The 40,896-nt window shown below is 73.8% G+C and carries 37 protein-coding genes and 2 riboswitches; of the genes, 12 read left to right on the top strand and 25 right to left on the bottom strand.

Going from position 1 to position 40,896, the window contains the following annotated elements; all coding sequences use genetic code 11:
- A partial coding sequence (locus PAI11_RS23895) for a transglycosylase domain-containing protein (protein ID WP_050897102.1) occupies positions 1-2,443 on the top strand: 2,443 nt, incomplete at its 5' end.
- Between the two features lie 13 nt (positions 2,444-2,456).
- Here the strand turns inward: PAI11_RS23895 and PAI11_RS04550 are convergent.
- The 3 genes from PAI11_RS04550 to PAI11_RS23890 form a co-directional block, all read right to left on the bottom strand.
- Positions 2,457-3,056: a DNA-3-methyladenine glycosylase gene (locus tag PAI11_RS04550; protein WP_040598379.1), complete on the bottom strand. Its 600-nt coding sequence runs from the start codon at positions 3,054-3,056 to the stop codon at positions 2,457-2,459.
- Positions 3,057-3,136: 80 nt separating this feature from the next.
- Entirely contained in the window at positions 3,137-4,498 is a 1,362-nt protein-coding gene (argH, locus tag PAI11_RS04545) for an argininosuccinate lyase (protein WP_007571310.1), read from the bottom strand.
- Positions 4,499-4,555: 57 nt separating this feature from the next.
- Entirely contained in the window at positions 4,556-5,476 is a 921-nt protein-coding gene (locus tag PAI11_RS23890; protein ID WP_007571309.1) for a LysR substrate-binding domain-containing protein, read from the bottom strand.
- A gap of 115 nt (positions 5,477-5,591) precedes the next feature.
- Between PAI11_RS23890 and PAI11_RS04535 the strand changes: the two genes are divergently transcribed.
- Positions 5,592-6,332 carry an SDR family oxidoreductase gene (locus PAI11_RS04535; RefSeq protein WP_040598352.1) on the top strand — a complete coding sequence of 247 codons (741 nt, stop codon included), beginning with the start codon at positions 5,592-5,594 and terminating at the stop codon, positions 6,330-6,332.
- An 18-nt stretch (positions 6,333-6,350) separates the two neighbouring features.
- Here the strand turns inward: PAI11_RS04535 and PAI11_RS04530 are convergent, their stop codons facing one another.
- The 3 genes from PAI11_RS04530 to PAI11_RS04520 all read right to left on the bottom strand — a co-directional run bounded on the left by PAI11_RS04530 (position 6,351) and on the right by PAI11_RS04520 (position 10,227).
- Entirely contained in the window at positions 6,351-7,502 is a 1,152-nt protein-coding gene (locus tag PAI11_RS04530) for a DegT/DnrJ/EryC1/StrS family aminotransferase (protein ID WP_007571307.1), read from the bottom strand.
- Positions 7,499-9,124 carry a citramalate synthase gene (cimA, locus tag PAI11_RS04525; protein WP_007571305.1) on the bottom strand — a complete coding sequence of 542 codons (1,626 nt, stop codon included), beginning with the start codon at positions 9,122-9,124 and terminating at the stop codon, positions 7,499-7,501. Before cimA ends, PAI11_RS04530 begins: the two co-directional genes overlap by 4 nt.
- Before the next feature lie 161 nt (positions 9,125-9,285).
- Entirely contained in the window at positions 9,286-10,227 is a 942-nt protein-coding gene (locus tag PAI11_RS04520) for a branched-chain amino acid transaminase (RefSeq protein WP_007571304.1), read from the bottom strand.
- A 252-nt stretch (positions 10,228-10,479) separates the two neighbouring features.
- Between PAI11_RS04520 and PAI11_RS04515 the strand changes: the two genes are divergently transcribed.
- A complete protein-coding gene (locus PAI11_RS04515) occupies positions 10,480-10,686 on the top strand; it encodes a hypothetical protein (RefSeq protein ID WP_138974098.1) in 207 nt (68 codons plus the stop codon).
- 589 nt (positions 10,687-11,275) lie between these two features.
- Here the strand turns inward: PAI11_RS04515 and thiC are convergent.
- The gene (gene thiC / locus PAI11_RS04510) at positions 11,276-12,658 is read right to left on the bottom strand and encodes a phosphomethylpyrimidine synthase ThiC (RefSeq protein WP_081488256.1); all 1,383 of its coding nucleotides are present in this window, start codon (positions 12,656-12,658) and stop codon (positions 11,276-11,278) included.
- A riboswitch (TPP riboswitch) is annotated at positions 12,647-12,756 on the bottom strand. (Overlaps the previous gene by 12 nt.)
- A gap of 141 nt (positions 12,757-12,897) precedes the next feature.
- On the opposite strand from thiC, the gene PAI11_RS23885 reads away from it, so the two are divergent.
- A complete protein-coding gene (locus tag PAI11_RS23885) occupies positions 12,898-13,902 on the top strand; it encodes an HAD family acid phosphatase (RefSeq protein ID WP_138974097.1) in 1,005 nt (334 codons plus the stop codon).
- Here the strand turns inward: PAI11_RS23885 and PAI11_RS04500 are convergent.
- Positions 13,899-15,314, bottom strand: a complete 1,416-nt coding sequence (locus PAI11_RS04500) for a cytochrome P450 (RefSeq protein WP_007571297.1) — start codon at positions 15,312-15,314, stop codon at positions 13,899-13,901. The two genes, PAI11_RS23885 and PAI11_RS04500, sit on opposite strands and share 4 nt — an antisense overlap.
- Positions 15,315-15,420: 106 nt before the next feature.
- Here PAI11_RS04500 and PAI11_RS04495 point away from each other — a divergent pair, with 106 nt between their 5' ends.
- Positions 15,421-16,041 carry a TetR/AcrR family transcriptional regulator gene (locus tag PAI11_RS04495; protein WP_040598348.1) on the top strand — a complete coding sequence of 207 codons (621 nt, stop codon included), beginning with the start codon at positions 15,421-15,423 and terminating at the stop codon, positions 16,039-16,041.
- A gap of 41 nt (positions 16,042-16,082) precedes the next feature.
- On the opposite strand, the gene leuB is transcribed toward PAI11_RS04495, so the two are convergent.
- The 11 genes from leuB to serC all read right to left on the bottom strand — a co-directional run bounded on the left by leuB (position 16,083) and on the right by serC (position 28,527).
- Positions 16,083-17,123 (bottom strand): 3-isopropylmalate dehydrogenase, encoded by a 1,041-nt coding sequence (leuB, locus tag PAI11_RS04490; RefSeq protein ID WP_007571295.1) that lies wholly within the window; start codon positions 17,121-17,123, stop codon positions 16,083-16,085.
- 21 nt (positions 17,124-17,144) lie between these two features.
- The gene (locus PAI11_RS04485) at positions 17,145-17,999 is read right to left on the bottom strand and encodes a class I SAM-dependent methyltransferase (protein WP_007571294.1); all 855 of its coding nucleotides are present in this window, start codon (positions 17,997-17,999) and stop codon (positions 17,145-17,147) included.
- Positions 17,996-18,733, bottom strand: a complete 738-nt coding sequence (locus PAI11_RS04480) for a class I SAM-dependent methyltransferase (RefSeq protein ID WP_007571293.1) — start codon at positions 18,731-18,733, stop codon at positions 17,996-17,998. The genes PAI11_RS04485 and PAI11_RS04480 overlap by 4 nt, the downstream gene beginning before the upstream one ends.
- 10 nt (positions 18,734-18,743) lie before the next feature.
- A complete protein-coding gene (leuD, locus tag PAI11_RS04475) occupies positions 18,744-19,352 on the bottom strand; it encodes a 3-isopropylmalate dehydratase small subunit (protein WP_007571291.1) in 609 nt (202 codons plus the stop codon).
- A 32-nt stretch (positions 19,353-19,384) separates the two neighbouring features.
- Complete coding sequence (leuC, locus tag PAI11_RS04470) at positions 19,385-20,806, bottom strand: 3-isopropylmalate dehydratase large subunit (protein WP_007571289.1); 1,422 nt, start codon at positions 20,804-20,806, stop codon at positions 19,385-19,387.
- 51 nt (positions 20,807-20,857) lie between these two features.
- On the bottom strand, positions 20,858-21,460 hold the full coding sequence (locus tag PAI11_RS04465) for a helix-turn-helix domain-containing protein (RefSeq protein WP_244406507.1): 603 nt from the start codon (positions 21,458-21,460) through the stop codon (positions 20,858-20,860).
- Between the two features lie 89 nt (positions 21,461-21,549).
- Positions 21,550-22,902 carry an NCS2 family permease gene (locus PAI11_RS04460; protein ID WP_007571286.1) on the bottom strand — a complete coding sequence of 451 codons (1,353 nt, stop codon included), beginning with the start codon at positions 22,900-22,902 and terminating at the stop codon, positions 21,550-21,552.
- Between the two features lie 171 nt (positions 22,903-23,073).
- The gene (locus PAI11_RS04455) at positions 23,074-23,772 is read right to left on the bottom strand and encodes a ferritin-like domain-containing protein (protein ID WP_007571285.1); all 699 of its coding nucleotides are present in this window, start codon (positions 23,770-23,772) and stop codon (positions 23,074-23,076) included.
- Positions 23,773-23,867: 95 nt separating this feature from the next.
- The gene (locus PAI11_RS04450) at positions 23,868-25,499 is read right to left on the bottom strand and encodes a 2-isopropylmalate synthase (protein ID WP_007571283.1); all 1,632 of its coding nucleotides are present in this window, start codon (positions 25,497-25,499) and stop codon (positions 23,868-23,870) included.
- 204 nt (positions 25,500-25,703) lie between these two features.
- The gene (gene serA / locus PAI11_RS04445; RefSeq protein WP_007571282.1) at positions 25,704-27,317 is read right to left on the bottom strand and encodes a phosphoglycerate dehydrogenase; all 1,614 of its coding nucleotides are present in this window, start codon (positions 27,315-27,317) and stop codon (positions 25,704-25,706) included.
- Positions 27,318-27,336: 19 nt separating this feature from the next.
- On the bottom strand, positions 27,337-28,527 hold the full coding sequence (gene serC, locus PAI11_RS04440; protein WP_007571280.1) for a phosphoserine transaminase: 1,191 nt from the start codon (positions 28,525-28,527) through the stop codon (positions 27,337-27,339).
- 21 nt (positions 28,528-28,548) lie between these two features.
- Positions 28,549-28,634, bottom strand: a riboswitch (ZMP/ZTP riboswitch).
- Positions 28,635-28,766: 132 nt separating this feature from the next.
- Between serC and PAI11_RS04435 the strand changes: the two genes are divergently transcribed.
- Positions 28,767-30,257: a carboxypeptidase M32 gene (locus PAI11_RS04435; RefSeq protein WP_007571278.1), complete on the top strand. Its 1,491-nt coding sequence runs from the start codon at positions 28,767-28,769 to the stop codon at positions 30,255-30,257.
- A gap of 13 nt (positions 30,258-30,270) precedes the next feature.
- Here the strand turns inward: PAI11_RS04435 and PAI11_RS04430 are convergent, their stop codons facing one another.
- The 5 genes from PAI11_RS04430 to PAI11_RS04410 form a co-directional block, all read right to left on the bottom strand.
- On the bottom strand, positions 30,271-30,801 hold the full coding sequence (locus PAI11_RS04430) for a hypothetical protein (RefSeq protein WP_007571276.1): 531 nt from the start codon (positions 30,799-30,801) through the stop codon (positions 30,271-30,273).
- A 90-nt stretch (positions 30,802-30,891) separates the two neighbouring features.
- Positions 30,892-31,893: a ketol-acid reductoisomerase gene (gene ilvC / locus PAI11_RS04425; protein ID WP_007571274.1), complete on the bottom strand. Its 1,002-nt coding sequence runs from the start codon at positions 31,891-31,893 to the stop codon at positions 30,892-30,894.
- Between the two features lie 91 nt (positions 31,894-31,984).
- On the bottom strand, positions 31,985-32,857 hold the full coding sequence (locus tag PAI11_RS23880; protein WP_007571272.1) for a class I SAM-dependent methyltransferase: 873 nt from the start codon (positions 32,855-32,857) through the stop codon (positions 31,985-31,987).
- Positions 32,858-32,909: 52 nt separating this feature from the next.
- Positions 32,910-33,491, bottom strand: coding sequence for a DUF1707 SHOCT-like domain-containing protein (locus PAI11_RS23875; RefSeq protein WP_050897101.1), 582 nt, complete (start codon positions 33,489-33,491; stop codon positions 32,910-32,912).
- A gap of 17 nt (positions 33,492-33,508) precedes the next feature.
- Positions 33,509-34,819 (bottom strand): class I adenylate-forming enzyme family protein, encoded by a 1,311-nt coding sequence (locus PAI11_RS04410; RefSeq protein ID WP_007571268.1) that lies wholly within the window; start codon positions 34,817-34,819, stop codon positions 33,509-33,511.
- A 224-nt stretch (positions 34,820-35,043) separates the two neighbouring features.
- Here PAI11_RS04410 and menB point away from each other — a divergent pair, with 224 nt between their 5' ends.
- The 5 genes from menB (at position 35,044) to PAI11_RS04385 (ending at position 39,478) form a co-directional block, all read left to right on the top strand.
- Positions 35,044-35,940 carry a 1,4-dihydroxy-2-naphthoyl-CoA synthase gene (gene menB / locus PAI11_RS04405; RefSeq protein WP_007571266.1) on the top strand — a complete coding sequence of 299 codons (897 nt, stop codon included), beginning with the start codon at positions 35,044-35,046 and terminating at the stop codon, positions 35,938-35,940.
- A 4-nt stretch (positions 35,941-35,944) separates the two neighbouring features.
- Positions 35,945-36,877 (top strand): 1,4-dihydroxy-2-naphthoate polyprenyltransferase, encoded by a 933-nt coding sequence (locus PAI11_RS04400; RefSeq protein ID WP_007571264.1) that lies wholly within the window; start codon positions 35,945-35,947, stop codon positions 36,875-36,877.
- A gap of 89 nt (positions 36,878-36,966) precedes the next feature.
- The gene (locus PAI11_RS04395) at positions 36,967-38,022 is read left to right on the top strand and encodes a mandelate racemase/muconate lactonizing enzyme family protein (protein ID WP_050897100.1); all 1,056 of its coding nucleotides are present in this window, start codon (positions 36,967-36,969) and stop codon (positions 38,020-38,022) included.
- A 58-nt stretch (positions 38,023-38,080) separates the two neighbouring features.
- Complete coding sequence (locus PAI11_RS04390) at positions 38,081-38,971, top strand: deoxyribonuclease IV (protein WP_007571260.1); 891 nt, start codon at positions 38,081-38,083, stop codon at positions 38,969-38,971.
- Between the two features lie 156 nt (positions 38,972-39,127).
- Positions 39,128-39,478, top strand: coding sequence for a peptidoglycan-binding domain-containing protein (locus PAI11_RS04385; protein ID WP_040598345.1), 351 nt, complete (start codon positions 39,128-39,130; stop codon positions 39,476-39,478).
- 11 nt (positions 39,479-39,489) lie between these two features.
- Here the strand turns inward: PAI11_RS04385 and PAI11_RS04380 are convergent, their stop codons facing one another.
- Positions 39,490-40,236: an alpha/beta fold hydrolase gene (locus tag PAI11_RS04380; RefSeq protein ID WP_007571255.1), complete on the bottom strand. Its 747-nt coding sequence runs from the start codon at positions 40,234-40,236 to the stop codon at positions 39,490-39,492.
- A gap of 56 nt (positions 40,237-40,292) precedes the next feature.
- Between PAI11_RS04380 and menD the strand changes: the two genes are divergently transcribed.
- Positions 40,293-40,896 (top strand): 2-succinyl-5-enolpyruvyl-6-hydroxy-3-cyclohexene-1-carboxylic-acid synthase (gene menD, locus PAI11_RS04375; RefSeq protein ID WP_040598341.1); only part of this gene is annotated, 604 nt, incomplete at its 3' end.

Below are 40,896 nucleotides of genomic sequence, written 5' to 3'. Positions count from 1 at the left end.
CCCGGGCGATCCGGCGCCGACGGCACGCTTCGCCTCCGGCACCGCCGAGCAGGCCGGCCCGCAGGCCGGCGGCGCGCTCGCGACCCCCGAGGCCGTCGGCGGCGGTCCGCCCGCGGGCCACGACCTGCCCCCGGTCGATCAGGGGCTGGGCGACGGGGGCGGCGGCAGGCCCCCGCGTCCGAAGCTGCGCTTCCGCTGGCTGCGGCTGCTCGGCTTGCTGGTCCCGATCGCGGCGCTGGCGATCGTCTCGACGGTCTTCGGGATGATGATGGCCGTCGCCGGCGACCTGCCCGACCTGGACACCGCCAAGGAGTTCCGCTCGGCCCGCAACTCGATCCTGCTGGACCGCAGCGGCAAGCAGATCGGTGTCCTCGCCGGCTCGAACGCGCGCTACGTCGTGACCGCCGACCAGATCGCGCCGACGATGAAGGACGCGGTCATCGCGATGGAGGACCAGCGGTTCCTCGAGAACAGCGGCGTCGACATCCGCGGCATCGCCCGCGCCGCCGTCCAGGACGTCATCAGCGGCGGGGCCGTCCAGGGCGCGTCGACGATCACCCAGCAGCTGGTGAAGATGGCGCTCGAGGCGGAGAACAAGCGGACCGTCTTCCAGAAGCTCCGCGAGGCGGCGCTCGCGTACCACATGACCCGCAAGTGGACGAAGAGCAAGATCCTCACGATGTACCTCAACCGGGTCTACTTCGGCAACGGCGCCTACGGCGTCGAGTCGGCGGCCCGCACGTACTTCGGCAAGAGCCTCGACCACGTCGGCTGCGGACGGACCCCGAACCGGCCCTGCGCCAAGGAGCTGCGCCCGGCCGAGGCCGCGCTGCTGACGGCGATCATCGCCTCGCCCTCGCGCTTCGACCCGAACGTCGACCCCGGGGCCGCGCTGCGCCGCCGCAACACCGTGCTGCTGAAGATGCTCCAGCAACGGATGCTCGATCGCGCCGAGTACGAGACGGCCCACAACGAGCCGCTGCCGCCGAAGGACCAGATCGAGCCGCCCTCGCTGGACTCCAAGAACCCCTACTTCGCCTCCTGGGTCAGCGCCCAGCTGGTCGAGCGCTACGGCGTCCAGAAGACCTACGAGGGCGGGCTGAAGGTCACGACGACGCTCGACCAGCCGCTGCAGCAGGCCGCGCAGACCGCGATCAACACCTACCTGTCCTCGCCGGACGGGCCGCAGGCGTCGCTGGTCGCGATCGACAACCCAACCGGCGAGGTCCGGGCGATGGTCGGCGGACGCAACTACCGGGCGGCGCCGTTCAACCTCGCCACCCAGGGCAAGCGCCAGCCCGGGTCGGCGTTCAAGCCCTTCACCCTCGCCCAGGCGCTGCGCGCGGGCATCTCCCCCGACTCGACCTGGACGTCGGGCAAGAAGGTCTTCCGCGTCCGCGACTCGGCCGGCAACCGCGAGCTCTTCCGCGTCACCAACGACCACAACGCCTACTCCGGCACGACGACCCTGGCCCGTGCGCTGACCTTCTCCGACAACACGGTCTACTCCGAGGTCGGGCTCAAGGTCGGCACCAAGAAGATCGCCAAGCTGATCCGCCAGATGGGCATCCGCACGCCGGTCTCCAGCAACGCCGCGCTGACGCTCGGCGCGCCGAAGCGCAACGTGACCGTGCTCGACATGGCCCACGCCTACGAGACGTTCGCGACCCGCGGCGTTCGCGTCAACGGCTCGCTCGGCGCGCCCCACGGCGGCCCGGTCGGGATCACCGAGGTCGTCAACGGCAACAAGGTCGTCCGCAACCATCCGCGCAAGATCCGCGTGCTCTCGCCGCAGGTCGCCGACACGACGACGGCGATCATGCAGTCCGTCGTCACGATCGGCACCGGCAAGCGGGCGGCCTACGGCGGCTTCGCGGCCGGCAAGACCGGCACCACGTCGAACAACGTCGACGCCTGGTTCGTCGGCTTCAGCAAGCGGCTGACGGTCGCCGTCTGGGTCGGCTACCCGAACTCCGGCAAGCCGATGCAGACCGAGTACAACGGCGAGCCGGTCGAGGGCGGCACCTACCCCGCCGCGATCTGGGGCACGTTCGTCGGCGCGGCCGAGTCGATCCTGACCGCCCGCGCCCCCAAGAACCAGCGCGAGCCGAGCGGCAGCGACGTGCCGGTCGGCGACGGCACCCAGGTGCAGGGCAGCGACGGCGGCAGCGGCACCGGGACGGACGCGACCGGCTCGGGGACCAGCACCACCGACGGCACCGGCACGACCGCCACCGACGGCGGCGGTGGCGGCGGCGGGACGGGTGGCGGCGGCGCGTCGACCACGCCGCAGACCACGCCGCCCGCGAACACGCCACCGGCCGGCGGCGCCAACGGGACCGGGTCGGGGTCGGGATCGGGGTCCGGCTCGGGCGGCGGTGGCGGTGGCGGTGGCGGCGGGGCCGGCGGTGGTGGCACCGGCGGCGCCGTGCCACTCGGCTGAGGCGGGCCCCGGGTCAGCGCCGCGCGGCGGACCGCATCGCGGGCGGCCACGGTCGCGAGACGTCGACGCTCGACGCGTCGGCGAACCGCCACGGCAGCTCGACCGCCTTGGTGATCCCGATCCGCGGTCCGTCGACCAGCTCGACCGGCCGGGCCGCGGGCGGCGGCTCGAGGATCCGGACCGCGCCGGTCGCCAGGTCGCTGCCGTCCATCTCGAGCGTGATGCCGAGGGCGACCGTCAGTCGCCCCGGACCGGCGACCAGCTCGCGCTCCGAGCGGCCGGGCCGGCGCTCGCGCATCAGCCCGACCCCCGCGAGCGGCTCGACCGCGCGGATCAGGACCGCCGCCGCCGTGCCCTCCGGCTCGCAGACCGCGTTGACCATCGCGTGGATGCCGTAGGAGCGGTAGACGTAGGCGTGGCCCGGCGGTCCGAACAGGACCCGCGTGCGATCGGTCGGCCGCGGCGGGGTGCCGTAGCCGTGGCAGGCGGGCTCGCTGTCGTGGTATGCCTCGGTCTCGACGATCCGGCCGGCGGTCGCGCCCTGGACCAGGACGCATCCGAGCAGCTCGCGCGCGACCTCGACCACGGGCCGGTCGTAGAACCGCCGCGGCAAGGCCGGCGGCGGCGACCAGTCGGGCTCGTCGCTCGCGGCCGCCCGCGCGTCGGCGCCCGCTGCCCGCCGGCCGGTCACCGTCAGGCGAGCAGCGCTCGCGCCAGGGTCAGCTGCTCGGTGACGCGGGCCGACGCCGTGCCGCCCTGGCTCTGCTTGCGCTCCAGCAGCGACAGCGGCTCGAGCAGCTCGCGGATCCACGGGCCCAGGTGCTCGCTGCGGGCGGTCAGCTCCTCGTCGGAGAGCTGCGACAGCGTGCGACCCGACTCGACCGCCTCGCGGACGAGGCCGCCGACGATCGCGTGGCACTGGCGGAACGGGACGCCGCGCTGCACGAGCGCGTCCGCCAGGTCGGTCGCGGCCAGCAACTCGTCGGCGGCCGCGGCGGCCATCCGATCGGCGCGGAAGGTCGCGCCCGAGATCATCCCCGCCGCCGCCGCCAGCGCCTGCTCGATCGTGTCGGCCGCGTCGAACAGGTGCTCCTTGTCCTCCTGCAGGTCCTTGTTGTAGGTCAGCGGCAGGGCGTGGATCACGCCGTGCAGCGCCTGCAGGTGGCCGACGATCCGCGGAGCCTTGGCCCGCAGCAGCTCGGCGCAGTCCGGGTTCTTCTTCTGCGGCATCAGCGAGCTGCCCGACGACCAGGCGTCCGGCAGCGTCAGGAAGCCGAACTCCTCGCTCGCCCACTGGACGATCTCCTGGCCCAGCCGCGAGAGGTGCGTCGCGCAGGTCGCCGCGGCGCTCAGGTAGTCGAGGACGAAGTCGCGGTTGGAGACGGCGTCGATCGAGTTCGGGGCCGGCTCGCCGAAGCCGAGCTCGGCCGCGGTCATCGTCCGGTCGGTGTCGAAGTTGACCCCGGCCAGGGCGCCGGCGCCGAGCGGCATCCGGCGCAGCGCCTGCTCGCCGGCGAAGCGGAACCGGGCGCGGTCGCGCTCGAGCATCCAGACGTAGGCCAGCAGGTGGTGGGCCAGGTAGACCGGCTGCGCCCGCTGGAGGTGGGTGTAGGCCGGCATCGGCCAGTCGCGGTGCGCCTGGGCGACGTCGATCAGCGCGCCCATCAGGGTCTCGATCGCGGTCACCGCCCGCTCGGTCGCCTCGCCGACCCACAGCGCGACGTCGGTCGCGACCTGGTCGTTGCGCGAGCGGGCGGTGTGCAGGCGGGCGCCCGGATCGCCGACGAGGGCGGTCAGGCGGCGCTCGACCGCCATGTGGATGTCCTCGTCGTCGGGCTCGAACGGGAACTCGCCGCGCTCCAGCTCGCCCTCGATCTGCTCGAACCCGCGCAGGATCGCGGCCAGGTCGTCCTCGCCGATGATGCCGCGGGCGGCCAGCATCCGGGCGTGGGCCCGCGAGCCGCGGATGTCCTGGCGCCACAGTCGGCGGTCGAACCCGAGCGACGTGTTCATCTCCCGGAAGACAGGATCCTGCGGCTCAGCGAATCGCGACATAGGTAGCCGCCAGTCTAGGTTTCGGCCACGGGTGAGCGTCGCCCGCCAGGCCGGGCGTCAGGCCGGCAGCGCACTGGCCGCCGCGTCCACGTGGACCTCCGGCGCCAGCGTCAGGAACGTCCGCAGGGCCCGCGAGAGGCTACGGTCGCGGTAGGCGAGGAAGGTCGACACCGGCGTCGCGTCCTCGAGCGGGACCAGCACGACGTCGTCCGGCGCGTGGCGACGGGCGCCGTCGGCGACGACGGCGATGCAGCGGCCGGTGCCGACCATCGCCAGCTGCGTGGCGACGTCGTGGACCTCGGCGTAGGCGGTCGGGTCGAAGCCGGCCCGGGCGCAGATCCCCTCGACGCGCAGGACCTGCCCGACCATCGCGTCGCGGGCGATCAGGCTGAACGACTCCCCGGTCAGCTCGCACGTCGACAGCGACCGCCGGCCTGCCAGGGGGTGCTCGGCGTGGAGCGCCACGGCGACCCGCTCGCGGCAGACGACGGTGAAGAGGATCGACGGGTCGGTGTGCGGGGCGACGCTGCCCGCGACGACGCCGACGTCAAGCGTCCCGTCGGCGATCCCGGCCAGCACCTGGGTCTGCGGCCGCTCGCGGATCTGGACGGTGACGTCCGGCCAGCGCGCCGCATGCTCGCGCAGCAGCGAGACCATCCCCTCGCTCGGAGTTCCGGCCGTCAGCCCGATCCGCAGGATCCCGAGCTCGCCCCGCCAGGCGCTGCGGGCCGCGTCGCTCGCCCGACCGGCGCTCTCGACGGCCCGAATCGCCTCGGGCAGGAACGCCTCGCCGGCGTCGGTCAGGACGACCCGACGGCCCGAGCGGTCGACCAGCCGGACCCCGATCGCCGACTCCAGCCGCTGCAGCTGCTGGCTGACCGCCGGCTGGGCGACGCCGAGCCGCTCGGCCGCCCGGCCGAAGTGCAGCTCCTCGGCGAGGATCGCGAAGGTCCGCAGGGCTCGAGTGGAGACATCCATCACACAACGTTATCGAGTGGCCATCGTGAAGCGATTGGACGTGATCGATCGTCGCACGTAGCGTCGAAGGGCGCCGCCGCCGATCGCGACGGCCGGACCCCGACCCGGAGCACCCATGACCTTGCAGGGCAAGACCGCCATCGTCACCGCCGCCTCGCGCGGCATCGGACGCGCGACCGCCGAGCGGCTGGCCGCCGACGGGGCCGCCGTCGTCGTCAACTGGCATCGCAGCGGTGCGGCGGCCGCCGAGGTCGTGACCGCGATCGAGGCCCGCGGCGGACAGGCGATCGCCGTCCAGGGCGACATCGGCGTCCAAGCCGACGTGGTGGAGCTGTTCGACGTCGCCGAGCAGCGGTTCGGCGGCGTCGACGTCGTGGTCAACAACGCCTCGGCCAACATCGACTCCCACGGTCCGGTCGCCGGCCTGACCGACGAGCAGATCGAGCACGCGATCGCCCTCAGCTTCCGCGGCAGCCTCGAGACGATGCGCCAGGCGGCGACCCGGCTGCGCGACGGCGGCCGGATCGTCAACGTCTCGACCGGCTACGTCCGACGCGCGTTTCCCGACGTCGGGCTCTACGCCGGGCTGAAGGCGGGGATCGACACGCTCGGCGCCTCGCTCGCCCACGAGCTGGGGCCGCGCGGGATCACCGTCAACTCGGTGCTACCCGGGCTGACGGACACCGACGGGCTCTCCGACGGCGTGCGCGAGTCGCTCGACGACTTCCTCGCCACGACGCCGCTGCGGCGGATCGCGCAGCCCCAGGAGATCGCGGCGGTGATCGCCTTCCTGGTCGGCCCCGACGGCGGCTGGATCACGGCCGAGTCGATCGCGGCGACCGGCGGGCTGGTCTAGGCGGCCCGGCGAGCGCCCCTACGCGGCGGGCGCGCCGTCGCCGGTCAGCACCGCGGTCAGCTCGGCCACCACCCGCGCGACCTGATCCTGGGTCATCGCGGGGAAGAACGGCAGCGACAGGCCGCGGGCGGCGGCGTCCTCGGTGACCGGGAACTGGCCCTCGCGGAAGCCGAACCGCTCGCGGTAGAACGAGAACAGGTGGATCGCCGGCAGGTACGGGCGGGTCTGGATCCCTCGCTCCGCCAGGGCCGTGATCGTGGCGTCGCGGTCGACGCCGCGCGGGACCCGGACCACGTAGACGAACCACGACCGCCGCTCGCCGCCGGCGTCCGGCGCCAGCAGCTCCAGGCCCGTGCGGGCGACGAGGTCGGCGAGCGCCTCGGCGTACCAGGCCGCAACCCGGGCGCGGTCGGCCAGCATGCCGTCCAGGCGATCGAGCTGGGCCAACCCGAGCGCGCACTGGATGTCGCTCAGCCGGTAGTTGAAGCCCAGCCGATCGTGGTCGAGCCACTGCATGTCGGGCGCCCGGCCCTGGTTGCGCTCGCTGTCGATCGTCGCCTTGATCGCCGGGTCGGCGGTCGCGACCAGGCCGCCCTCCCCCGTCGTCAGCTGCTTGTTGGCGTAGAAGGCGAAGATCGCCGGGTGGCCGCGCCCGCCGACCGGCGTCCCGTCGGCGTGGACCGCGCCCAGCGCCTCAGCCGCGTCCTCGACGATCGGCAGCCCGAGCGGCTCGATCCCGGCGACGTCGGCCGGCTGGCCGAAGATGTGGACCGGCAGCAGCGCGGCGGTCCGCTCGGTGACCGCCGCCGCCACGGCGTCGGCCGGGATCGTCAGCGTGTCGGGCTCGACGTCGACGAAGACCGGCGTCGCGTCCTGCATCAGGATCGTGTTGCTGGAGGCGATGAACGAGAACGGCGAGCTGATCACCTCGTCGCCCGGACCGACCCCGACCGCCCGCAGCGCCAGGTGCAGGCCGGCGGTGCCCGACGAGACCGCCGACGCGTGGTCGACGCCGAGCCGCTCGGCGAACCGCCGCTCGAACGCGAGCAGCTTCGGGCCGAGCGAGAGCTGGCCGGAGCGCAGCACCTCGAGCACGGCCTGCTCCTCGGCCTCGCCGATCACCGGCTGGGCGAGCGGGATCCGGTCCCGCTCGCCGGCCTCGCCGCTCATGCCGACTCGACCTCCGCCGGCGCCGCCGCCAGCTGCGGGCCGCGTCGTCCCGGCTGCTCGGCCCAGGCCAGCGACTCGACCAGGGCGTCCCACGAGGCGCCGATCAGGTTCTCGCCGACCCCGATCGAGCCCCAGGTCCGGTTGCCGTCGCTGGCGTCGATCAGGACCCGCGTGACCGCGCCGGTGCCCTTCGTCTCGTCGAGGATCCGGACCTTGAAGTTGACCAGCTCGATGTCGGAGAGGTGCGGGTGGACCTGGCCGATCGCGCTCCGCAGCGCGCGATCGAGCGCGTGGACCGGACCGTTGCCCTCGGCGGTGCGGACGAACCGCTCGTCGCCGATCCAGATCTTGATCGTGGCCTCGGTCTCGACCTGGCCGCCCGCTCGCTGCTCGACGATCACGCGCCAGCTCTCGAGCGTGAAGAGCGGGTCGTAGGTGCCGGTCTCCCGTCGCAGCAGCAGCTCGAAGCTGCCGTCGGCGGCCTCGAACTGGTAGCCGCGGTGCTCCAGCTCCTTGACCCGGTCGATGATCCGGACCGCCTGCGCGTCGTCGACCGAGAGCCCGGCCTCGGCCGCCTTCTCGATCACGGTGCCCTTGCCGGCCAGCTCGGAGACGAGCACGTCGCGGGCGTTGCCGACGGTCGCCGGGTCGACGTGCTCGAAGGTCGACGCGTCCGCCCGGATCCCGGCGACGTGCAGGCCGCCCTTGTGGGCGAACGCGTTGCGGCCGACGTAGGGCTGGGTGGTCCGCGGCGGGCGGTTGAGCAGCTCGTCGACGAAGTGGGCCGTCTCGGTCAGCTTCGCCAGCCGGCCCTCGGGCAGCGAGCGGATGCCCATCTTCAGCTCGAGGTCGGCGGTGATCGTCGTCAGGTTGGCGTTGCCGGTCCGCTCGCCGATCCCGTTGGTCGTGCCCTGGACGTGGGTCGCGCCGGCCTGGACCGCGAGCAGCGAGTTGGCCACCCCGCAGCCGGCGTCGTCGTGGGCGTGGATGCCGACCCGGACGTGCTCGCCCAGCTCGTCGACGACCGCCCGCACCGCCTCGTGGACCTGCATCGGCAGCGACGAGCCGTTGGTGTCGCAGAGCGTGATCGTGTCGGCGCCCGCCTCGACGGCGGCCCGTAGGCAGCGGTGGGCGTACTCGCGGTCGTCGCGCCAGGCGTCGAAGAAGTGCTCGGCGTCGTAGATCACGCGCTTGCCCTCGCCGACCAGGAACGCGACCGAGTCGGCGATCAGGCGCAGGTTCTCGGCCGGGTCGACGCGGACGACCTTCTCCAGGTGCAGGCCCCAGGTCTTGCCGACGATCGTCGTGACGTCGCAGAAGCAGTCGGCGAGGATCCGCAGCGCCGGGTCCTGGTCGGCGCGCACGTCGCGCCGGCGGGTCATGCCGAAGGCGGCGATCCGGCTCGACTCCCAGGTCTCCTGGGCGAGCAGGGCGAACAGCTCCTGCTCCTTGGGGTTCGAGGCCGGGAAGCCAGCCTCGATCAGGTGGACGCCGAGCTCGTCGAGCTTCCTGGCGACGCGCAGCTTCTCCTCGGCGGAGAGCGACATGCCCTCGCCCTGCATGCCGTCGCGGAGCGTGGCGTCGTAGAGCTCGAAGGGCCGAGAGGGTACGGAGGTGGTCATGGGTGGTGGTCTTGGGGGTTCGGACGGACATCGGACGGTGCGGATCCGCGCGCTGCTGCGCGCGGTCCGCGAATCGGTCAGGCACGGGCGACCAGGCCGTGCCGGCCCGGTGCCCTAGGGAATTCGCCGGATCGCCCGGCGCCCGATGTCGGTCCTGTCGCTCACGAGGGTCGAACCTGCTCGCGGACGGGGACCGGGTCCAGCCAGCGGCGGTAGCGCTCGTCGCGGCCGTGCAGCGCGTCCTCGAAGACCCGCTGGACCTCGCGCGTGATCGGTCCCGGCTCGCCGCCGCCGATCGCGTGGTCGTCGATCTCGCGGACCGGCGTCAGCTCGGCCGCGGTGCCGGTCACGAAGACCTCGTCGGCCAGGTACAGCTCGGCGCGGGCGATGTCGCGCTCGACCAGCTCGTAGCCGAGGTCGCGGGCGATCTCCATCACCGAGCGGCGGTTGATCCCGTCGAGGATCGAGGCGGTCTGGGGCGGCGTGAAGATCCGGCCCTCGCGGACCACGAAGATGTTCTCGCCCGAGCCCTCGCAGACCACGCCGGCCTCGTCGAGCAGGATCGCCTCGTCGTAGCCGGCCTTCGTGACCTCGATCTTGGCGAGCACCGAGTTCAGGTACTGGCCGGTCGCCTTCGCGTGCGGGATCAGGCCCGCGGGCGAGAGCCGCCGCCACGAGGAGACCTTGGCGCGCACGCCGTTGGCCTTGCCGTCGTCGCCCAGGTAGGCGCCCCACTCCCAGCAGGCGATCGCGACGTCGACCGGGGAGTCGAGCGGGCTGAGGCCCATCGGGCCCTCGCCGCGGAAGACGATCGGCCGGATGTAGCACGAGCGCAGGCCGTTGGCCGCGACCGTCTCGAGCGTCGCCTGGCGAATCTGCTCGGGCGTGAACGGGATCGGCATGTAGAACAGCTCGGCCGACTTGTACAGCCGGTCGACGTGCTCGGGGTGGCGGAAGATCGCCGGGCCGATCTCGGTGTCGTAGCAGCGGACGCCCTCGAAGACGCCGGTGCCGTAGTGCAGGGCGTGCGTCAGCACGTGCACCTTGGCCTCGTCCCAGGGGACGAGCTCGCCGTTCTTCCAGATGACGTCCGCCTGCGGCACCGCGTCGCTCCTCGTCGCTGATCGTGCTCGTTGGTCCCGCCCCAGCGAAAGCGGGTCCTCGGACTGTACGCCCTCGCGGCGCCGGACGGCGGCGGACCTGGCGCCACCGCGCCCGCCCGGCCACCCCCCGACCGGTGGGCCGAGCGCGTCCCGGGGGTGGTCGCCTCCGCCGACCGGGCGTACCGTCGATGCAGGCGTCGGGAACCGGCCTCCCAGCGGTCGGCACCCCCGTCCCCGGCGCGTCGGAGGACCATGCCCAACCGCTCCCTGCACCCCGTCATGTCGATGAAGGACCGCGACGAGCGGATCCGCGCGATGCTCGCCCTGCGCGCCGGCGCGCTCGAGGACGCGTTCCTCGACGCCGGTCACGCGCCGGACCCGATCGACGCCGAGGGCGTCGAGCACTGCCGCGTCGCCAGCGCCCCCGCCTGGCTCGGCGGCTCCCGCACCGACGACTGACCCCCTGGCGCGGGCCCCGGCCCGCGGTCGTCGCCACGACGGCCCCGTCGCCCGACCCTCTCGGCCGGGACGGCGGGGCCGTTCGTCGTTGGGGGGGGTGGCCGGAGGCCGGTCGCCAGTGGCGGTGGCCAGGGGCCGTGGCGGTGGCCAGTGGCCGTGGCGGTGGGCTGGTGGTGCGGGGTTGGCTCGGCGGGGGCCTCAGGTCGTTCGGGCCGGCCGCCTTGCGCTGGTCGATGGGCGACCGGGTGCGGTTCAGCGAAGCGCGGGGCTGGCGAGCGTCACGTCGAGGGGCGCGTGTCCCGGCTGGGCCGGCCGCGCGGCCACGGCGGGCGGCCGGGGCTGGGCGAACCGCCGGACCGCAGAAGGCGAGCGCGCACGCGACGCGGGCGGGTCCCGAGGCGCGTCTGCGGCAGCGAGGTGGCGTCATTTCCGAGCGGCACGCCGAGGTGGCGCCATTTTCGGTCGCATACCGACGGCAAATGACGCCACCTGTGCCATGAGGGGGTGAATCGACGCCACACCACCCACGCCAGGGGCGCGCGCCGACCCCCGCGCCGGCCACGGGCACCCGGCGCCTCAACGCCGCCGGCTAGTCCCCGGGCGCCCCCGCCACCTCGCGCGCGCGCTGGACGCTGAGGGTCTTCAGGCGGTCCCAGTCGACGTCGCGGAAGTTGTGCATCGGGCAGTACTTCGGGCCGCACATCGAGCAGAACTCGGCGGTCTTGAAGTAGTCGTCGGCGAGCGTCTCGTCGTGCATGCCGCGCGCCGTGTCCGGATCGACCGCCAGTTCGAACTGGCGGTTCCAGTCGAAGTCGAAGCGCGCTCGCGACAGCTCGCGGTCCCAGCGCGCCGCCCGCGCGCCGTGCGCTCCCCCGCGCGCCAGGTCGGCCGCGTGGGCCGCGATCCGGTAGGCGATCAGGCCCTGCTTGACGTCCTCGGCGTCGGGCAGGCCGAGGTGCTCCTTGGGGGTGACGTAGCAGAGCATCGAGGTGCCGTGCCAGCCGACGACGGCGGCCCCGATCGCGCTCGTGATGTGGTCGTAGCCGGGTGCGATGTCGGTCACCAGCGGCCCGAGCGTGTAGAACGGCGCCTCGCGGCAGACTCGCTGCTGCCGCTCGACGTTCTCCTGCAGCTGGTGCAGCGGCACGTGGCCCGGGCCCTCGACCATGCACTGGACGCCCGCGTCCCAGCAGCGACCGACGAGCTCGCCGAGGGTGTCGAGCTCGGCGAACTGGGCCGCGTCGGAGGCGTCGGCGATCGACCCCGGCCGCAGGCCGTCGCCGAGCGAGATCGTGACGTCGTGGCGGGCGCAGATCGCCAGCACGTCGTCGAAGCGCTCGTAGAGCGGGTTCTCCTGCTCGTGGTGGACCATCCAGCGGGCCAGCAGCCCGCCCCCGCGCGACACGATCCCGGTCGTCCGGTGCTGGCAGAGCGCCAGGTGGCTCAGCAGCACGCCGGCGTGGATCGTCATGTAGTCGACGCCCTGCTCGGCCTGCTCGCCGATCACGTCGAGCAGGATCTCGGCCGTCAGGTCCTCGGGCTTCTTGACTCGCTCGAGCGCCTCGTAGATCGGGACGGTGCCGATCGGGACCGTGGCGACGTCGATGATCGCCTCGCGGGTCTCGCGGATCCGCTTGCCGGTCGACAGGTCCATCACCGTGTCGGCGCCCCAGCGCTGCGAGAGGGCGAGCTTCTCGACCTCCTCGTCGAGCGACGACGTCGTCGGGCTGGACCCGATGTTGGCGTTGATCTTGACCCGCGCCTTGAGCCCGATCGCCATCGGGTCGAGGGCCGCGTGGTGGAGGTTGGCCGGGATCACCATCCGACCGCGCGCGACCTCGTCGCGCACCGCCTCGGGATCCAGCGCCTCGCGCTCGGCGACCCGTGCCACCTCCGGCGTGATCGCTCCCTCGCGAGCCGCGCGCAGCTGCGTGCGCGGGGTTCCGTCGTCCGGGAAGACGTGCCGTTCCATGATGCTCCCTCCGCCGGTATGAACCGGATCAGGTCGTCGGGTCAGCGCGGCGTCAGCGCAATCTCAGCCCCCTGCCTGGGACTCCCCGGATGTGTGTGGTTCCCGGACCCTATCCGCTGCGGCGGTCGCCCCGGCGCAGCGCTGCCGCGACGTTGCCCGTTCGTTGCGCCGCGCCGTTCCCGGCCCTGGGTGACAGATGTGCAACCTGTTGTCCACCTGGATCAGTCAGGATGCCCGTCATGCGAGGACTGCGAACCCTGCCCGTGGCCGTCGCGGCCGCGATCGCCCTGGCCGCCCCGGCGGCCGCGCCGGCCGCCTCGGCCAGCGCCCGCGAGACCGCCCCGGCGTCGAAGACCCAGTACCTGCAGAGCGGCCAGTACGCCAGGGACGTCGTCGCCGCGGCCGCGCCGGCGACCGCCTGGATCCGCAAGCGCAGCGACCAGGCGATCCAGCTGACGGCCGCCTGCAAGGCCTACGGGCTGGCGATCGGCGCGGACGGCAAGCCCGGCACCGCGACCGTCCGCGAGCCGACCGCCGAGCAGCTCGCGACCGCCGCTCGGACCGCCGCCGCCGCCAAGCGCGCGGCGCGCAGGGCCAACAGCGCCCGCACCGCCGCCCGCCGGATCGCCAAGCGCAAGGGCGCGACCAGGACCGCGATCCGCCAGGCCGCGCGGAAGGCGACGGCGCTTCGCCGCAAGGCCCGCTCCGCCGCCCGCACGGCCCAGGCCGCGGCCGCCGCGGCCGTTCCGCCGTCGATCGCCCGTCCGACCGCGTCGGCCTGCCGCGGCCTCGGCCCGCTGGCCGTCGTCTTCGACATCGACGAGACGCTGCTGTCGAACTACATCGGGGTGCCGGGATCGGACCCCGAGAGCGGCTCGGTCGGCCAGTTCCCCGGCGCGCTGAGCGGCACCGGCACGAAGATGCCCGGCGTCTCGGACGCCTACTTCGAGGCCCGCAAGCGCGGCATGGCGATCTTCCTGATCACCGCCCGCCCGGTGATCGTCCCCGGCCTCCGCGAGACGACCGTCCGCAACCTGCGGGCCGTCGGCTACGACCGCTGGGACGGGCTCTCGTTCAAGGAGAACCCGTTCGCCAGCTCGGCGACCTACAAGACCGCCGAGCGAGCGGCGATCGAGGCCCGCGGGTACCGGATCGTCGCCAACGTCGGCGACCAGACGAGCGACATCGTCGGCGGCCACTCCGAGCGGACGTTCAAGCTGCCGAACCCGTTCTACACGGGCTAGGCGGCGGCCCGGCGGGCGGTCACCACCAGCCGCCCGCCCCGCGCCGGGATCATCGTCACGTTGCGGTAGCGCCCCGGCTCGGCCGCCGGGTCCGGCGCCGTCATCTCGGTCCGGCGCACGATCTCGCGCAGCACGATCCGCAGCTCGGCCATCGCCAGCGCGCTGCCCAGGCAGCGGCGGATGCCGCCCCCGAACGGGATCCAGGTGTAGGTGCCCGGCTTGACGCCCACGAACCGCTCCGGCCGGAAGGCGCGCGGGTCCGGGTAGACGTCCGGGCGCTGGTGCAGCAGCAGGATGCTGATCAGGACCCACGACCCGGCCGGCACCGCGTGGTCGCCGAAGCGCCACGGCACGGTCACCTCGCGCGCGATCGTCGGGATCACCGGTCGGATCCGCATCGACTCGTGGATCACCGCGTCCAGGTACCCGTCGTCGTCCTCGCCCGACCGCGCCACGTCGCACAGCCGCGCGTAGGCGTCGGGCGTCCGCAGCAGCCGCTCGAAGGTCCACGCCAGCGTGCTGGCGGTCGTCTCGTGGCCGGCGAGCACCAGGGTCAGCAGCTCGTTGCGCAACTCGAGGTCGGTCAGGCGCTCGCCGTCCTCGGTCTCGGCGTCGAGCAGCAGCGAGAGCACGTCGTGGCGGGCCCCGGGCTCGTGGGTCGCCCGGCGCTCGGCGATCACGGGGTAGATCGCCCGGTCGAGCATCCGCATCGCCAGCCGCTGCGGGCCGACCGCCTCGTCGCGACCGCGGTTGAGCAGCTCCGCGAGCTTCGCGCCGGGGCCGACCGACGCGGCCAGGATCCCCCGCACGATCCGCCGCAGGCGGTGCTCGTGGGTCCCCGGGGCCGGCCGTCCCTCGATCCCGAAGATCCCGGCCAGGATCACGTCGAGCGTGATCGCCTGGGCGGCCGGGGCGAGGGCGAACGGCCGGCCGACCGGCCACTCGGCGATCTCGCGCTCGGCGGCGGCCTGGATCTGCTGCTGGTAGCGGGCGATCGCCTCGCCGTGGAACGGCGGCAGCAGCAGCTTGCGCTGGCGCATGTGGCGCGGGCCGATCGCCGTCAGGACCGCGCGGTCGCCGACGATCGGCCGCAGCGCCGACTCGCGAGTCAGCGACGGCGCCAGGCGCGGGTCGGCGGTGAACAGCGACTTGACGTGGTCGGGGTGGTTGACGACGGTCAGCGGCGGGTCGCCGCCGGTCGCGATGTCGACGCCGAAGACGTCCCCGTGGCGACGCTGGGCGGCGCGCACGAAGGCGCCCTGGCGGACGCTCATCCGCAGCACCTGCAGCCGGCGCGGCAGATCGACCAGCGGCGGCAGCGGCAGCCGCGACGCCTCGATCGCGTCCAGCGCGCCCGCGGGCGAGGCCGCCGCCGTGGTCGCTCCCGCCGCTTCGATGCTGCTGATCGCCATCGCTCCGCCCGCTTCCCGTCCGCCCGCTATTGGACGCAACGTAGAATAGAGCGATGAGCGTCATCCGTGACATGCCGCACAGTTCCCGGACCTAGACTGGCGCGCGATGGCGATCCGTACCCGCCTGCCGGTCGAGCAGCGCCGCGAGCAGGTGCTCGAGGCGGCGATGGGGCTGTTCGCCGAGCAGCCCTTCGAGCAGCTGTCGATGGACCAGATCGCGAGCGCCTGCGGGATCTCGCGGGCACTGCTCTACCACTACTTCGGCGGCAAGCGCGAGCTCTACGTCGAGACGATCCGCGCCGCCTCGGGCCGACTGGCGGCCCAGCGGACCGACCGCTCCCGCCCGGAGGACGAGCAGCTGCGCCAGGGGCTGCGCGAGTACTTCGGCAGCGTCCGCAAGGCGCCGGCCGCCCACGTCGCGTTCCGTCGGGCGGCGGCCACCGACCCCGAGATCGCGGCGATCGTGGCGCGCACCCGCGAGGCGTTCGCGCAGCGGGTCGCGGCCGCGATCCCGGGCGCCGCGGACTCGCCGCTGGCCCTGGCCGCGATCCGCTCCTGGGTGGCCGCGGTCGAGGCCGCGGCGGGCGACTGGATCGTCCGCGGCGAGCCGGAGATCGAGTCGCTGGTCGAGGTCCTCGCCGAGGCCCTCGTCGGCGCGATCGGCGCCGCCTCCCGGCTCGATCGGTCGATCGTCCCGCCGGAGGCCGACCCGGAGCCCCGCGGGTGACCGCGACCGGCCGCCGGCGTCGCGCCGGCGGCCGGACCCGATCAGGCCAGCCGGCGGCGGACGGCGTCGAGCGCCTCCGCGGTGGTCGCGGTGCCGCCGAGGTCGCGGGTCCGCAGGCCGTCGCCGAGCGCGCCGTCGACGGCGGCCTCGATCGCGGTCGCCTCGGCCTCGAGCCCGAGCCCGTGGCGCAGCAGCATCGCCGCCGACAGGAAGGTCGCCAGCGGGTTGGCGATCCCCTGACCGGCGATGTCCGGCGCCGAGCCGTGGACGGGCTCGAAGAGGCCGGGGCCGTCGGGGTTGCCGACCGACGCCGACGGCAGCATCCCGAGCGAGCCCGAGAGCATCGCCGCCGCGTCGCTGAGGATGTCGCCGAAGAGGTTCTCCGTGACGATCACGTCGAACTGGGTCGGACGGGCGATCAGCTCCATCGCGCACGAGTCGACCAGCTGGTCCTCGAGCTGGACCTCGGCGTAGTCGGCGCCGTGGACCTCGTGGACGACCTGGCGCCACTGGCGCGAGGTCTCCAGCACGTTGGCCTTGTCGACCGAGTGGACGAGGTTGCGGCGCTTGCGGGCCGCGTCGAAGGCGACGCGGGCGATCCGGTCGACCTCGGCGACGGTGTAGTGGCAGAGGTCCGAGGCGTCGGTGGCGGTGCGGGTCTTCTCGCCGAAGTAGATCCCGCCGGTCAGCTCGCGGACGACCAGCAGGTCGGTGCCGTCGAGGATCTCGCGCTTCAGCGCCGAGGCGTCGTAGAGCGCCGGGACCGGCCGCACCGGCCGCAGGTTGGCGAACAGGCCGAGCTGCTTGCGCAGGCCGAGCAGCCCCTGCTCGGGACGCGGCTTGGACGGGTCGGTGGTGTCCCACTTCGGCCCGCCGACGGCGGCCAGCAGCACGGCGTCCGAGCGCTTGCAGGCGTCGAGCGTCTCGTCGGTCAGCGCGGTGCCGTGGACGTCGATCGAGGCGCCGCCGAACGGGTGCTCGGTGAACGTGAAGTCCCCCAGCTCCCCCAGCAGCTCGAGGGTCGGCGCGGTGATCTCCGGGCCGATCCCGTCACCGGGGAGGACTGCGATCGAGTGCGACATAGGCGGTGGAGGGTAGTGGGGTCATGCGCCGCGCAGCCGCGCGGCGATCTGGTCGGGGCTCTCGCCGGCTCCGGCATCGCCGCCGGCCCGGACGGCGCTGATGTTCAGGCGCTCGTAGTGGATCGTGATCGGCTCGCCGCCGGCGCTCGCCAGCTCGCTCCGGACGGCCTCGACGAAGTCGTCGTGGACCTCGACCGGCAGCCGGTCGAGGTGGGCGCCGAGGACCACCGCGTGCAGGAACGAGTAGGCGTCGTCCGGCGTCACGTCGCGCGGCTCCAGCCAGCAGCGGACGTCGACGAAGCCGGCCGCGCGCAGGCGGGCCTCGGTCTCCTCCGGGCCGCCGAAGTTCCACGGGCCGTCCCAGCCGGTGAAGGCGGTCGCCCACGGCTCGCGCTGGCGCAGCCGGTCGATCGCCGCCTCGACGTCGGCGACGTTGCCGGCCCCGCCGCACTGCGCCTCGAGCCGTCCGCCCGGGCGCAGCACGCCGGCCAGCCGCGCGAACAGCAGCTCGTGGTCGGCGATCCAGTGGAACGTCGCCGACGAGACGACGGCGTCGACCGGGTCCGGCAGCGCCAGCTCGGTCAGGTCCTGCAGCACCAGCTCGACCGTCGGCGGCAGCAGCTTGAGGGCCTGCTCGATCATCGCCGGCGAGCCGTCGACGCCGATCAGGCGCCCGCGCGGCAGCCGCTGCACCAGTTGGGCGGTGACCTTGCCGCTGCCGCAGCCGGCGTCGAGCACGGTCTCGTCGCCGCGCAGCTCCAGCCGCCCGAGGACGTCGGCGCCCCAGCCGGCGTGCGGCTGCGAGACGCGGTGGTAGACGCCGGCCTCCCAGTCGCGCGGGCCGTCGGAGGCGGGCGGGGTCCGGTCGTCGCTCATGCCGCCACCGCCAGCGTCGCCGCGTCCCGCCAGCCCGCGTAGACGGCGAACCGCCACTGCTTGAAGACGCAGTCGGCCTCGGCGAAGCCGGCCTCGCGCAGCCACCGGACCTGATCCTCGACCGGCGCCGGACGGTCGAGCGCCATCCGCGCGTCGGCCTCGGCCCGCTGCTGCGGCGTGATCCCGGCGGCGGCGATCTGGGCGCCCCAGCGCTCGACGTTGAGGGCGTCGACGGCCGGCGTCGGCCCCGCGATCTGCTCGGCGTTGACGAACACGCCACCCGGCCGCAGCCGCTCGCGGACCCGGCGGAACAGCGCCCGCTTGGCGTCGTCGTCCAGGTGGTGGATCGCCAGCGACGAGACGACCACGTCGTAGTCGCCCGCCGGCCACGGGTCCTGCATGCTCGCGAGCGCGTAGGTCACGCGGTCGCCGAGATCGGCCAGCCGCGTGCGCGCCTGCTCCAGCATCCCGGGGGCCTCGTCCAGCAGCACCAGCTCGGCCTGCGGCAGCGCGTCGGCGACCGCCGCCGACAGCAGCCCGGTCCCGGCACCGAGGTCGAGCACGCGCGCGGGACCGCCGCGGCCGAGCGCGGCGACCTCGACGGCGGTGCCGTAGAAGGCGTCGAACGGCGGGATCAGCTGCCGGCGCTGGTCGTCATAGCCGGTCGACCAGCGGTCGTACCAGCCGGCGGAGGGGGCCGCCCCCTCCGCCGTCGTGTCGAAGGGAGCGGTCATGCGCGTCCTCCTAGGCGACGGGGGTCGTGGCGATCGGGTCCTCGGCGGGGAGGTCGAGCGAGCTCGGCCCCGACCAGGCGCGCTGCGCCTGACGGGCCTCGTAGGCGTCGATCTTGTCGCCCTCGGCCAGCGTCAGGCTGATGTCGTCGAGGCCGTTCAGCAGCCGGTGCTTGGTCTCGGGGTCGATCTCGAACGGGAACGACTCCCCCCCGGCCTCGACCGTCTGCGCCTCGAGGTCGATCCGGGCCTGACCGGCGGCGGCGATCCTGCGGACCTGGTCCTCCGGCAGCTCGACCGGCAGCAGGCCGATCTTGGTCGAGTTGGAGTAGAAGATGTCGGCCAGCGACGTCGCGACGATCGCCTTGAAGCCGGCATCCTCGAGCGCCCACGGCGCGTGCTCGCGGCTCGAGCCGGAGCCGAAGTTGGCGCCGGCGGTCAGGATCGGGTTGCCGATCTCGACGTTCCAGTCGGGCGCCTGCTTGGCGTCGTGGAACAGGTACTCGCCGAAGCCGGTGCGCTCGACCCGCTTCATGAAGCGGGCGGGGATGATCTGGTCGGTGTCGACGTCGTCGCGGTGCAGGTCGGAGACCTTGCCCTCGATGATCTTCACGGGATCCATGGTCGTGTCCTCTCGAAGCTCGGGATCGGCGCCTAGACGGCGGCCGGCTCGCGGTCGTCGGTCGTCTGCCACTCGCGGATGTCGACGAAGTGGCCCTCGATCGCGGCCGCGGCGGCCATCTGCGGCGAGACCAGGTGCGTGCGGCCGCCCTTGCCCTGGCGGCCCTGGAAGTTGCGGTTCGACGTCGACGCGCAGCGCTCGCCCGGCTGCAGCACGTCGGGGTTCATGCCCAGGCACATCGAGCAGCCCGCTCCGCGCCAGTCGAAGCCGGCGTCGGTGAAGACCTTGTCGAGGCCCAGCTGCTCGGCCGCGATCTTCACCTGGACCGAGCCGGGGACGACCATCGCGTAGACGTGGTCGGCCACCTTGCGGCCCTGGATCACGTCGGCGGCGGCCTGCAGGTCGGCCAGCCGGCCGTTGGTGCAGGAGCCCAGGAAGACGCGGTCGATCTTGATCTCCTCGATCCGCTCGCCGCCCTCCAGGCCCATGTACTCCAGCGCCCGCTGGGCCTGCTCGCGCTGGGCCACGTCGTCGAAGCTGTCGGGCGTCGGGACCGTGCCGTCGACGCCGACGACCATCCCCGGGGTGGTCCCCCAGGTGACCCGCGGCGACAGCTGGGTGACGTCGACGACGATCTCCTTGTCGAAGACCGCGCCCTCGTCGGTGTAGAGCTGCTTCCACTGCTCGACCGCGGCGTCCCAGGCCTCGCCCTTCGGGGCGGCCGGCTTGCCCTGGACGTAGTCGAAGGTCGTCTGGTCGGGGGCGATCATGCCCGCGCGGCCGCCGCCCTCGATCGTCATGTTGCAGATCGTCATCCGGCCCTCCATCGAGAGCTGCTCGACGGCCGGACCGGCGAACTCGACGACGTAGCCGACGGCGCCGTCGACGCCCATCTGGCCGATCGCGCCCAGGATCATGTCCTTGGCGGTGACGCCGTAGGGCAGCTCGCCCTCGAAGCGGATCCGCATCGACTTCGGCTTCTTCTGGACCAGGGTCTGGGTGGCCAGGACGTGCTCGACCTCGCTGGTGCCGATGCCGAAGGCCAGCGCGCCGAAGGCGCCGTGGGTGGCGGTGTGCGAGTCGCCGCAGACGATCGTCATGCCCGGCTGGGTCATGCCCTGCTCGGGGCCGACGACGTGGACGATGCCCTGGCGGTTGGAGCCGAGCGAGAAGACCGGGACGCCGAACTCGGCGCAGTTGCGCTCCAGCGTCTCGACCTGGGTCCGGGAGAGCGCGTCCTTGATCCGGGCCGCGACCGGCGTGCCGTCCGTCGGCACGTTGTGGTCGGCGGTCGCCAGGGTCTTGTCGGGCCGGCGGACCGGACGGCCGGCCAGCCGCAGGCCGTCGAACGCCTGCGGGCTCGTGACCTCATGGACCATGTGGAGGTCGATGTAGATCAGGCCCTCGGCGACCTCGTGGGCCTCCCAGATCTTGTCGAACAGCGTCTTGGGCATCGTGCGCTCCGTGAGGGTGGAGTGAGTGGTCTCGGCGACGGGTCGGCGTCGTCAGCTGCGGCGCAGGCCGGCGCTGACGACGGCCAACAGGACCGCGTCCCCGGGACCGGGGTTGTCGAAGTGGTGTGGCAGATCGGCGTCGAAGGTGACGCAGTCGCCCTCGGCAAGGGCGTGGTCGACCCCGTCGCAGTGCAGGACCAGCGCCCCGTGCTCGACCAGCGCGATCTCGCGGCTGCCGGGCTCGTGCATCGGCGGGTCGTCGGCGTTGCCGGTGCGGGCGCCGGCCCGCAGCTCGTGGCGGGTCAGCTCGCTGCGCTGGCCCGGCAGCGGCGCGGTCAGGATCTCGATCACGTGACCGCGTTTGGCGTCGCCGCCGCGACGACGCTCGCCACGACGGACGATGGTCACCGAGCTGCTCTCGTCGAGGCGCAGCAGCTGGCTCAGGCGCAGGTCCAGGCCAGCGGCGATCCGCGCGGCGACCTGCAGGGTCGGCGACGTCTCCCCCCGCTCGACCTGGCTCAGAGTCGTTGCCGACACGCCGCAGCGCTCGGCGACGTCGCGCAGCGACAGGCCCATGTTCTCGCGCAGGGCGCGGACGCGCGGGCCGATCTCGATCCGCTCGGCGTCGGCCGGCATGACGGTGGGGGTCGCCATCTCGCGCTGTACAGTATCACGTACAAGCGTACGGTCAAGCGGACGTCTCCACGGTAGGCGCGCCGGCAGGCCCCCGCCCGGCGCCGCCCCTAGACCGTCCCGTGGAGGAAGTACCAGACGAACACCCCGGCCACCACCGCCAGCAGCGGGTGGATCTCGCGCCAGCGGCCGCGGAGCGCCGCGATCAGGACGTAGAGCACCATCCCTGCGCCGATCCCGTTGGCGATCGAGAAGGTGAACGGCATCAGGGCGATCGTGGCGAAGGCGGGCACGGCGATCCCGATGTCGTCCCACTCGATGTTGGCCACGACGCTGATCATCAGCGCGCCGACGATCACCAGCGCGGGCGCGGTCGCCGCGGTCGGGATCACGCCGACCACGGGCGCGAAGAACATCGCGATCAGGAACAGCGCGCCGGTGACGACGTTGGCCAGGCCGGTGCGGCCGCCCTGCTCGACGCCGGCCGAGCTCTCGATGTAGATCGTGTTCGACGACGCCGAGGCCGCGCCGCCGGCGACGGCGCCGACCGACTCGACCAGCAGCACGCGGCTCATGCCCGGCAGCCGGCCCTGGTCGTCGGTCAGGCCGGCCCGGCGGCCGAGGGCCAGCGCGGTGCCCATCGCGTCGAAGAAGTTCGACATCAGGACCGTCACCACGACGGCGATCGCGGCCCCGGCCCCGAGGGTGCTGAAGAAGTCGAACGAGAAGTCGCCGACGAGGCCGAAGTGCGGCGCCTCCGCGATCGAGTCGGGCCGCACCGCCCCCGGCACCGGCGTGCCGTCGGCCAGCTTGTTGACGACGCCGGCGAAGAGCGTCGAGGCGACGATCCCGATCAGCAGGGCGCCCGGGACCCGGCGGGTCATCAGCACCGCGATCAGGACCAGGCCGATCAGGAAGACCGCGGTGTTCCAGGTCCCGACATCGCGCGTGATCGAGACGATCGGGTCGGCGCTCTCCGGGCGGATCACGATCCCGGCGTCCTTGAAGCCGATGAAGGCGATGAACAGGCCGATGCCGGCGCCGATCGCGCGCTTGAGCGCATCGGGGATCGCGTTCATCACCGCCTCGCGCAGGCCGACGAGCACCAGCACCAGCATCACGACGCCTTCGACGACGATCACGCCCATCGCCTCGGACCAGCCGAGCCCGTCGCCCGCTACCAGCGTGTAGGCGACGAAGGCGTTGATCCCGAGCCCGGCCGCGAGCGCGAACGGGACGTTGGCGAAGACGCCCATCGCGATCGTCATCGCCCCGGCGACCAGGGCCGTGACGGTGACCAGCTCGCCGTGGTCGAGCTTCAGGCCGCTGCCGTCGGCGATCGCGCCGAGGATCGACGGGTTGACGGCCAGGATGTAGGCCATCGTCGCGAACGTGGCCAGGCCGGCGAGCACCTCGGTGCGCACGCTGCTGCCCCGCTCGCTGATGCGGAAGAAGCGGTCCATGGGTCCTCTGCGGGGCGGCGAACGACGCGCCGCGACCGGCCCCGGGCGGCCACCGCGCAGGGCCCACCCTAAGGCTCCGCACGGCGGAATCCGCTCGCCCGTTGGCGCATCCGGGGACCCCGGGGGACGCCCGCGCGGCGGACGCCCCTCGACCGCCGACCGCGGCGCGGGCTAGGCGAGCAGGCCGGTCCCGACGACGATCTTCAGCGTCCGCGACTCGCTGCGGGGCTTGTCGAACGTGGCCGGCGCGGGGTACGACTTCGGGCTCGCGCCGACCGCGCCGCCGCCGAGGATGCAGCGGATCCACGCGGCGTGGCGGGCCTCCACCGAGTGGATCGAGAGCGCCGCCTGGACGTAGCCGCGGGTCTTGATGTTCGGGCCCTGGCCGGCGTAGGCGGCCACGCCGGTGTCCTCCAGCGCCACGGCCGTCGGCCCGAAGCTGGTCTTCGAGATCGCGCCGGCGACGGCGGTCATGTCGAGCTTCGGCGCCTTCACCGCCTTCTTGCCGAGGCCCTTCCGCAGGAACGCGACGTGCTCGGCCTCGTGGACGGCCACGACCTGGGCGAACTGCTTCAGCTCCGGCGAGGCGAAGTCGTTCGCGGCGACGGCGGCCTCGTAGAACGCCGCCTCCAGGTACTCCAGGGTCAGCGCGTAGTTGAGGATCCGGATGTCGTTGGCCAGCGACTGCTTGCTCGAGATCTTCGCCTCGGCGATCGACGGCAGGCCGAAGATCGAGGCGCCGGCGACGAGGCCGGCGCCGGCCAGCGCGCCGGTGCGCAGGAAGGTGCTGCGGTCGAAGCCGGCGGATTCGGCGACGTCGCGGACGTCGCCGTCCACGTCGAGCTGCTCGAGGTTGACGAGGTGCGGCATGGGATTCTCCCGTAGGTCGTGGCGTGGAGCGGGGCCGATGGGCCTCGCTCCCTCACCCCGTCCAACGGCCGGCCCGGCCGAGCGGATGCGTCCCGCTAGGGCGTCGGCTCGAGCGCCCCGTCGGCGCGATGCCCGGCGGCGAGCTTGCGGGCCGCCACGTTGACCGCCCGCAGGTAGGCGATCGCCGACGCCCGGATCGTGTCGGTGTCGACGGCCTGGCCGGCACCGGTCACGCGGTCGCCGGCCACGACGCCCGGCAGGTCCCAGCGGACCGCCGCGCCGGCGGTCCCCAGTTCGACGACGACCGAGGCCTGGGCGAGCGCGTCCTGGCCGCCGGTGACCGCGTCGACCCGGTACTCGCGCAGGCGGGCGTCGACCCCGACGGCGGCGTCGATCGCCCGGAAGACCGCGTCGACCGGGCCGTCGCCGGTGAACGACCCGGAGACCTCGCCGCGATCGGGCGTCCCGACGACGACCACGGCGTGCGGCGGGCGGGCGTCGCTGGTCGCCTCGACGGCGTAGCTGACCAGCCGGAAGGCGCCGACCGCGTCGTCGCCCCGCAGCTCGTCGGTCACCAGCGCCTCGAGGTCCATGGCGGTGACCTGCTTCTTGCGGTCGGCCACCTCCTTGAACTTGTCGAACGCCTGCCGCAGCGCCTGGCCGTCGAGCTCGTAGCCGAGCTTGGACAGCGCGTCCTTCAGCGCGGCCCGACCGGAGTGCTTGCCCAGCACCAGCTGCTCGGCGTCGTCGATCCCGATCGAGGCCGGGTCCATGATCTCGAACGTCTGGCGGTTCTTGAGGACCCCGTCCTGGTGGATCCCCGACTCGTGGCTGAAGGCGTTGCGGCCGACGATCGCCTTGTTCGGCTGGACCGCGTAGCCGGTCAGGCGCGAGACCAGGCGGCTGGTGCGGGCGATCTCGGTCGTGACCGCGCCGGTCGTGTAGCCGAGCCGGTCCCTGCGGGTCTCCAGGAGCATGATGATCTCCTCGAGCGAGGTGTTGCCGGCCCGCTCGCCGATCCCGTTGACCGCGCACTCGACCTGGCGCGCGCCGACCGACAGGCCGGCCAGCGAGTTGGGGACCGCCAGCCCGAGGTCGTCGTGGCAGTGGACCGAGAGCACGACGTCGCGCAGGGCCGGCGTGTACTCGTAGAGCTTGCTCAGGAACTCCGCGTACTCGTCGGGGGTCGCGTAGCCGACGGTGTCGGGAACGTTGATCGTCGTGGCGCCCTCGTCGATCGCGATCTGGAGCACCTGGGCGGTGAACTCCGGGTCGGCGCGGGTGGCGTCCATCGGGCTGAACTCGACGTCGTCGACGAGCGACTTGGCGTGCGCGACCGCCGCCTTGGCGCCCTCGAGCACGTCGGCGCGCGTGTTGCGCATCTGGTGCTCGATGTGGATGTCGGAGGTCGAGATGAAGGTGTGGATCCGCGGCTTCGCGGCGTCGCGGACCGCCTCCCCCGCCCGCGTGATGTCGCCGGCCTGGGCGCGGGCGAGCCCGGCGATCACCGGGCCGTCGACCTCGCGGGCGATCGCCTGGACCGCCTCGAAGTCGCCGGGCGAGGCGATCGGGAAGCCGGCCTCGATCACGTCGACCCCGAGCCGCGCGAGCTGGTGGGCGATCTCCAGCTTCTCGCCCTTGTTGAGCGAGATGCCCGGCGACTGCTCGCCGTCGCGCAGGGTGGTGTCGAAGATGATGACCCGGTTCGGGTCGCTGGGCGTGGTCATGGTCGGGTGTCTCCTGTGGGGCTCGTCCTCGGATCCTGCCTGCTGTGAGTTCGCGGCTTCGCGGCCGCCACGCATCGCTCCCCCTAGCGGGGGAGGAGCACGAGCAGAAGAGCGAGGTCGAGGCGCCGAGCCATGACTGCCGGGCAGCGTAGCAGCGCTCCCTCGGCTGGTCCGCGCGCGAACCAGCCGAGGGGATCGGCGCGGCTAGAGCGAGACGGCGCGCCCCTCGACGAAGCCGTCCTGCTGCAGGATCCGGTCGAGGACCTCGGCCGCGACCGGGCCGTCGGTGGTGATGACCATCACGGCGTGCTCGCCGCGACCGCCGTCGTCGTCCTGGTCGTAGCCGACCGCCGCCTGCTCGATGTTGACCCCGGCGTCGCCGAGCAGCGCGCCGATCCGCCCGACCATGCCCGGGCGGTCGCTGTAGCGCAGGATCAGCAGGTGGCCGTCCAGCTGGAGGTTGAAGCGCTGGCCCCAGGCCTCCAGCAGGTGCGGGCGGTTCCGGCGGCCGAGCGTGGTGCCGACGACGCGGTGGCGGACGCCCTCCGAGACGACGGTGACGCGGATCAGGTCGGTGAAGTCGCGCGCCTGCGTGCGCGTGGTCTCCTCGATCTCGATCCCGCGCTCGGCGGCGATCGACGGCGCGTTGACGTCGTTGACCGACTCCTCGGTGCGCCCCTCGAGCACGCCCCGCAACGCCGCCAGCGAGAGCGGGCGGACGTCGCGCTCGGCGATCCGGCCGAGGACCTCGACCTCGATCCGGTCGATCGAGCTGCCGCCGGCCAGGTCGGCGGCGACGCGGCCGAGCTTCGACGAGAGCGGCAGGAACGGCCGCAGCACCTCGAGATCCTCGCGGCCGACCGCCGGCGCGTTGACGGCCGACGTGACGGTGCCGCCGGTGAGGGCGGCGACCATCTGCTCGGCCGCCTGGAAGCCGGCGCGGTCGTTGGCCTCGGCCGTCGACGCGCCCAGGTGCGGCGTCAGGATCACGTTGTCGTAGCCGGCGAGCGGGTGGTCGCTGACGGGCTCCTCCGGGAACACGTCGAGCGCGGCGCCGGCGACGGTGCCGGCGTCGAGCGCGACCTGCAGCGCGGCCTCGTCGATCAGGCCGCCGCGGGCCACGTTCAGCACCCGCACGCCCGGCTTGACCTTGGCGAACGCCGCGGTCCCGAGCCAGCCGGCGGTCTCCGGCGTCTTCGGCAGGTGGATCGTGATGAAGTCGGCCTCGGCGTAGATCTCGTCGCTGTCGGCGGCCTTCTCGACGCCCAGCTCCTTGTAGCGCTCGGCGCTGACGTAGGGATCGAAGGCCAGCACGCGCATCGCCAGGCCCTGGGCGCGCTCGGCGACTAGCTGGCCGATCCGGCCGAAGCCGATGATCCCGATCGTCTTGCCGTACAGCTCGACGCCGGAGAACTTCGAGCGCTCCCACTTGCCGGCCGCCATCGAGGCGTTCGCCTGCGGGATGTTGCGGGCCAGCGCCATCATCAGCGCGACCGTGTGCTCGGCGGCGGTGACGACGTTCGACTGCGGCGCGTTGACGACGACGATCCCGCGCTTGGTCGCGGCCGGGATGTCGACGTTGTCGACGCCGACGCCGGCACGGCCGACGACCTTCAGGTTGGTCGCCTTGTCGATCAGCTCCGGGGTGAACTTGGTCGCCGAGCGGATCAGGACGCCGTCGTACTCCGGCAGCTTGGCGAGGAACGTCTCGTCGTCCCAGTCGATGCCGAGGTCGACGTCGAAGCCGGCCTCGCGCAGGGCGTCGATCCCGGACGGGCCGACCTTCTCCTTGACGAGGACCTTGGGGGTCTCGGGCATGGTGCGGTGGCTCCTCTGGTCAGGCGGCGGGAAGCCGCTCGACGACGTAGTCGATGGATGCGGTCAGCTGCTGGACGTCGGCGGGGTCGATCGCCGGGAACGTCGCCACCCGCAGCTGGTTGCGGCCGAGCTTGCGGTAGGGCTCGACGTCGACGATGCCGTTGGCGCGCAGCGTCCTGGCGACGGCGGCGGCGTCGACCGCGTCGTCGAAGTCGATCGTCGCGACGACCAGCGAGCGGCTCGCCGGGTCGGTCACGAACGGCGTCGCGTAGTCGGCCTTCTCGGCCCACTCGTACAGATGGCCCGAGGACGCGGTGGTCCGCCCGACGGCGAAGTCGAGGCCGCCGTTCCGGTTGAACCAGTCGAGCTGCTCGGCGAGCAGGAACAGCGTCGCGACCGCCGGCGTGTTGTAGGTCTGGTTCTTGACCGAGTTGTCGAGCGCCGTCTTCAGCGACAGGAAGTCGGGGATCCAGCGGTCGCCGGCGGCGATCTGCTCGATCCGCTCCTGCGCGGCCGGGCTCAGCAGCGCCAGGTAGAGGCCGCCGTCCGAGGCGAAGCTCTTCTGCGGCGCGAAGTAGTAGGCGTCGGCCTGGCTGGCGTCGAGCGGCAGGCCGCCGGCGCCCGAGGTCGCGTCGATCAGGACCAGCGTGTCGTCGCCGAGGCCCGCCGGGCGCTGGACCGGCACCATCACGCCGGTCGAGGTCTCGTTGTGGGCCCAGGCGATCGCGTCGAGCGCGCCGATCTGGTCGCCGGCCTGAGCGACCGCGTCGGCCGGGGTCGGGGCGCTGCCCGGATCGGCGCTGACCACGACCGGCTCGCCGAGGAACGGCGCGGCCTTGGTCGCCTTGGCGAACTTCGAGGAGAACTCGCCGTAGGTCAGGTGCAGCGCGCGGTCGCGGACGAGGCCGAAGGCGGCGGCGTCCCAGAAGGCGGTCGCGCCGCCGTTGCCGAGCAGGACCTCGTAGCCCTCCGGCAGCGAGAACAGCTCGCTCAGGCCGCTGCGCACGCGGCCGACGAGGTCCTTGACCGGGGCCTGGCGGTGGGACGTGCCCATCAGGTCGGCGCCCCCGCCCGCACCCGAGCGGGCGAGCGCGGCGAGCTGCTCCGGGCGGACCTTGGACGGCCCGCAGCCGAAGCGGCCGTCGGCGGGCTTGAGGTCGTCGGGAAGGGTGATCGCCGCGTCGGCGGTGGGCTGGCTGGGTCCGGTCATGCTGCTCCTCGGTGGAGTGGACGTCGGTGCCCAGGCGCGCGGCGGTCCTGCTGCCATCGCTCCCCGGTGGTCGGTTCCACCCGCAGGCGCCAGTCGCGACGGCTCGGTGGAGGATAGCGAAGGGATCGCCGCGGTCTGCGGCCGTTCACCGAACGCTCACCGTCGCGCGACCCGCGGGAGCCGGCGGGCCCGTCCGATAGCGTCGCGGCCATGTCCTTCCGTCCCGTCACTGCCCGCCGATGAGCGCCGACGATCCGCGGGCCGCCCTCCGCGAGCGGCTGCGCGAGCTCGACGACCTGCAGCACGCCTCACGCGTGCTGGGCTGGGACCAGCAGGTGGCGATGCCGGCGGCCGGCACCGCGGCCCGCGGCCGCGCCGGCGGCACCGTCGAGCGGCTCGCGCACGAGCGCCTGACCGATCCGGAGCTGGGATCGCTGCTGGACGCGGCCGAGGCCGCCGGCGAGGACCCGGGCGTGATCCGCGCCGTCCGCCGCGACCACGAGCGCGCCCGCCGGGTCCCGGGCGAGCTGGTCGCCGAGATCGCCCAGGCCGCCGCCGACGCCCAGCCGGTCTGGCAGAAGGCCCGCGAGACCAGCGACTTCGCGCTCTTCGCCCCCGCGCTGAAGCGCAACCTCGAGCTGCGCCGCCGCGTGGCCGCGTGCTTCCCCGAGGCCGCGCACCCCTACGACGCGCTGCTGGACCAGTTCGAGCCCGAGATGACGACCGCCGAGGTCCGGTCGGTGTTCGACCGCCTCCAGGCCGGGCTGCGGCCGCTGATCGCCGCGATCGCCGGCAAGCCGCTGCCCGACCCGCTGGGCGGCGTCTACCCGGTCGACGCCCAGCGGACGCTGTCGCTGGAGATCGGCCGCACGATCGGCTTCGACGACGAGAGCTGGCGGCTCGACGTCTCGACCCACCCGTTCTCGCAGAAGGTCGGGCCCGGCGACGTGCGGGTGACGACCCGCTACGACGAGGCCGACCCGCTCAGCGGCCTGCTCTCGACGCTGCACGAGGTCGGCCACGGCCTCTACGAGTTCCAGGTCGACCCGGCGCTGGCCGGCACCACCGCCGACACCGGGACGTCGCTGGGGATCCACGAGTCGCAGAGCCGGCTGTGGGAGAACCAGGTCGGTCGCTCGCGGGCGTTCTGGGCGCACTGGTACCCACGCGCCCAGGAGCTGTTCGGCGACGCGCTCGCCGGCGTCGACCTCGATGCCTTCCTGCGGGCGGTCAACGTCGTCCGGCCGTCGCTGATCCGGGTCGAGGCCGACGAGGTCACCTACGCGATGCACATCGTGCTGCGGTTCGAGCTCGAGGTCGCGATGCTCGAGGGCAGCCTCGAGGTCGACGACCTGCCGGCGGCCTGGAACGCCCGGATGAGCGAGCTGCTCGGCGTCGACGTGCCCGACGACGCGCACGGCGTTCTGCAGGACATCCACTGGAGCTTCGGCGAGCTGGGCTACTTCCCGACCTACGCCCTGGGCAGCATCATCAGCGCCCAGCTGTGGGAGGCGGCCGGCGCCGCGATCCCCGACCTCGAAGGCGCGATCTCACGCGGGGACGCGGCGCCGCTGCGGGCCTGGCTGGGCGAGAACGTCCACCGCCACGGGCGCACCCGGACCACCGACGAGATCCTGCGGGCGACCACCGGCGGCCCGCTCGATCCCGATCCCCTCGTGCGCTACCTGACGACGAAGTTCGGCGCGCTCTACGGGCTGGTGCCGAGCTAGGGCCCCGGCCGCGTCAGTTCCAGGTGTTGATGCTGGCGGCGATCCCCAGCACCAGGAACAGCAGCCAGAGCGCGCCGGCGATCGCGAAGAGCCAGCCGATCGCGCGCTGGACCGGGCCGATCGGCCCCCGCAGGAGGATGATCCCGCCGATCACCGCGCCGAAGCCGCCGGTCAGCACCGCGATCACGATCGCCACCACCAGCCGGCCGACGTCGAGCGGCGGCTCGGCGGCGGAGCGACCGGCGGCGCCTCGCGCCGGGGCCGGCGCGGTCGTCCCGATCGACGGCCGCGGGGCCGGCTGGCGCGGCGGCAGCGGAGCCGCGGCCGGCGCCGTGATCCGCGTCGGCTGGTCCGACGTCCCCGCCAGCCCGGCCGGGTTGGCGGCGTCGGTCGCGAGCGCCTCCGGTGATCGCTCCGGGCGGCGCGATCGGGCGGTCAGCACCGACCCGGCCGTCAGGACCGAGCCGGCCGCCAGCAGCGAGCTGCTGGCCAGCACGCTCGATGGCCGCGGCTCGCGATCCCCGGTCTCGGGCTCGGCGCTCACGCCCCGATCCTCTCAGAGCCCGCGGCGACCGGACATGGCCGGTCGCGCGGGGGCCGCGACGCGAGGCGGCTGCCCCGCGCGTGGCGCGGCTCAGCCCTGGCTGAAGCCGCCGTCGTCGATCCAGTCCATCTGCTTGCGCAGCTCCTTGCCGGTCAGCTCGAGCTGGGTCTTCGCCTGCTCCTCGCGGAGCCGGTTGAAGTTCTCGTTGCCGGCGCGGTTCTCGGCGATGAACTCGCGGGCGAAGGTGCCGTCCTGGATCTCGCCGAGGATCTTCTTCATCTCGGCCTTGACGCTGTCGTTGACGACGCGCGGGCCACGGGTCAGGTCGCCGTACTCGGCCGTGTTGGAGATCGAGTAGCGCATCCCCGCGAGGCCCTTCTCGTACATCAGGTCCACGATCAGCTTGAGCTCGTGGAGGCACTCGAAGTAGGCCATCTCGGCCGGGTAGCCGGCCTCGGTCAGGGTCTCGAAGCCGGCCTGGACCAGCGCCGAGGCGCCGCCGCAGAGGACGGCCTGCTCGCCGAACAGGTCGGTCTCGGTCTCGTCCTTGAAGGTCGTCTCGAAGACGCCGCCGCGGGTGCAGCCGATGCCCTTGGCGTAGGCCAGGGTCAGCGCCTTGGCGTTGCCGGTCGCGTCCTGGTGGACGGCGATCAGGCCCGGGACGCCGGAGCCCTCCTGGTACTGGCGGCGGACCAGGTGGCCCGGGCCCTTCGGAGCGGCCAGCGCGACGTCGACGTCGGCGGGCGGCTGGACCTCGCCGTAGAGGATCGAGAAGCCGTGGCCGAAGAGGACCAGGTTGCCCGGCGCGATGCCGTCCTTGACCTCGTTCTCCCAGACGTCGCGGTGCAGCTCGTCCGGGACCAGGATCTGGACGATGTCGCCCTTGCTGGCGGCGTCGGCGATCGAGAGCACCTCGAGGCCGGCGTCCTTGGCCTTCTGGACCGACGAGGAGCCCTCGCGGAGGCCGACGACGACGTTGACGCCCGAGTCCTTGAGGTTCTGGGAGTGCGCGTGGCCCTGGGACCCGAAGCCGATGATCGCGACGGTCTTGCCGTCGAGCAGCGTCAGATCCGCGTCGTCGTCGTAGAACATAGGCGCGGAGTCTAAGCGCGCGAGGGTTGCGGGCGCCGTGCGCCCGTGCGGGAATCCGTCCGAGCGTCCCGTATCCCGCGCAGCCGCCGGATCAGGCGTCGGCGGAGGCCACGAGCACCGCGCCGGGCACCGCGACGGCGCCCTCCGCTCCGCTGGGATCCGGGTAGGCGGCGAAGGCCTCGTCGATCTCGGCCTCGACCGCCGCCCGCTCGTCGTCCGGCAGCCCGGCCACGGCCTGCCCCGCGATCGACGACAGCGCGAGCAGGTTGCGGCGGTGGGTCGCCGCGTCGGGCGAGCGGTAGGTGATCTCCAGTCGCTCGACCTCGGGCAGGACGAACCCGGCGCTGCCCAGCAGCTCGATCAGGCGCTCGCGGTCGCCGAGCGCGAACGGATGGGTCGACGACGGCGGCCACGCGGGCAGCAGGCCGCGGGCGACGAGGATCTCGATCGGCGCCCGGAACCAGGGGTTGTCCTCGTAGCGGTCCCAGACCGCCAGCGCGATCCGGCCGCCGGGCCGCAGCACGCGCCGGGCGTCGCGCAGGGCGGCCTCCGGGTCGGGCACGAGCATGTAGCCGAAGCGGACCAGGAGCCCGTCGAGCGAGGCGGCCTCCATGTCGAGCCACTCCAGCTCCATCGGGGTCGCCTCGACGTTGAGGATGCCGCGCTCCTCCGCGTGACGGCGCGCCGCGGCCACCATCGCCTCGGCCCCGTCGGCGAGGATCACGCGGCCTCCGGGGTGGACCAGCTCGGCGGCCAGCAGACCGGTGTCCCCCAGGCCCGCCGCCGCCTCCAGCACGACGTGGCCCGGCTGCGGGGAGATCGCGTCCACCATCCAGTGCGAGATCGGCTCGAACGCCGCCTGCTGCCACGGGCGCAGGCGCTCCCACACCGCCGCCTGGGATTCCCACTGCTGGCGGCTGCGCGCCCGCTGCTCGTCGAGGTCCGGCTCCGGCGCGTCGCTCACCCGCTCATCGTCGCACGCGGCGCGCCGGTCGGCTGCTCCCCAGGGCGACCGATCAGCGGCGGCGACGGCGGTCGTGCGGCGGCCGCGCCGCCGGTGGCAGCGCGTGCCGGTCGTGCCGACGGCGGCCGTGGCCGTGACGCCCGCGGCGCCGTTCCTCGCGCAGCCGCTCCAGCTCGCTCTGCGGATCGCCACCGGGTCCCAGGCCGCGCCACGAGGTGCCGACCACGCCGGCCCCGGTGCCGATGATCACCCAGATCGGCCAGAAGTGGCCCGACGCGCCGCTCGCCAGCCAGATCACGACGCACAGCAGGCTGATCGCCGCGGCGCCGCCGGCCTTCTGCGCCAACTGGGCCTTCAGCTCGCGCCGGACCGCCTCGTCCGGGCGCTTCGGGTGCGGATCCTGCTCCGTCAGGGCCGGCAGATCGGCGGTCAAGGCGGCGAGCTCGTCGACCGTCTTCGCCTCGAGCGTGCCGGTCAGCCGCTCCTCCAGCTCCTCGTGATCGAGCCGGCCGGCGGCCGTGTGACGGCGCAGGGCCTCGATCACCCGCTCGCGATCGGCGTCGGAGGCGCGGAGGGCCGGCGGGGCGGCCTGCTCCCGGGGCCCGGGTCCGGGCTGCTCGTCGCCGTCCACCATCGCGGCCCAAGCCTACGTCAGCCCAGCGCCCGTCGCAGCAGCTTGCCGGAGGTGGTCCGCGGCAGCGCGTCGACGATCTCGATCTCGCGCGGGCGCTGGTGGCGGGCCAGCTGGGCGGCCAGCCGCTCGCGCAGCGCGTCGACGTCGAGGGTCGTCCCCGGCGCCGCCACCAGCTTCGCGCAGACCCGCTCCCCCCACTCGCGGTCGGGACGGCCGAAGACCGCCGCCTCGGCGACCGCCGGGTCGGCCTCGATCACCCGCTCGACCTCGAGCGGCAGCACGTTCTCGCCACCGCTGATGATCGTGTCGGCCTTGCGGCCGGTGACCCGCAGGTGGCCGCGCTCGTCGATCGCCCCCAGGTCTCCGGTGCGCAACCAGCCGTCGTCGCCGACCGCCGCCGCGGAGACCGTCGGGCCCCGGACCAGCAGCTCGCCGTCGGGCGCGGTCGCGACGGTCGTGCAGAAGAGCGGCGAACCGAGCGTGGCGATCTGGCTGCAGGCCTCGGACATCCCGTAGGTCGGCGCGACGGGGACGCCCGCCCGAGCCGCGTCCTCCAGCAGGCCGGCGGGGATCGCGGCCCCGCCGAGCAGCACCCAGCGCAGCGATGCGGCGCCGTCCGGTCCGCCGCGGAGGCCGGCGTCGAGCAGCCGCCGAAGGGTCGTCGGGACCAGCGAGACGACGGTGATCGGGCCCGCCGCGGCGTCCCGGCCGTGGAGCGCGTCGAGGACCCGCTCGCCATCCCAGCGCTCGTGGACGACCGCGGTCGTCGCCGCGATCGCGCTCCGCATGAGCACGCTGAGCCCCCCGACGTGGTTGAGCGGCAGCGCGCAGAGCCATCGCTCCTGCGGCGGGCAGCCGAGCGCCGTGGCCGATCCGAGCGCGCTCCACAGCCAGTTGCCGTAGGTCAGCGGGATCGGCTTGGCGGCCCCGCTCGTGCCGCTGGTGTGGACGACGATCGCCGTCGCGTCGAGGTCGTGGTGGTCGAGCCGTCGCACCGCGGGGTCCGGGACGGTCGTCGCCAGGTCGGTCGTCGCGTCGACGGCCAGGATCGCCGTCGCGCCGCGGCGCTCGCGCTCGGCCGCCGGCAGCGCCGGGTCGAGCGGGACGGCGATCGCGCCGATCCGCAGCAGCGCGTGGAGGACGACCACGAACCGCTCGCCCGGCGGCAGCGCCAGCACGACGCGCTCGCCGGGACGGGCGCCCAGCCGCCAGAGCCGCCCCGCGGTGTCGTCGACGGCGGCGAGCAGCTGGCGGTAGGAGACGCCGACCAGCGCCTCGTGGTGGGGGCGGCGCGCGGCGGCGCGCACGATCCAGGACGGCACCTGCACGCCGTCGGACGCTAGCCGCTGGCGCCGGGCGGCGGCCTGCCCCGGCGGCGCTCTGCGCGCGTTCGGGTCATCCGAACGCCGCCAGAGCAGGCCCCGCGCCGACCGCCACCGCCGGCCCGGCCGGCGCCCGGGCGCCGGTCGCACTAGCGTTCAGCCGGTCCGTCGCTCCGCGGCCGCGCGTGCGCGCGCCCCGGCCCGGCACCATCGACCCGCGAAGGAGACCCGTGTCCGACGTCATCTGGACGCCCGAAGGCGACTACAGCGACATCCGCTACGAGGTCTCGTCGAACCACGGTCCGGAGCTGGAGCCGGGCGCCGGCCCGAGCGCCGGGTCGATCGCCAAGATCACGATCGACCGCCCCGAGGTCCGCAACGCCTTCCGCCCGCAGACGCTGATCGAGGTCTCGCACGCGCTCGAGCGCGCCCGCGAGGACACCGCGGTCGGCGTGATCCTCCTGACCGGCGAGGGCCCGCTGGCCTTCTGCTCCGGCGGCGACCAGCAGGTCCGGGGCGACTCCGGCTACCTGACCGATCCCGACAACCCCGACCGCCAGCCCTCCGGGGCCTCGGTCGGGCGCTTCCACGTCACCGACCTGCAGATCCAGATGCGCCGGCTGCCGAAGCCGATCGTGGCGATGGTCGCCGGCTACGCGATCGGCGGCGGCCACGTGCTGCACCTCTGCTGCGACCTGACGATCGCCGCCGACAACGCCCGCTTCGGCCAGACCGGTCCCAAGGTCGGCTCGTTCGACGGCGGCTTCGGCGCCAGCGTCCTGAGCGACCTCGTCGGCCCGAAGAAGGCGAAGGAGATCTGGTTCCTCTGCCGCCAGTACTCGGCCCAGGAGGCGCTGGCGATGGGCCTGGTCAACACCGTCGTGCCGCTCGACGAGCTCGAGGCCGAGACCGTCCGCTGGTGCGAGGAGATGCTGGCCAACTCGCCGTTCGCGCTGCGGCTGCTGAAGGCCAGCTTCCACGCCGCCGAGGACGGCTACGCCGGCCTGCAGCAGCTGGCCCACGACACCAACCTGCTCTTCTACGGCAGCGAGGAGGCCCAGGAAGGACGCGACGCCTACAAGCAGAAGCGTCATCCGGACTTCTCCCGCTTCCCCAAGCGCGCCTGATCCGATGAGCACCCACGCCGACCACGTCGCCGACTCCGGCACCGCCCCCCGACCGAGCCCGGTCCGGATCTGGATCCTGGCGGCGCGTCCCAAGACGCTGCCGGTGGGCCTGGCGCCGGTCCTGGTCGGCACCGCGCTGGCGATCCACCAGGACGCCTTCCGACTCGGCGGCTTCCTGGCCGCGCTGCTCGGCGCGCTCTTCATCCAGGTCGGAGCGAACCTCTCCAACGACTACTCCGACGCCCGTCGCGGCGCCGACACCGAGGATCGGCTCGGCCCGCTGCGGGTCACCGCCGGCGACCTGGTGCCGCCGCAGCAGGTGCTGATCGCGACCTGGGTCAGCTTCGGGATCGCGGTCCTCTGCGGGCTCTACCTGATCATCACCGTCGGGTGGGTGATCCTCGCGATCGGGGCGGCCTCGATCGTCGCCGGCGTGCTCTACACCGGTGGCCCCCGGCCCTACGGCTACGAGGGCCTCGGCGAGCTGTTCGTCTTCCTCTTCTTCGGCCTCGTCGCCGTCACCGGAACGCACTACGCGCTGGCCGAGCGGTTCGACGGCACCGCCCTGGCGCTGTCGGTCCCGGTCGGCCTGATGGCCGCCGCCGTGCTGGTCGTCAACAACGTCCGCGACATCGACACCGACCGCCGCGCCGGCAAGCGGACGCTGGCGGTGCGGCTCGGCCGCGAGCGGACGCGACAGCTCTACGCGGCGATGCTCGGCGGCGCCTACGTGCTCGCCGCCCTGGTCGGCGCGATCGACGAGGAGCTCTCCCCCGCGCTGCTGCTGGTGCTGCTCTCGGCCCCGCTGGCGGTGCGGCTCGTCCAGCAGGTGCGCGGCCACGTCGACGGGCCGACGCTGAACGCGGCGCTCGCCGGCACTGGCCAGCTGGAGCTGGTCTTCTGCGTGCTGCTGTCGGCCGGCATCCTCGTCTCCTGACCGCCGCCGACGGTCGCCGATCACGGTGACCGGCGCCGATCAGGTGGGCCTGGCGACCGGCTCCGGCGTCGGCGCGTACGCTCCCGTCCGTGGATCTGCGCATCCAGGAAGTGGCGATCCGGCTCTCCCAGCCGGTGCGTGCCGCGTGGGGAGAGATCGCGGAGCGTCGGATGCTCCTGGTCGAGCTCGAGGACGACGACGGGATGGTCGGCTACGGCGAAGCCGCACCGCTGGAGCCCTACGACGGCGTCTCGCTGGAGCGCTGCCGCGAGGCCCTCGAGTCCTGCCGCCGGACGCTGCGCGGCGTCACCAACGGCAGCGGCGCGACCGCGCTGGAGCGGTGCCGCACCGTCACCGACCTGCCGCACGCGCTGGCCGCCGTCGACCTGGCCCTCTGGGACCGCGCGTCGCGTCGCGAGCAGCGCTCGGTCGCCTCGATGCTGACCGAGGAGCCCGCGAACTGGGTCCCGGTCAACGCCACGATCGGCGCCCAGGACCCGGCCGACGCGGCCGAGAGCGCCCGCGAGGCCGCCGACGCCGGCTTCGAGACCGTCAAGGTCAAGGTCGGGCTCGACGACGACGAGGAGCGCGTGCGCGCCGTCCGCGAGGCGATCGGCCCCGACGTCGCGCTGCGGCTCGACGCCAACGGCGCCTGGTCGACCGGCGAGGCGCTGACCGCGATCGCCGCGCTCTCGCCCTACGGCGTCGAGCTGGTCGAGGAGCCCGTCCACGGGATCACCGACCTGCGCCTGATCCGCGATCGGCTGCCGGTGCGGGTGGCGATGGACGAGACCGCCGACGAGCCGGGTGCGATCGCCTCCGGCGCCGCCGACGTCGTCGTCCTCAAGATCGGCCGCAGCGGCGGGATCGGCGGCCTGCTGGCGCGCGCCGCGCTCGCCCGCTCGACCCGCGCCGACGTGCTGCTGGCGTCGACCTGGGACGGGCCGCTCGGCGTCGCCGCCGCCGTCCACGCCGCCGCCGCGCTGAAGCTCCGCGACGCGTCCGGCCTGGCGACCCTGACGCTCTTCGAGCCCGCCGCCCTCGACGCGGTCGGGATCGGCGACGTCAGCCTCGGCGACCTCGCCACGCGCCTGATCGCCAAGGACGGCACGATCAGCGTGCCGCGCGGCGCCGGGCTGGTCTGAGGCCGCGGCGAGCCGGCCCGACGTCCGGCCCGCGGGCGCCGCTATCGTCGCGCCGGCCATGCCCGACCGCTCCAGCGACCTCCCCCTGCTCGGCCTCCACGTCTCGCCCGCCGGCGGACTGCCGAAGGCGATCGAGCGCGGCGTCGCCCTCGGCTGCGAGTCGATCCAGATCTTCAGCCAGTCGCCGCGCCGCTGGGCGCCGACCAACCACTCCGAGGAGTCGATCGCCGAGTTCCGCGAGGCGCTCGCGGCGTCGCCGATCCAGAGCGTCGTGATCCACGCGCTCTACCTGGCCAACGCCGCGACCCCGGACCCGGAGCTGCGCGAGAAGTCGCTGGCCGCGATCACCCACTCGCTGCGGGTCGGCGACGCGATCGGCGCCGACGGCGTGGTCCTCCACCCCGGGTCGGCGAAGGACGGCGATCCGGCGATCGGGATCGAGAACTGCGGCGAGGTCTTCAAGGAGGCCCTGGCCGAGTCCGACCACTGCCCGCTGCTGCTCGAGGACACCGCCGGCACCGGCGGCACGCTCGGCCGCTCGTTCGACGAGCTGCACCGGCTGCTGGAGGTCTCCGGCGGCCACGAGCGGATCGGGCTCTGCCTGGACTCCTGCCACCTGCTGGCCTCGGGCTACGACGTCCGGACCGCCAGCGCGCTCGACGCCGTGCTCGCCGAGGCCGACGCGTCGTTCGGGCTCGACCGGCTGCGCTGCATCCACGTCAACGACTCGCAGACCCCGCTCGGCTCCAACCGCGACCGCCACGCGCCGCTCGGCGAGGGCGAGATCGGCGAGGAGGGGATCGCGGCGGTCCTCAGCGAGCCGCGCTTCGGCGGCCTGCCGGTGATCTTCGAGGGCCCGGGGACCGAGGGCAAGGAGCCGACCGCGGCCGACATGGAGATCGCGCTGCGCCTGCGCGACCAGGGCCGCGCCGCCCGCGGCCTGGCCTGAGCCGGGGGAAGCCCCGCCGGGAGCGGCGACGACGCGGTCGATCTGCGTCGTCCCGGCGCAGGTTTCACGAACTCCAGTCCTCGCGCATAGGTGGCCTTGAGGTGGCCGCGACAGGATGGTTCTCGATCGATTCCCCTCCCCCAGGAGTCATCGCGAATGTCCCAGTCCTCCGAGCACCCCGCCAGACGCCTCACCCGACCCGCTCAGCGCGTCCGCGCCGCGGCCCGGCCGATCGCCGTGGCCTCGGTCGTGGCCCTGTCGAGCACCGGCCTGGGCATGGCGGCGGTCCCCGCCGCCCAGGCCAGCCGGGTCCAGCAGCGGCTGGTGCACGAGGGATACCTGTCCGACGCCGACGTCTCGGGCCGCTACGACCCGCGGACCGGCGCCGCCGTCGCCCGCTGGCAGGCCGATCGCGGCCTGCGCGCGGACGGCATCGTCGACACGGCGACCGCCGACGTCCTCCTGGGGATCCCCCACCACTCCATCCCCAGGAGCAGCGGACGATGAGCACCGAGACGTCAGCCCAGCGCGCCCAGCGCCTCAGCCACCGCCGCCGGCGACTCGCGCAGCAGGCCATGGCCAGCGCCGGGAACAACGACCTCGCCCGCCGGCTTCGCCGCAAGCTCGACGACGCGACGGGCGATGTCGCAGTAGCGGCGGTCGCGGGCCCCGGCGACGACCGTCAGCGGAACCGCAAGCGTCGCAAGTCGATGCCACACCGCGGGTACCGCGCCCGGCCCCAGACCGCGTAGGACCGCCGCCAGCCCCTCGGGGTCGGCGGCCGCGATCTCCGCCCGCTGGGCCTCGCGGACCGCGGGCGGGTCGCCCTCCCACAGCGGCATCCGGCCCCAGCGGTCGGCGAACGCCTGGCTGCCGTTCTCCAGCAGCCACGCCGCCTGCAGCTCGTCGGACATCCGACGCGACGCGCGCTCGTGCTCGCCCGGGGTGCCCGGCGTCGACGAGATCAGCACCAGGTGGGCGATCCGCCGCTGCTCCTCCAGCGCCAGGTGCAGGGCCATCCGGCCGCCGAGCGAGTAGCCGGCCAGGATCACCGGCTCGGCGGCGTCCAGCGCGTCGAGATCCGAGCGCAGGTCGTCGAGCACGTCCTCGAGCTCGATCGGCCGATGGTCGCTGCGGCTGCCGTGCCCGCGGAGGTCGACCGCGCACAGCCGGAAGCGCCGCGGATCGAGCCGCGCGGCGACCGTGTCCCAGGAGCGCGATGAGCCGCCGAACCCGTGCAGCGCGAGGATCGTCGTGGGCGACATCGAGCAGAAGGCTGCCAGAGCCGACGCTCGCGCGCGCTCTCTGGCACCCTCGAACCGTGACCGCCGCGCCCGACGACCGTCCCTCCGCGCCTCCGGAGCCCGCCCGCGACGGGCGCGGCAGCCGGGTGCTGCTGGCCGTGCTCGTCGACGAGCTGGTCCGCGGCGGCGTCCGCGACGTCGTCACCTCGCCCGGGTCGCGCAACGCCCCGCTGCTGGCCGCCCTCACCGCCCACGGCGCGCTGCGGGCGCACAGCGTGATCGACGAGCGCAGCGCCGGCTTCGTCGCCCTCGGGCTGGCGAAGGCCAGCGGCCGGCCGGTGGTGCTCTGCTGCACGTCCGGCAGCGCGGTCGCCCACTACCTGCCGGCGGTCGTCGAGGCTCACCACGCCCGGATCCCGCTGATCGTCCTCAGCGCCGACCGCCCGGCCGAGCTGCGGGACGTCGGCGCCGGTCAGACGATCGAGCAGCCGGGGATCTTCGCGACGGCCGTCCGCTGGAGCCAGGAGCTGGCGCTCGACACCGCCGACCGCGGCGGCGTCCGGTTCGCGAGGGCGCTCGCCGCGCGGATGCTGGAGGCGGCCGCCGGCGACGGTCGCGGACCGGGGCCGGTGCACCTGAACCTGCCGCTGCGCGAGCCGCTGGCGCCGGGCGCCGGCGACG

Origin of the sequence: Patulibacter medicamentivorans (assembly GCF_000240225.1) — a bacterium.
Taxonomy (GTDB): Bacteria; Actinomycetota; Thermoleophilia; order Solirubrobacterales; family Solirubrobacteraceae; genus Patulibacter; species Patulibacter medicamentivorans.
The sequence above is the reverse complement of the archived record's forward strand: the minus strand, read 5'-3'. Positions and strand labels throughout refer to the sequence as shown.

Bases quoted from the DNA above. Each gene is read 5' to 3' on its own strand.
- argH (WP_007571310.1), bottom strand. From the start codon at position 4,498: ATGTCGCGATTCGCTGAGCCGCAGGATCCTGTCTTCCGGGAGATGAAC.
- PAI11_RS23890 (WP_007571309.1), bottom strand. From the start codon at position 5,476: ATGGATGTCTCCACTCGAGCCCTGCGGACCTTCGCGATCCTCGCCGAG.
- PAI11_RS04535 (WP_040598352.1), top strand. From the start codon at position 5,592: ATGACCTTGCAGGGCAAGACCGCCATCGTCACCGCCGCCTCGCGCGGC.
- PAI11_RS04530 (WP_007571307.1), bottom strand. From the start codon at position 7,502: ATGAGCGGCGAGGCCGGCGAGCGGGACCGGATCCCGCTCGCCCAGCCG.
- cimA (WP_007571305.1), bottom strand. From the start codon at position 9,124: ATGACCACCTCCGTACCCTCTCGGCCCTTCGAGCTCTACGACGCCACG.
- PAI11_RS04515 (WP_138974098.1), top strand. From the start codon at position 10,480: ATGCCCAACCGCTCCCTGCACCCCGTCATGTCGATGAAGGACCGCGAC.
- thiC (WP_081488256.1), bottom strand. From the start codon at position 12,658: ATGGAACGGCACGTCTTCCCGGACGACGGAACCCCGCGCACGCAGCTG.
- PAI11_RS23885 (WP_138974097.1), top strand. From the start codon at position 12,898: ATGCGAGGACTGCGAACCCTGCCCGTGGCCGTCGCGGCCGCGATCGCC.
- PAI11_RS04500 (WP_007571297.1), bottom strand. From the start codon at position 15,314: ATGGCGATCAGCAGCATCGAAGCGGCGGGAGCGACCACGGCGGCGGCC.
- PAI11_RS04495 (WP_040598348.1), top strand. From the start codon at position 15,421: ATGGCGATCCGTACCCGCCTGCCGGTCGAGCAGCGCCGCGAGCAGGTG.
- leuB (WP_007571295.1), bottom strand. From the start codon at position 17,123: ATGTCGCACTCGATCGCAGTCCTCCCCGGTGACGGGATCGGCCCGGAG.
- PAI11_RS04485 (WP_007571294.1), bottom strand. From the start codon at position 17,999: ATGAGCGACGACCGGACCCCGCCCGCCTCCGACGGCCCGCGCGACTGG.
- PAI11_RS04480 (WP_007571293.1), bottom strand. From the start codon at position 18,733: ATGACCGCTCCCTTCGACACGACGGCGGAGGGGGCGGCCCCCTCCGCC.
- leuD (WP_007571291.1), bottom strand. From the start codon at position 19,352: ATGGATCCCGTGAAGATCATCGAGGGCAAGGTCTCCGACCTGCACCGC.
- leuC (WP_007571289.1), bottom strand. From the start codon at position 20,806: ATGCCCAAGACGCTGTTCGACAAGATCTGGGAGGCCCACGAGGTCGCC.
- PAI11_RS04465 (WP_244406507.1), bottom strand. From the start codon at position 21,460: ATGGCGACCCCCACCGTCATGCCGGCCGACGCCGAGCGGATCGAGATC.
- PAI11_RS04460 (WP_007571286.1), bottom strand. From the start codon at position 22,902: ATGGACCGCTTCTTCCGCATCAGCGAGCGGGGCAGCAGCGTGCGCACC.
- PAI11_RS04455 (WP_007571285.1), bottom strand. From the start codon at position 23,772: ATGCCGCACCTCGTCAACCTCGAGCAGCTCGACGTGGACGGCGACGTC.
- PAI11_RS04450 (WP_007571283.1), bottom strand. From the start codon at position 25,499: ATGACCACGCCCAGCGACCCGAACCGGGTCATCATCTTCGACACCACC.
- serA (WP_007571282.1), bottom strand. From the start codon at position 27,317: ATGCCCGAGACCCCCAAGGTCCTCGTCAAGGAGAAGGTCGGCCCGTCC.
- serC (WP_007571280.1), bottom strand. From the start codon at position 28,527: ATGACCGGACCCAGCCAGCCCACCGCCGACGCGGCGATCACCCTTCCC.
- PAI11_RS04435 (WP_007571278.1), top strand. From the start codon at position 28,767: ATGAGCGCCGACGATCCGCGGGCCGCCCTCCGCGAGCGGCTGCGCGAG.
- ilvC (WP_007571274.1), bottom strand. From the start codon at position 31,893: ATGTTCTACGACGACGACGCGGATCTGACGCTGCTCGACGGCAAGACC.
- PAI11_RS23875 (WP_050897101.1), bottom strand. From the start codon at position 33,491: ATGGTGGACGGCGACGAGCAGCCCGGACCCGGGCCCCGGGAGCAGGCC.
- PAI11_RS04400 (WP_007571264.1), top strand. From the start codon at position 35,945: ATGAGCACCCACGCCGACCACGTCGCCGACTCCGGCACCGCCCCCCGA.
- PAI11_RS04390 (WP_007571260.1), top strand. From the start codon at position 38,081: ATGCCCGACCGCTCCAGCGACCTCCCCCTGCTCGGCCTCCACGTCTCG.
- PAI11_RS04385 (WP_040598345.1), top strand. From the start codon at position 39,128: ATGTCCCAGTCCTCCGAGCACCCCGCCAGACGCCTCACCCGACCCGCT.
- PAI11_RS04380 (WP_007571255.1), bottom strand. From the start codon at position 40,236: ATGTCGCCCACGACGATCCTCGCGCTGCACGGGTTCGGCGGCTCATCG.